Origin of the sequence: Nonomuraea composti (genome assembly GCF_012034275.1) — a bacterium.
In the GTDB taxonomy this organism is placed as follows: Bacteria; Actinomycetota; Actinomycetes; order Streptosporangiales; family Streptosporangiaceae; genus Nonomuraea; species Nonomuraea composti.
On the sequence record NZ_JAATEP010000010.1, the window covers coordinates 53,650 to 109,544 of the forward strand.

The 55,895-nt window shown below is 72.0% G+C and carries 54 protein-coding genes and 4 pseudogenes (2 of these 58 only partly in view); 23 read left to right on the plus strand and 35 right to left on the minus strand.

The annotated features are described in order from the left end of the window. Together HCN51_RS16205 and HCN51_RS16210 are read left to right on the plus strand one after the other, a co-directional pair. Nucleotides 1–655, plus strand: partial view of a transposase gene (locus HCN51_RS16205; RefSeq protein ID WP_206067090.1) — the 3' portion only. It extends 281 nt beyond the left edge of the window; the window shows 655 of its 936 coding nt (coding positions 282–936); its start codon lies beyond the left edge, outside the window; it ends in the stop codon at nt 653–655. 355 nt (nt 656–1,010) lie between these two features. Continuing rightward, entirely contained in the window at nt 1,011–1,289 is a 279-nt protein-coding gene (locus HCN51_RS16210) for a hypothetical protein (RefSeq protein ID WP_168010445.1), read from the plus strand. Nucleotides 1,290–1,348: 59 nt separating this feature from the next. Here HCN51_RS16210 and HCN51_RS16215 read toward each other — a convergent pair whose 3' ends face one another. The 6 genes from HCN51_RS16215 to HCN51_RS16240 form a co-directional block, all read right to left on the minus strand. Continuing rightward, nucleotides 1,349–2,101 (minus strand): hypothetical protein, encoded by a 753-nt coding sequence (locus HCN51_RS16215; RefSeq protein WP_168010446.1) that lies wholly within the window; start codon nt 2,099–2,101, stop codon nt 1,349–1,351. A 49-nt stretch (nt 2,102–2,150) separates the two neighbouring features. Next, complete coding sequence (locus HCN51_RS16220) at nt 2,151–2,714, minus strand: dihydrofolate reductase family protein (protein ID WP_168010447.1); 564 nt, start codon at nt 2,712–2,714, stop codon at nt 2,151–2,153. A gap of 144 nt (nt 2,715–2,858) precedes the next feature. Continuing rightward, complete coding sequence (locus HCN51_RS16225) at nt 2,859–3,512, minus strand: dihydrofolate reductase family protein (RefSeq protein WP_168010448.1); 654 nt, start codon at nt 3,510–3,512, stop codon at nt 2,859–2,861. Beyond that, entirely contained in the window at nt 3,509–4,384 is an 876-nt protein-coding gene (locus HCN51_RS16230; RefSeq protein WP_168010449.1) for an NmrA family NAD(P)-binding protein, read from the minus strand. Before HCN51_RS16230 ends, HCN51_RS16225 begins: the two co-directional genes overlap by 4 nt. Beyond that, a complete protein-coding gene (locus tag HCN51_RS16235; protein ID WP_168010450.1) occupies nt 4,381–4,524 on the minus strand; it encodes a hypothetical protein in 144 nt (47 codons plus the stop codon). The genes HCN51_RS16230 and HCN51_RS16235 overlap by 4 nt, the downstream gene beginning before the upstream one ends. Nucleotides 4,525–4,644: 120 nt before the next feature. After that, nucleotides 4,645–4,830 (minus strand): hypothetical protein, encoded by a 186-nt coding sequence (locus HCN51_RS16240; RefSeq protein ID WP_168010451.1) that lies wholly within the window; start codon nt 4,828–4,830, stop codon nt 4,645–4,647. 194 nt (nt 4,831–5,024) lie between these two features. Between HCN51_RS16240 and HCN51_RS16245 the strand changes: the two are divergent. After that, a pseudogene (locus HCN51_RS16245) lies at nt 5,025–5,845 on the plus strand (transposase family protein). A 24-nt stretch (nt 5,846–5,869) separates the two neighbouring features. Here HCN51_RS16245 and HCN51_RS62970 read toward each other — a convergent pair. The 3 genes and pseudogenes from HCN51_RS62970 to HCN51_RS16260 form a co-directional block, all read right to left on the minus strand. After that, a pseudogene (locus tag HCN51_RS62970) lies at nt 5,870–6,962 on the minus strand (winged helix DNA-binding domain-containing protein). 4 nt (nt 6,963–6,966) lie between these two features. Then, nucleotides 6,967–7,548 carry an aldo/keto reductase gene (locus HCN51_RS16255; protein WP_168010452.1) on the minus strand — a complete coding sequence of 194 codons (582 nt, stop codon included), beginning with the start codon at nt 7,546–7,548 and terminating at the stop codon, nt 6,967–6,969. 70 nt (nt 7,549–7,618) lie between these two features. Further along, nucleotides 7,619–8,041, minus strand: a complete 423-nt coding sequence (locus tag HCN51_RS16260) for a VOC family protein (RefSeq protein WP_168010453.1) — start codon at nt 8,039–8,041, stop codon at nt 7,619–7,621. A gap of 97 nt (nt 8,042–8,138) precedes the next feature. On the opposite strand from HCN51_RS16260, the gene HCN51_RS16265 reads away from it, so the two are divergent. Continuing rightward, nucleotides 8,139–9,182 carry a helix-turn-helix transcriptional regulator gene (locus HCN51_RS16265; RefSeq protein ID WP_168010454.1) on the plus strand — a complete coding sequence of 348 codons (1,044 nt, stop codon included), beginning with the start codon at nt 8,139–8,141 and terminating at the stop codon, nt 9,180–9,182. Here HCN51_RS16265 and HCN51_RS16270 read toward each other — a convergent pair. Next, a complete protein-coding gene (locus HCN51_RS16270) occupies nt 9,130–9,897 on the minus strand; it encodes a TetR/AcrR family transcriptional regulator C-terminal domain-containing protein (protein WP_168010455.1) in 768 nt (255 codons plus the stop codon). The two genes, HCN51_RS16265 and HCN51_RS16270, sit on opposite strands and share 53 nt — an antisense overlap. A 69-nt stretch (nt 9,898–9,966) precedes the next feature. Here HCN51_RS16270 and HCN51_RS16275 point away from each other — a divergent pair, with 69 nt between their 5' ends. The 4 genes from HCN51_RS16275 (at nt 9,967) to HCN51_RS16290 (ending at nt 13,177) form a co-directional block, all read left to right on the plus strand. After that, nucleotides 9,967–10,866 (plus strand): helix-turn-helix transcriptional regulator, encoded by a 900-nt coding sequence (locus HCN51_RS16275; protein ID WP_168010456.1) that lies wholly within the window; start codon nt 9,967–9,969, stop codon nt 10,864–10,866. Nucleotides 10,867–10,950: 84 nt separating this feature from the next. Beyond that, the gene (locus HCN51_RS16280) at nt 10,951–11,355 is read left to right on the plus strand and encodes a nuclear transport factor 2 family protein (RefSeq protein ID WP_168010457.1); all 405 of its coding nucleotides are present in this window, start codon (nt 10,951–10,953) and stop codon (nt 11,353–11,355) included. Further along, a complete protein-coding gene (locus HCN51_RS16285) occupies nt 11,352–12,239 on the plus strand; it encodes an alpha/beta hydrolase (protein ID WP_168010458.1) in 888 nt (295 codons plus the stop codon). Before HCN51_RS16280 ends, HCN51_RS16285 begins: the two co-directional genes overlap by 4 nt. Continuing rightward, nucleotides 12,236–13,177, plus strand: a complete 942-nt coding sequence (locus tag HCN51_RS16290; RefSeq protein WP_168010459.1) for an NAD(P)H-binding protein — start codon at nt 12,236–12,238, stop codon at nt 13,175–13,177. Before HCN51_RS16285 ends, HCN51_RS16290 begins: the two co-directional genes overlap by 4 nt. 3 nt (nt 13,178–13,180) lie before the next feature. On the opposite strand, the gene HCN51_RS16295 is transcribed toward HCN51_RS16290, so the two are convergent. From HCN51_RS16295 to HCN51_RS16305, 3 genes are all read right to left on the minus strand, one after another. After that, nucleotides 13,181–16,081, minus strand: a complete 2,901-nt coding sequence (locus HCN51_RS16295; protein ID WP_206067091.1) for an RNA repair domain-containing protein — start codon at nt 16,079–16,081, stop codon at nt 13,181–13,183. Continuing rightward, entirely contained in the window at nt 16,078–17,847 is a 1,770-nt protein-coding gene (locus HCN51_RS16300) for an RNA ligase family protein (RefSeq protein WP_168010460.1), read from the minus strand. Before HCN51_RS16300 ends, HCN51_RS16295 begins: the two co-directional genes overlap by 4 nt. 69 nt (nt 17,848–17,916) lie before the next feature. After that, complete coding sequence (locus HCN51_RS16305; protein ID WP_168010461.1) at nt 17,917–18,597, minus strand: TetR/AcrR family transcriptional regulator; 681 nt, start codon at nt 18,595–18,597, stop codon at nt 17,917–17,919. Between the two features lie 53 nt (nt 18,598–18,650). Here HCN51_RS16305 and HCN51_RS16310 point away from each other — a divergent pair, with 53 nt between their 5' ends. Next, nucleotides 18,651–19,802 (plus strand): FAD-dependent oxidoreductase, encoded by a 1,152-nt coding sequence (locus HCN51_RS16310; RefSeq protein WP_168010462.1) that lies wholly within the window; start codon nt 18,651–18,653, stop codon nt 19,800–19,802. A gap of 95 nt (nt 19,803–19,897) precedes the next feature. Here HCN51_RS16310 and HCN51_RS16315 read toward each other — a convergent pair whose 3' ends face one another. Beyond that, nucleotides 19,898–21,076, minus strand: a complete 1,179-nt coding sequence (locus HCN51_RS16315) for a cytochrome P450 (RefSeq protein WP_168010463.1) — start codon at nt 21,074–21,076, stop codon at nt 19,898–19,900. Between the two features lie 74 nt (nt 21,077–21,150). Here HCN51_RS16315 and HCN51_RS16320 point away from each other — a divergent pair, with 74 nt between their 5' ends. From HCN51_RS16320 to HCN51_RS16340, 5 genes are read left to right on the plus strand one after another with little or no spacing between them, the layout of a single operon-like run. Further along, a complete protein-coding gene (locus tag HCN51_RS16320) occupies nt 21,151–21,750 on the plus strand; it encodes a TetR/AcrR family transcriptional regulator (RefSeq protein WP_168010464.1) in 600 nt (199 codons plus the stop codon). A 3-nt stretch (nt 21,751–21,753) separates the two neighbouring features. Then, nucleotides 21,754–22,425 (plus strand): 2-phosphosulfolactate phosphatase, encoded by a 672-nt coding sequence (locus HCN51_RS16325; RefSeq protein WP_168010465.1) that lies wholly within the window; start codon nt 21,754–21,756, stop codon nt 22,423–22,425. A 49-nt stretch (nt 22,426–22,474) separates the two neighbouring features. Continuing rightward, nucleotides 22,475–23,263: a helix-turn-helix transcriptional regulator gene (locus HCN51_RS16330; RefSeq protein ID WP_168010466.1), complete on the plus strand. Its 789-nt coding sequence runs from the start codon at nt 22,475–22,477 to the stop codon at nt 23,261–23,263. Next, nucleotides 23,260–24,048, plus strand: a complete 789-nt coding sequence (locus HCN51_RS16335) for an NAD(P)H-binding protein (RefSeq protein WP_168010467.1) — start codon at nt 23,260–23,262, stop codon at nt 24,046–24,048. Before HCN51_RS16330 ends, HCN51_RS16335 begins: the two co-directional genes overlap by 4 nt. 12 nt (nt 24,049–24,060) lie before the next feature. Beyond that, nucleotides 24,061–24,537 carry a hemerythrin domain-containing protein gene (locus tag HCN51_RS16340; protein WP_168010468.1) on the plus strand — a complete coding sequence of 159 codons (477 nt, stop codon included), beginning with the start codon at nt 24,061–24,063 and terminating at the stop codon, nt 24,535–24,537. Between the two features lie 13 nt (nt 24,538–24,550). Here HCN51_RS16340 and HCN51_RS16345 read toward each other — a convergent pair whose 3' ends face one another. Continuing rightward, on the minus strand, nt 24,551–25,141 hold the full coding sequence (locus HCN51_RS16345; RefSeq protein ID WP_168010469.1) for a hypothetical protein: 591 nt from the start codon (nt 25,139–25,141) through the stop codon (nt 24,551–24,553). Between the two features lie 131 nt (nt 25,142–25,272). Here HCN51_RS16345 and HCN51_RS16350 point away from each other — a divergent pair, with 131 nt between their 5' ends. Beyond that, nucleotides 25,273–26,202 carry an alpha/beta hydrolase gene (locus HCN51_RS16350; RefSeq protein WP_168010470.1) on the plus strand — a complete coding sequence of 310 codons (930 nt, stop codon included), beginning with the start codon at nt 25,273–25,275 and terminating at the stop codon, nt 26,200–26,202. Nucleotides 26,203–26,509: 307 nt separating this feature from the next. Here HCN51_RS16350 and HCN51_RS61355 read toward each other — a convergent pair whose 3' ends face one another. Further along, the gene (locus tag HCN51_RS61355; RefSeq protein WP_277349999.1) at nt 26,510–26,635 is read right to left on the minus strand and encodes a hypothetical protein; all 126 of its coding nucleotides are present in this window, start codon (nt 26,633–26,635) and stop codon (nt 26,510–26,512) included. A 24-nt stretch (nt 26,636–26,659) separates the two neighbouring features. Here HCN51_RS61355 and HCN51_RS16355 point away from each other — a divergent pair, with 24 nt between their 5' ends. After that, nucleotides 26,660–27,472: a class I SAM-dependent methyltransferase gene (locus HCN51_RS16355; protein WP_168010471.1), complete on the plus strand. Its 813-nt coding sequence runs from the start codon at nt 26,660–26,662 to the stop codon at nt 27,470–27,472. Between the two features lie 786 nt (nt 27,473–28,258). Here HCN51_RS16355 and HCN51_RS16360 read toward each other — a convergent pair. Further along, on the minus strand, nt 28,259–29,458 hold the full coding sequence (locus tag HCN51_RS16360; protein WP_168010472.1) for a coiled-coil domain-containing protein: 1,200 nt from the start codon (nt 29,456–29,458) through the stop codon (nt 28,259–28,261). Nucleotides 29,459–29,899: 441 nt separating this feature from the next. Between HCN51_RS16360 and HCN51_RS16365 the strand changes: the two genes are divergently transcribed. Together HCN51_RS16365 and HCN51_RS16370 are read left to right on the plus strand one after the other, a co-directional pair. Beyond that, nucleotides 29,900–30,250: an alpha/beta hydrolase fold domain-containing protein gene (locus tag HCN51_RS16365; protein ID WP_168010473.1), complete on the plus strand. Its 351-nt coding sequence runs from the start codon at nt 29,900–29,902 to the stop codon at nt 30,248–30,250. Between the two features lie 100 nt (nt 30,251–30,350). Beyond that, nucleotides 30,351–31,964 (plus strand): FAD-binding protein, encoded by a 1,614-nt coding sequence (locus HCN51_RS16370; protein WP_168010474.1) that lies wholly within the window; start codon nt 30,351–30,353, stop codon nt 31,962–31,964. Here the strand turns inward: HCN51_RS16370 and HCN51_RS16375 are convergent, their stop codons facing one another. The 3 genes from HCN51_RS16375 to HCN51_RS16385 form a co-directional block, all read right to left on the minus strand. Beyond that, nucleotides 31,965–32,633, minus strand: coding sequence for a response regulator transcription factor (locus HCN51_RS16375; protein WP_080038647.1), 669 nt, complete (start codon nt 32,631–32,633; stop codon nt 31,965–31,967). It abuts the gene before it with no gap. Then, nucleotides 32,573–34,531: a sensor domain-containing protein gene (locus tag HCN51_RS16380; RefSeq protein ID WP_168010475.1), complete on the minus strand. Its 1,959-nt coding sequence runs from the start codon at nt 34,529–34,531 to the stop codon at nt 32,573–32,575. Before HCN51_RS16380 ends, HCN51_RS16375 begins: the two co-directional genes overlap by 61 nt. Before the next feature lie 365 nt (nt 34,532–34,896). After that, nucleotides 34,897–35,640: a TetR family transcriptional regulator gene (locus tag HCN51_RS16385; protein WP_168010476.1), complete on the minus strand. Its 744-nt coding sequence runs from the start codon at nt 35,638–35,640 to the stop codon at nt 34,897–34,899. Between the two features lie 114 nt (nt 35,641–35,754). Here HCN51_RS16385 and HCN51_RS16390 point away from each other — a divergent pair, with 114 nt between their 5' ends. Continuing rightward, nucleotides 35,755–36,636 (plus strand): NmrA/HSCARG family protein, encoded by an 882-nt coding sequence (locus HCN51_RS16390; protein ID WP_168010477.1) that lies wholly within the window; start codon nt 35,755–35,757, stop codon nt 36,634–36,636. A 56-nt stretch (nt 36,637–36,692) separates the two neighbouring features. Here HCN51_RS16390 and HCN51_RS16395 read toward each other — a convergent pair whose 3' ends face one another. Beyond that, the gene (locus HCN51_RS16395; protein ID WP_168010478.1) at nt 36,693–37,268 is read right to left on the minus strand and encodes a TetR/AcrR family transcriptional regulator; all 576 of its coding nucleotides are present in this window, start codon (nt 37,266–37,268) and stop codon (nt 36,693–36,695) included. Nucleotides 37,269–37,336: 68 nt separating this feature from the next. Between HCN51_RS16395 and HCN51_RS16400 the strand changes: the two genes are divergently transcribed. Then, nucleotides 37,337–38,506, plus strand: a complete 1,170-nt coding sequence (locus HCN51_RS16400; RefSeq protein WP_168010479.1) for an FAD-dependent monooxygenase — start codon at nt 37,337–37,339, stop codon at nt 38,504–38,506. A gap of 306 nt (nt 38,507–38,812) precedes the next feature. Here HCN51_RS16400 and HCN51_RS16405 read toward each other — a convergent pair whose 3' ends face one another. Continuing rightward, entirely contained in the window at nt 38,813–39,427 is a 615-nt protein-coding gene (locus tag HCN51_RS16405; RefSeq protein ID WP_168010480.1) for a TetR/AcrR family transcriptional regulator, read from the minus strand. Next, a complete protein-coding gene (locus HCN51_RS16410; protein ID WP_168010481.1) occupies nt 39,427–40,278 on the minus strand; it encodes an oxidoreductase in 852 nt (283 codons plus the stop codon). Before HCN51_RS16410 ends, HCN51_RS16405 begins: the two co-directional genes overlap by 1 nt. A 374-nt stretch (nt 40,279–40,652) precedes the next feature. Here HCN51_RS16410 and HCN51_RS62975 point away from each other — a divergent pair. Both HCN51_RS62975 and HCN51_RS16415 read left to right on the plus strand, forming a co-directional pair. Beyond that, nucleotides 40,653–40,796, plus strand: a pseudogene (locus HCN51_RS62975) (IS701 family transposase); the annotation flags it as partial. 362 nt (nt 40,797–41,158) lie between these two features. After that, nucleotides 41,159–41,650, plus strand: coding sequence for a hypothetical protein (locus HCN51_RS16415; RefSeq protein ID WP_168010482.1), 492 nt, complete (start codon nt 41,159–41,161; stop codon nt 41,648–41,650). Between the two features lie 175 nt (nt 41,651–41,825). On the opposite strand, the gene HCN51_RS16420 is transcribed toward HCN51_RS16415, so the two are convergent. The 5 genes from HCN51_RS16420 to HCN51_RS16440 are packed head-to-tail and all read right to left on the minus strand — an operon-like array spanning nt 41,826 to nt 46,466. Continuing rightward, a complete protein-coding gene (locus HCN51_RS16420; protein WP_168010483.1) occupies nt 41,826–42,944 on the minus strand; it encodes an NAD(P)/FAD-dependent oxidoreductase in 1,119 nt (372 codons plus the stop codon). A gap of 26 nt (nt 42,945–42,970) precedes the next feature. Continuing rightward, a complete protein-coding gene (locus tag HCN51_RS62270) occupies nt 42,971–44,032 on the minus strand; it encodes a Gfo/Idh/MocA family protein (protein WP_346433667.1) in 1,062 nt (353 codons plus the stop codon). After that, entirely contained in the window at nt 44,029–44,784 is a 756-nt protein-coding gene (locus HCN51_RS16430) for an amino acid ABC transporter ATP-binding protein (protein ID WP_168010484.1), read from the minus strand. The genes HCN51_RS62270 and HCN51_RS16430 overlap by 4 nt, the downstream gene beginning before the upstream one ends. After that, nucleotides 44,781–45,566: an ABC transporter permease subunit gene (locus tag HCN51_RS16435; protein WP_168010485.1), complete on the minus strand. Its 786-nt coding sequence runs from the start codon at nt 45,564–45,566 to the stop codon at nt 44,781–44,783. The genes HCN51_RS16430 and HCN51_RS16435 overlap by 4 nt, the downstream gene beginning before the upstream one ends. A 33-nt stretch (nt 45,567–45,599) precedes the next feature. Then, complete coding sequence (locus tag HCN51_RS16440) at nt 45,600–46,466, minus strand: transporter substrate-binding domain-containing protein (protein ID WP_206067092.1); 867 nt, start codon at nt 46,464–46,466, stop codon at nt 45,600–45,602. A gap of 895 nt (nt 46,467–47,361) precedes the next feature. Here HCN51_RS16440 and HCN51_RS16450 point away from each other — a divergent pair. Next, a pseudogene (locus tag HCN51_RS16450) lies at nt 47,362–48,690 on the plus strand (Zn-binding domain-containing protein); the annotation flags it as partial. Between the two features lie 392 nt (nt 48,691–49,082). Here HCN51_RS16450 and HCN51_RS16455 read toward each other — a convergent pair. From HCN51_RS16455 to HCN51_RS16485, 7 genes are all read right to left on the minus strand, one after another. Further along, a complete protein-coding gene (locus HCN51_RS16455; protein ID WP_168010486.1) occupies nt 49,083–51,239 on the minus strand; it encodes a hypothetical protein in 2,157 nt (718 codons plus the stop codon). A 792-nt stretch (nt 51,240–52,031) separates the two neighbouring features. After that, nucleotides 52,032–52,391 (minus strand): Rv3654c family TadE-like protein, encoded by a 360-nt coding sequence (locus HCN51_RS16460; RefSeq protein WP_168010487.1) that lies wholly within the window; start codon nt 52,389–52,391, stop codon nt 52,032–52,034. Between the two features lie 52 nt (nt 52,392–52,443). Then, nucleotides 52,444–52,824, minus strand: coding sequence for a TadE family type IV pilus minor pilin (locus HCN51_RS16465; RefSeq protein WP_168010488.1), 381 nt, complete (start codon nt 52,822–52,824; stop codon nt 52,444–52,446). Further along, nucleotides 52,821–53,300, minus strand: a complete 480-nt coding sequence (locus HCN51_RS59430) for a DUF4244 domain-containing protein (RefSeq protein WP_240972897.1) — start codon at nt 53,298–53,300, stop codon at nt 52,821–52,823. The genes HCN51_RS16465 and HCN51_RS59430 overlap by 4 nt, the downstream gene beginning before the upstream one ends. 458 nt (nt 53,301–53,758) lie before the next feature. After that, nucleotides 53,759–54,577: a type II secretion system F family protein gene (locus tag HCN51_RS62275; RefSeq protein WP_168010489.1), complete on the minus strand. Its 819-nt coding sequence runs from the start codon at nt 54,575–54,577 to the stop codon at nt 53,759–53,761. A gap of 14 nt (nt 54,578–54,591) precedes the next feature. Next, a complete protein-coding gene (locus HCN51_RS16480; RefSeq protein WP_168010490.1) occupies nt 54,592–55,344 on the minus strand; it encodes a type II secretion system F family protein in 753 nt (250 codons plus the stop codon). Between the two features lie 122 nt (nt 55,345–55,466). Next, nucleotides 55,467–55,895, minus strand: partial view of a TadA family conjugal transfer-associated ATPase gene (locus HCN51_RS16485; RefSeq protein ID WP_346433668.1) — the 3' portion only. It continues 705 nt past the right edge of the window; only the last 429 of its 1,134 coding nucleotides appear in the window; its start codon lies off the right edge, out of view — the gene reads right to left on this strand; it ends in the stop codon at nt 55,467–55,469.

A 55,895-nucleotide genomic window follows, 5' to 3' on the forward strand; every position in this document is an offset into this window, starting at 1 on the left:
CGAACCCGATCAGCAGACCACCACCGCCACCACCCGCTACGGCACCGCGACCACGATGGCCTGGGATCGGCTGCACCCCAAGCTGACCCGCGGGGCAGCCTGGATCGAGCACGACATGGAGCTGCCGCTCACCGAAGGCACCGTCATCCGGCTGACCGTCAAGCGCCTGCCCAGCGGAGGAGAACCCAATCCCGTCTGGCTCTGGTGGTCGGGCACCGGCGCCAACGCCGCCGACGTCGACCGGCTCTGGCAGACGTTCCTACGCAGATTCAAGCAGACCCTCGGCTGGACCACCCCCAAGATCCGCAACCCCGAGGCGGCCGATCGGTGGACCTGGCTCATCCTGGCCGCGCACACTCAGCTCCGCCTGGCCCGACCGCTGGCCACCGACCTGCGCCGCCCCTGGGAGAAACCCGCACCGCCCGAGCGGCTGACCCCGTCCCGGGTCCGGCGGGGGTTTCGCAACCTGCGCTGGAAGATGCCTTGTCCGGCCGGTGCGCCGAAACCTACCCGGCCGGGCCCGGGACGCCCGCCCGGCTCACCGAATCAACACCGCGCACCCCGTCACGACGTCGGACGCATCCTGGCCACCGGCGAGGCACACCAACGCCCCGCCCATCACAAGAAGGGGACCAAGCCCAGACGCACCACCTGATCTCGTTATGAACGCCGGGCACCGCCATGCGGGCCGCGCCATGGGCTGGGGAAAGTAATCGTTCGGACGTGCCGAGGCGGTGCGGACGCCGACGTTACTGCCCTCTTGGAAGACCCGGCACTGGTAGTGGGTCCTTGCCCTCGGCCCCGGTTGACGACCACGTGTATCAAGATCCCCAGACGCCCGCTGCTATCCGTGACATGGTTAAGGATCAATCAAGCCGGTGCAGATCCGCCAGACGGGGACACGGGGTGAGAGCGTGACAATGACTGATGCGCATGCCGGGCGCAAGGGGCGAGCAAGGAGCGACCTATGGGGTCCCGCTCTGGCGAACCTCGGACTTGGTGTGCCCGCCATGGTGCCGTTCTATATGGCGTGGTGGCTGCTGACCGAGTACATGCCGATGGACTGCACCCTTGCCAGGCCCACCAACTGCAACTACGACACCCTCGAGAACGAGTTCTTCTTCACCGTTGCACTGATGGTAACCGGTCCACTCACCTTGACACAGGTGATCGTGATTGACGTAGCCCTCCCGCTCTGGCATAGACGGCGGCTGGCCGCGTGGCTTGGCGCTGCCGCGCTCATCCCCGTCCCGTTCGTGGTGTGCCTGGCGCTGGCCTCGCTGGCCTGACAACCGGCTCTAAAATCCCATTTGCCGAGAATGCGAAGATCAGAGGTTGTAAGACAAGCTCAGGGAACATACACCTGACGCATGTACGGTCGCTGGACGACGACGGCCACGACGTGTTCGCTGCCGTCGAACACGTCAGCGAGTTCGCCGGCCACGCTGAAGGTCAGCTCGGTTACCTGGTCGATGTTCAACGGCTCGCTGTGGACCACGTTGAGCACCTGGTCCTCCTGGTACCACCGCACGACGTCGGGGTCGTTGGCCGCCTGCAGCGGCAGGTTCGGCTTGTCGGCGGTGAGCCACACGACCAGGCCGCCCTGCTCGTAGGCCAACGACAGATCGACCTGTCCGGCGTCGCCCACCGCGGAGACGATCTGGCGGACACGCGTCTCTCCACGCCGTTCCTTCGTGAAGGACAGCGACCGGGTGATGCGGGCGAGCTTGCCGTCGCGGTAGCGTCCGGGGACCCCGGCAGGCTCCTCGGTGTAGGTGAACCAGTGGACATGTGCCATCGCGCCTGTCGCCAGGTTGCGGGCTTGGGAGACGAACGCGATGTAGCTCACCTGCGCCGTTCCGCCCCCAGTGCCGTCATCGCTTCGGGAGGCGTAGACCTCGTGGAACGGAATGAGGACGTTGGCCCCCCGCAGCGACTTACCGCGCAGGTCGTCGCCTTCGTAGGGGACCGATTCCCACCCCGCCGGGAGCCGTCGCTGTAGTGCGGCGGCGTTGACCCGCACCGCGAGCATGGTCCGCTCGGCGGCGATCCCGTCGGAGTACCTCAGTTCCGGTTCTGCTGTGAACATGGCCTGCACCATCCTGTCTGTTAAGGCTCCCTGAACCGCGCCGGGTTTGTTGGAGAACGGGTTACGGCTGGGGGTGGTAGCTCATGATGGCGATGCCGGTGTCGAGATGGGTGTGCCCGGTGAGCTCCAGCTCCACCACCGGACCCCCCTCGCCGAACAGCCGCTGCCCGGTGCCGAGGACGAGCGGGCATACCATGAGATCCAGCTGGTCGACCAGGCCGTTGCGCAGCAGCGAGCGCATCAGCGTGATGCTGCCGTACATCAGGATGTCCTGGCCGTCCTCTTCCTTGATCTTCTTCAGCGCGCCGATCGCGTCGCCTTTGAGCAGGCTCGCGTTCCAGGTGAGCGGCTCGGTCAGGGTCGTCGAGGCGATGAGTTTCGGAATCGTGTTCAGCCGGTCGGCGTACGGTCCGGTGCTGTTCGGCCACGCCTTGGAGAACATCTCGTAGGTGCGCCGGCCGCACAGGAAGTAGTCACAGGACTGCAGGCGTTCAAGTGATCGTTTTCCGGCCTCTTCGTTGAAGTATCGGTTCGCCCAACCGCCGTGCTCGGACCCGGCCATTCCGCCTGGGTCTTCGACGACGCCGTCCAGCGTCACCAGGGTCGAAACGATGAGCTTTCGCAATGTCGTCCCTTCTTCGCCGGTGGACCGCGCCCGCGCTATCGGCGGGCGGTCCACGAACTGACCCGACCAATCCTCGGTACGCTACTGCCGCCCGACGGAGCCCAAGGGAAGCTTCAAGGAAGCTCGAAGGAAGCCCGGGCTGCGCTACGGGCCTTCGTTCACGGGTCGGCCTGTCCCCGGTCGGCTTGGCCTATCCCCGTCGGCGTGCGGCGTGTAGGTGTTCACGACGATGCCGCACGCGTACGACGTGGAGCGGACAAGCCTCAGCCGCAGACCGCCGGCGACGGACCGAAACAGCGACTCCCCGCGACCGACCGCCGTTGGATTGACGTAGAGCTGGTACTCATCGACCACGCCCGCGGCGGCGAGAGCGGCGGCGAATCCTGTGCCGCCGAAGGCGATCAAGTCGGCGCCCGGCCCTGCCTTGAGATGCGCGATGGTCTCGGCAAGCCCGCCTGCCGCCCATCGGGTGCGCGGCCATCGAAGCCGGCCGCGCTGGTGGGTAGTGGAGAACACGATCTTCTCCGCGTCGCCGACCTTACGGGCGAAGGCGAAATCGGGCTCGTCGGGATGACTCGCTGCGATTCGCGCCCAGTGATCGATGTAGCCCTCCTCGACCATTTTGCGGCTGAGGAGGATCCGGTCGACCTTGCGGAACGTCTGGTTGAAGTCTCGCTTCAGCTCCTCGTCCCACGGCCAGTTCGGCCCCCAGTCCCAAAGCTGCCATTGCAGTGCCGGGTCGGCCGCTTCGACGTGGCCGTCGGCGGATGTCTGCATCTGCACGAGGAGCCTGCTCATGTGGTGGCGCCCGCCAGTGCGGCGCGTGCCCAGTCCCGAAGCGAGGTGGACGTCGTGGTTTCGTCGTCGCGAGGTGCCAGTGCCCACGGCTGGCCGTCGTTGAAGGTGCGGGCGGTCTCGATGACAGCTTCGGCGAAGGACGGCGGCATGCCTGATGCGAGCATGCTCGCTCTGGCCGCGTCGTAGCTGAGTTGCTCGTAGCCCACGTCGGGGAGTCCGGCGGCCTGCGCCAGGATCGCCGTCGCCTGCGTCATCGTGAGGTCGGCGTGGCCGTGCAGCTCGTGGACGCCGAGTCGCGGATGGAGCTGCGTCAGTAGTTCGGCGGCCCGCTGCCCGACGTCGCTCGCGGCCACGGTCGGCATCGCCCGATGGGCGGTGAAGGGGGTGCGGAACACGCCGGTGCTCTGTGCCTGCGGCAGGAAACCGAGCCCGTCGGTGTAGTTCTCCATGAACCAGCCCGCACGCAAAACGATCAGCTCGGGGACCGAGCAGGCGCGCAGCCGCTCCTCCATCAGCGCCGCGCCGAGGGTCGTGCCGCTGCGCAGGTGCGCGTTCAGCCCGCTGAGCAGCACCACGCGGCGCACGCCGCTGCGGCGGACGGCACGTTCGAGCCGTTGCCCGATCGCCTCTTCGCGAGCGTGCAGATCACCGCCCGCAAGGTCGAAAGGAACGAGCACGAACGCCCCGTCGGCGTGCTCGAAGGCACCCTCGAGCGCCACGGCGTCATCGACGCCGACCCCACGGCTACGGGCAACAGCCCGAACGTCGTGGCCCTGGCTGGTGAGGTGCCGCTCGACCGCACGCCCCGTCCTGCCCGTCGCGCCGACCACGACGTACGTGCGGCGCCCGCTCAACTGATAGTCCTTCCTCACTGGTGCACCGTAGGCGCCAGGGCCGCGATCACGAACGTCATCATCGGCTGCACGGCGCCGTAGCCGAGCCGGTTGACGCTCAGGCCGTCGGCCGGCTGGAGCCGCCCCGCGGTGGCGGCGGGCCTACTCTCCTGACTCACTGCTGACCTCTTCTCGTAGTGCGCGCGGGAGGGTCTCGCGCGCGTCGGATGAAGTGATTCGTCGCTGTACCAAGGCGGTCGTCACGCCCCCGCTCTCGTGCCGGCCGAGCTTGCCCCTGGTCACCAGGTCGTGGAAGCCCTGACAGGTGATACCGAGCATCGCTCCCGCACCGCGTAGGAGACAGGGCGAACGAGTCGGCGTCCATCGGGGCGCCGACGCTCCACGAACGGGTCCTGCCCGCGCACCTCGTAGTACAGGGTCGCGCCGCGGACGTCGAGGGTGGCGGTGGTGATCGTACCGGTCATGGATGCCCCTTTGTGCAGTGACAGGCGTTTTGATCTCGTACGGCCATCGTGGCCGCCACGGCAGCCGCGGGTCCAACACCTGTTTGAACGCGATTGACGCATCAGGCGCGTTAATCGGCTAGATGGTTGATTCCAAGGGGTCGAGATCGGCTGTTCGGCTGCGGACATGAAGCGAGGGCGTTCAAGATCCGTTTGTGACGACAGAACTGAACACCCTCGCGACAGCACTGTACGTGGAGATCGACGATCAGCTGATCGCTCCCGGATCTGGCGCCCGAACGACCGCGGATCGGGCTGCGGCCCCGGCTCAGTGACGCCGAACTGGTCACGCTGGCGGTGCTGTCGGCGCTGCTCGGCTTCACCCCCGAGCGGCGCTGGCTGCGCTACGCCCGCGCCCACCTGAGCGGCCTGTTCCCCTACCTGCCCGGACAATCCGGCTACAACAAACGCCTGCGCGCCGTCACCGGCCTGGTGCTGCACCTGATCCGCATCCTCGGCCGCGACACCAGCCTGTGGAGCGACGACGTGTGGGGGCCGACTCCACCCCGGTCGAATGCGGCCGCTCCCGGCAGACCACCCAGCGCTCGGACCTGGCCGGCTGGGCCGAATACGGCTACTGCCCCTCCCACTCCCGCTTCTTCTGGGGCCCGCGCCTGCACCTGCTGTGCACCCTGGGCGGCCTGCCCGTCGCCTTCGCCCTGACCGGCGTCAAAGCCGACGAACGCACCACCCTACTCGGCATGCTCGAAGCCGACCCTGACCTGATCGAGCGCCACCGCGGCCGGCGAGCCCCCCGCGAGCAGGGGCGCACCTGTTCAAACCCCTGCGCCAGACCATCGAGTCGATCAACCAGACCTTCAAGGGCCAGCTCGACCTCGAACGCCACGGCGGACGCACATTCGCCGGCGTCACCATCCGCGTGATCGTACGCATCCTCGCCCTGACCACCGTCATCTGGCACAACGACAAAACCGGCCAGCCCACCGCCCGATCACTCACCACCTACGACCACTGATCCCAACCCCTTGGAATCAATCATCTAGGTGACGAGCCGCACGCGCTCGCTGTCGCCGTCCGACAGGAACGACGCCAGCGCCCGCCCCTCCTCGGCCACCGCCTCGCGCTCCGCCCGGGAGAAGGAGCGCAGCGGCACGACTGACACGGCGCCCTCCTCGACGGTCCACGTCGCCGACACCCGGCCGTCCACCAGGACCACGCGGGCGCCGGCGACCGACAGGCCGCGGTGGGCGTCGTCGATGATCCGGCCGCGGTCGTGGTAGCCCAGGATCGCGTTGTCGAAGGCCGGCAGGAACCGTACCGGGGCCGGCGTGCCGGGGTCGGGGAGCGGCGCGCCGGGCAGGTCGAGCAGCACCCGGCCGCGCTCGTCCCGGAAGGTGACCAGCTCCTCGCGGAGCGCGGCCACCGCGGCGGGCAGCCCGGCCAGGCCGCACCAGGCCCGCAGGTCGGCCGCGGCGGCGGGGCCGAACGCGGCCAGGTAGCGGCGTACGAGCGCCTGGCCCACCGGGTCGCTGCCGTCGGCGGCCGGCGGGGTCGATCTCCCGGCCCAGCCACGCCGACAGCGGCAGGTTGCGCACGCCCGCCTTCACCCGCCACACCCCGCGCGGCGGGAGCTGCGCCATCGGCACGAGCGCGGCCACCAGCATCTCCCCCAGCGCCCGCACCCCGGCCTGTGGCCAGCGGGCGGCGAGCGCCCGCGCCAGCTCGCTCATCGAGCGCGGCTCGCCGTCGGCCATCACCGCCCAGCCCGCCGCCGCGAGCTCGTCGAGGTCCACCCCGTCGAGCTCGCGCCGGTACGTCCCGAGCACACGCTGGCGCAGCATGGCGTCGTGGCGGGCCCGCCAGGCCAGCGCGTCGGCGGCGGTCACCAGGTGCACGGTGCGGCGCATGAGGTGCGTGCGCACCACCTCCCGCCCGGTGAGCAGGCCCGACAGCGCCGCGGGGTCGAAGCCGCGCAGCCGCGACCACAGCCCCGCGAACGGCTCCTGCGGCTCCTGCGCCTGCAGCCCGCACACATGCGCGACGGCGTCGAGCACCGGCAGGCCGGAGCGGTCGAGCAGCAGTTGCCGGGCGAGCGTCGCGCGGTTCAGCGCCCGGGTGGTGAGAACGGTCATGGCCTCACGCCGCGGCCCGCTCGGAGATCGCACGCCTGCGCAGCGCGGCCGTGGTGACGGCCGGCGGGTCGTAGGCGACGTCGAGCGGGCCGACGTCGGCGCCCGGCGGCACGATCTCGTCGATCCGGTCGAGCAGGTCGTCGCCGAGCACGGTGCCGGCGCCCGCCATCAGGTCCGTCAGCGCGGCAAGGGTCTCCTCGACGTCGGTGCGCGGGTCGGGGTGGTGGATCTGGTAGAGGTCGATGTGATCGGTACGCAGGCGGCGCAGCGAGTGCTCGACCCCGGCGACGATCCAGCGCCGGGAGCTGCCGGCGCGGTTGGGGTCCTCGCCCATGCGGCCGTTGACCTTGGTGGCGAGCACCACGTCGTCGCGGCGGCCCCGCAGCGCCCTGCCGACGATCTCCTCGCTCTCGCTGCCGGCGTAGACGTCGGCGGTGTCGATGACGTTGATGCCCGCGTCCAGGGCGCGGTGGATGATGCGGACGCAGCCGTCGTGATCGGGGTTGCCGGCCCCGCCGAACATCATGGTGCCCAGGCAGTAGGGGCTGACCTGGATCCCGGTCCGCCCCAGGGGGCGCGTTCTCATGCTGGTGGTTCCCTTCGGAAAGGCAGGTGGGACGCGTGGCGCGGGCCTCTCCCGCACCACGCCCGGAGCGCTACGCGTGCTCGCCGCGGGCCACGTCCACGACCCAGATGACCCCGAAGCGGTCCTTCAGCATGCCGTAGAGCGGCGCCCACTGCGCCGGGCCCAGCGGCTGCACGACGGTCGCGCCCTCGGAGAGCTTCTTCCAGTACGCGGTGACCTCCTCGGCGTCGTCGCCGCGCAGGGAGAAGAAGAACGACTTCTCGCCCCGCTCGAACGGCGTTGCCGAGGGCACGTCGTAGGCCATCACGTGGAAGCCGTTGCCGGCGCGCACCTGGCCCCACGTCACATGGTCGGCGTCGGCGGGGTCCGGCACGTTCCCGAGGTCCTGGTAGGTGACGACGGCGAGGTCGCCGCCGAACACGGACTGGTAGAACTCCAGCGCCGCGCGGGCCTGGCCACGGAAGTTGAGGTGCAGGACGGATTCGACGGACATCTATGGCTCCTGTCATCGGTGGCTCTCTTGCTGCCGGACCTACGGTCACAGGGGTAGCGGACAGGATGTGGCCTCTACTTCGGGCACGATGGAAACCATGCCGAAGACCTCAGCGCGGCTGCTGGCGCTGCTCTCGTTGCTCCAGACCCGCCGCGACTGGCCGGGGGCGCTGCTGGCGGAGCGGCTGAACGTCAGCCCGCGCACCGTGCGCCGCGACGTCGAGCGGCTGCGCGAGCTCGGCTACCCGATCATGACGTTCAGGGGGCCCGAGGGCGGCTACCGGCTGGGCGCCGGCTCGGAGCTGCCGCCGCTGCTGTTCGACGACGAGCAGGCCGTCGCCCTGGCCGTCGCGCTGCAGCTGGCCACCACCAGCGGCGCCGGCATCAAGGAGGCCGCCGCCCGCGCTCTCAACACCGTCCGCCAGGTCATGCCCGCCCGGCTGCGCCACCGCATCGACACCCTCCAGGTCACCGCCGTCGAGCGGCCCACGCTCCGGCCGGAGCCGCAGCTCGGCGCGGAGGTGCTGGTGGCGCTCAGCGCCGCCGTGCACGCCCGCGAGGTGCTGCGCTTCGACTACGCCACGCGGGACGAGGACGCGCCGCCGCGCCGGGTGGAGCCGCACCACCTCGTCACGTGGGGCGGCCGGTGGTACCTCGTCGCCTGGGACCTGGATCGCGAGGACTGGCGCACCTTCCGCGCCGACCGCATCACCCCCCGCGCGCCGACCGGTCCCCGGTTCGCGCCGCGCGAGCTGCCCGGAGGCACGGTGGCCGCCTTCGTGGCGGGCCGCTTCCTCGGCTCCACGCAGCCGGGCGGATCAGGCGGCACGGGCGGATCAAGCGGCACGGACGGATCGGGCGGCACGGGCGGATCAAGCGGCACGGACGGATCGGGCGGCTGGCCTTGTCGGGGGGAGGTGATCCTCGGGCTGCCCGCCGCCGCCGTGTCCCCTTATGTCCGGGACGGGGTCGTCGAGGAGCTGGGGCCCGGCCGTTGCCGGCTCGTCCTGGGCTCGTGGTCGTGGGCCGGGCTGGCCGCCACCGTGGGCAGGTTCGACGCCGACATCGAGGTCGTCGGCCCGCCGGAGCTCAAGGCCGCCTTCGCGCATCTGGCCCGGCGCTTCGCCGACGCCGCGCGATGAGCGCCTCGATGCCGTCGAGGAGCAGGGTGAGGCCGAAGGTGAAGTCGGCGTCCTCGACCCAGTCGGGCGCGGCGCCGAACGCCCCCGACTCGATCGCCGCCGCCAGCCCCGGGTAGCCGCCGGGATCGACGAGCCGGGCGAGCAGCGCCGTGTAACCGGCGGGCCCCTCCGGCCCGGCCTCGTCGACCGTGCCGCTCATGGCGGTCTGGAGGGTGGCGGCGCTGACGGCGTACGCGGACAGGGTGGAGGCGATGTTGACCGCCTCCGCCCCGCCCAGGCCGGCACCGGCCAGCACGGTCAGCGCCCGGTCGAGCCAGCGCAGGGTGCGCGGCCCGATGGGCGGGGTGAGGGGCGAGACCTCCAGCAGCCACGGGTGGGCGGCCAGGAAGTCCCGGTGCGCCCGGGTCCACCGGGCCAGGTAGTCCCGCCAGGCGAGCGTGCCCGGCTCCGGCGGGTCGGGGGCCGCCGCGTCGACCATGGCGGTGAGCAGGTCGTCCTTGCTGGTGACGTAGCCGTACAGGGACATGGTGGAGACGTCGAGGCGGGCGGCCACGCTGCTCATCCGCACGCCGGCCAGCCCTTCGGCGTCGGCGATCGCGATCGCGGCGTCGGTGATGCGCCGCAGCGTCAGCCCGGGGCGGGGGCCCCGGCGCGTCGCCGGCTCCCGCCCCCACATCCGCGCCACCACCGTGGGCAGGTCGTCGTCGGACCCCATCGTCCCTCCCTGTAATTCCGTACGTTATACAGTGTATCCCGTACGGAGTTATGGTGTCTTGGGGGAACGATGACGGGTCTCGCCAGCCTCGGGCTGACCGCGGAGCAGGAGCAGCTCTACCGCCGCCTGCTGCGCGACCCCGGCGCGCCGCTCGATCCGAGCTGCCCGGCCGTCACCGAGTTACGGGCGCTGGGCCTGCTCGACGACGCGCTGAACGCCGCCGCGCCCGCCGTGGCCGTCGACCTGCTGGTGCGCCGGCGCATCGAGCACACCCAGCGCCGCCTGGCCGAGCTCAGCCTGGCGTGGGACGTCCTGACCGAGCTGACCGAGGAGCACCGCAGCGGCCGGCCCGTGCAGATGGTCGAGCACCTGCCGGACGGTCCTGCCGTGCACCGCCGCATGCGGCTGTTGCTGCACGACGAGCCGGGCGAGTTCACGCACCTGAAGGAGCGGGCCGTCGCGCACGACGGCGGCGACGTCCCGGCCGGTGGCCTGCTGGCGCGCGGGCTGCGCAGCCGTACCCTCTTCTCCGCTCGCGCCCTGGCCGACCCCGGCCAGGAGCAGCACGCGCGCGCCCGGCACGCCCTCGGCGACCTGCACCGGGTCACCACCGAGCCGATCCGGCACCTGGCCGTGGTCAACCGGGCGGTCGCGTTCGTCCAGGCCGATCCCGCCGACCCGGCCGCAGGGGCGCTGCAGATCCGCCAGCGGGGCGTGGTCGCCATGCTCGCCGACGTCCTCGACGGCATGTGGGAGCGTGCCCGCGACCTCGACGACCTGCCCCTGTCGCCCATCGAGCAGCAGGTGCTGCACGCCCTGACCCGGCACGACACCGACGACGCCGCCGCCCGCGCGCTGCACATCTCGGTACGCAAGCTGCGCGCGCACGTCGCCGACCTGATGGCCAGGCTCGGCGCCGCCACCCGCTTCCAGGCGGCCCTGCTGGCCAAGGAACGCGGCTGGCTGTGAACCCCCTGGGTGCAGGTTCCTGCAGCCGGGCCTGCAACCTCTCCGTCTCCCGCGCCCCCGCCCCGCGCCGCCATGCTGGGCCGCATGGATCGACTGGACGTGATCGACACCTGCACCCGCATGGCCTGGCACACCGACCAGCGAGAGTGGAGCAGGCTCACCGAGGTGTTCGCCGACAAGGTGACCCTCGACTACACCAGCCTCAACGGCGGCGAGCCCGCCACCCTCACCCCGGCCCAGATCATCGACGGCTGGCAGCACGCTCTCGGCGCCTACCGCGCCACCCACCACCTGCTCGGCAACCACCTGGTCACCCTCGACGGCGACACGGCCATGTGCACCGCCTCCTTCCAGGCCACCCACCGCAAGCCCGACGACACCCTGTGGACGCTCGGCGGCACCTACCGCTTCGACCTGACCAGGACGGACGCCGGCTGGCGGATCAGCGGCGTCGTGATGACCGCCGTGTGGAGCGAGGGCCGGCCATGAGCGAGCTGCTGAAAGTGAGCTTCGACAGCGACGGCGTCACCCTCGCCGGCAACCTGTACCTGCCCGACCAGGCCGGGCCGGCGCCCGGCGTCGTGGTCGCCGGCACCTGGACCAGCGTCAAGGAGCTGATGGCCGACCGCTACGCGCGGCGGCTGGCCGAGCGCGGGTACGCGGCCCTGTCGTTCGACTTCACCGGGTTCGGCGAGTCGGGCGGCGAGCCGCGGGACGTGGAGAACCCCGCCCGCAAGATCCGCGACATCCACCACGCCCTCACCTTCCTGGCCGCCCACCCCACCGTCGACGGCGACCGGCTGGGCGCGCTCGGCATCTGCGCGGCCGCCATGTACATGGCGGGCAACGCCGCCGGCGACCCCCGCGTGCGCTCGCTCGCGCTCGTCGCGCCGTGGCTGCACGACGCCGCCATCTGCGAGGACGCCTACGGCGGCGCCGCCGCGGTGGCCGAGAAGATCAAGATCGGGCGGGAGGCGCGGTCCCGGTACGACGAGACCGGCGAGGTCGACTACGTGCCCGTGGTCAGCGCCACCGACCCGCGCGCCGCCATGCCGTACGAGATCGACTTCTACCTCAACCCGGACCGCGGCGGCATCCCCGCCTGGCCCAACCGCTTCGCCGTCATGGCGTGGCCCGACTGGCTCACCCACGACTCCATCGCGTCGGCCCCGCAGATCACCCAGCCCACCCTCCTCGTGCACAGCGAGAACGCCGCGATCCCGGACGGGGCGCGCCGCTTCCACGCCGGGCTGGCCGGGCCGAGGGACCTGCTGTGGACCGAAGGGACCCAGTTCGACTTCTACGACACCGAGCCGCAGGTCAGCGTCGCCGTGGACGCCGTGGCCGCGCACTTCGGCAGGACGCTGCGATGATCCTCGTCACCGGAGCCACCGGGAACGTCGGCGGCGAGGTCGTGCGGGCACTCGCCCGGGAGGGGCGGCCGGTGCGGGCGCTCGTCCGGGCGCACACCGAGCCGCCCATGCACGCGGTCGAGCAGGCGGTCGAGCAGGCGGTCGGCGATCTGGACGAGCCGGGCTCGCTCGATGCCGCCCTGGACGGCGTGCGCGGCGTGTTCCTGCTGCCCGGATACCGCGACATGCCGGGGCTGCTCGACCGGTTCAGGCGGGCAGGGGTGGAGCGGGTCGTGCTGCTGTCGAGCCTGGCCGCGGTCTCGAAGGACACCCGCAACGCCGTCTCGCAGTACATGATCGCCTCGGAGACGGCCGTGCGGGAATCGGGGCTCGCCTGGACGTTCCTGCGGCCCAACGCGTTCATGTCCAACGCGCTGCGCTGGCTGCCGCAGCTCCGGGCGGGCGACGTCGTCGCGGACGCGTTCGGTGACGTGCCGATCGCCTCCGTCGACCCGTACGACATCGCCGCCGTCGCCGTCCGCGCCCTGCTCGACGCCGGGCACGAGGGGCGCGCCTACCCGCTCAGCGGCCCCGAGCGGCTGCTGCCCGCGCAGCGGGTGGCCGTCCTGGCCGACGTGCTCGGGCGCGAGCTGCGCTTCCACGCACTGACGGACGAGGAGGCCAGGGCCGACATGACCGGGCGGGTGCCGGAGGAGTACATCCGGGCGTTCTTCAGCTTCTACAGCGACGGGACGCTGGACGAGTCGCAGATCTATCCCACGGTGCAGGAGGTGACGGGGACGCCGCCCCGCACGTTCCGCCAGTGGGCCCTGGCCCATCGCACGGCCTTCACCACGAAGCCGGCCTCCACCGCGAAGCCGGCCTCCACCGCGAAGCCGACCTCCACTGCTGGCGCTGCCTCCGCCGCAGGGCAGGCCGCGTCCCAGCCTGCCGGGTGAGGGTCAGCGCAGCGTGGGAACGGTGCCGCCGTCGGCGTGCTCGACCGTGACGCCGGGCAGGTCGCCCGCCCAGCGGCGGGCGATCTCGGCGAGCCGGGCGGCCGGCGGCGGCGTGCGGCCCAGGCCGATGGCGTAGCGGGCCTGGTGGGGGCCGGTGTCGAACGGGCGCGGCCAGGCGTGCGCGTCCGGCACCCCGGCCTCCTCCAGAGCGCTGATCAGCTCCAGCATCCGCCCCCTCACCCGGCCGAGCAGCGCGTCCAGCTCCCCGGAGCACACGCTTACCACCGCCCAGGCCGCGTGCCTCCGGTGCAGGGGCGGCGGGGCCGTCAGCTCGGCGGCGCGCCCGTCCTCCACGAGCTCCCACGCCCGGTACAGCTCCTGGGCCAGCAACTCCAGGCCGCCGGGGGTGACCTGGCGGGCGCAGTTGCGCACGGGAGCGCTGGGCGTCAGCACCACGACGGGCGCGGGCTCCACGACGGTCACGTCAGGGGCGAGGCTGATCGGCTCCCGCCAGTCCCACGCGGCCCACGTACCGAAGAACCGGCTGAGCGGGTCGCCGTCGCCGCGCGCGGTCCGCACGGCCATGATCGTCCAGGCCAGGCCGGGCAGCCCACCGAACGGCGCACTGTCCAGCCCCCGGGCCCGCGCCCACGCCTTCACCTGCCTGGCCAGGCGAGCGAACGCAGCCTGGCCTCGCTGGGCCGCAGCCAGAACGGCATCCGCGCCCGCTGCTTGCACGACGGCATCCGCGCCCACCGCTTGCAGGACGGCGTCCGCGTCGCTCACCGCGCTCAAGGCGGTCGCCGCCGCCTCGCCCAGCTCGGACCGGCGGGCCACGGCCTGCTCGGGTGGCAGCGTGCCGGACGGCACCACGGTCAGGTCCACGTCGAGCCCGCCCGTACGCAGGCGCAGGCCCGGCACCCGGGCACCCACCACCCGCCGCAACCGGGACACCTCGGGCAGTGCCGCGCGCACCCGCGCCTCGACCTCGGCCAGGTCCGGCTCGCCGGGCAGCACGGCCACCAAGTCCAGGTCCGCGCCGGGCAGCCCGCAGCCCATGCGCCGCGACCCGACGACGTGCACCACCCCGGGCTCCAGCGCCTCCCCCAGCCGCCGCGTCACGTCCGGCGCGCCCGAGGTGTCCTCGACGGAAGCTTCCGGCTCACGGTTCTCATCCGCCGCGTCGGAGTTGTCGCCGGTGGTCTCCGGGTCGGGCAGCCAGTGCAGCTCGCCCGTGCCCAGCACGACCCGCGCCCGGGGACGCATCGGCTCGTCGGCCCGGCGCGACAGCAGCACCAGCTCCCCCACCTGCGCCGTCATCGCGTCCAGCCGGATCGGGTCCTCGGTGCGGCCGAGGGTCAGGTGCGGCGTGTAGCCCTCGGGCCGTCCCTTGCACCGGGGGAACCGCCGCCGCAACGCCTCGTACAGGCGTCCCCAGGGGGCCGGGTCGCCGGCGGCCGGGTCGAGCCAGGCGGTCACGTGATCGCGATGCCGGAACGTCCGCACGCCCTCCAGCCGGGCGGCGAACGGCCCCGCCTCGGCCGCCGCCGCGCTCAGCAACGGCGCCGCCGCCTCGAACTCCGACTCCGGCACGAACCCGAACAGCAGGTTGACGTGCGGCGGCCACCGGCGCACCTGCGGATCGTAGGCCCGGCGCACCTCCTGGACGGCCGGCCACAGCTCGGCGGGCGGCAGCCACGCCACCGCCGTCCGCGCGGTCGGCGGCACGTCGAGCACCCCACGGTCACGAACGTCTCCCGTGAGGTCGAGCACCGCCTCCACCGCGTAGTGGTCCGAGATGAACAGCCCGCCGGGATCCGGTTTGTCGCCGCGCAGCGCCGCCGAGACCACCTGCGGGCGGCCCCGCAGCAGGATGCGGTCCAGCCGCGCGGCCATCCCGGACAGGGACGCCAGGGCGGCGAGCGGGTTCACGGCCGGGTCGAACGTGGGCGTCCGGTCCGGCCCGTACGCCTCCGTCCACGCGTCCCGCAGCCCGAGTGCCGCCGCCGGGGTGTCGGTGCCGTCGTTGAAGTCGCCCGCCAGCACCACGTCGCCGTCCACGCCGGCCAGCCCCTCGGCGATCGCCGCCAGCTCGGCCCGCCGCCTGGCCGGCCCGTCGGCGGAATGGTCGCTGGTCAGGTGGGTGACGGCGACGACGAGCGGCCCGGTGGCGGTGTCCACCACGACGGCGGCCACCGCCTTGTGCGGGCTCAGCTCGTGCCGGGCCGCCTCCCGCACGGGCAGCCGGCTGAGCAGCAGCAGCCCGGCGTCGTCCACGTCCGTCCCGTACGGGTCGGTGCCCACCGTGTAGCGGTCGCGTACCCAGGGGGCGGCCAGCAGCATTGACAGCAGCGCGGGCTCGACCTCCTGCAGCGCGATCACGTCCGCGCCGGCCTCCTCCAGGGTCGCGAGCAGCATCGGGCGGCGGCGCGCGGTGTCGATGCGGTCACTGTCGTAGCGATCCCACAACGTGTTCCACGTCAGGACCCGTATGGGCTCATGCGGGGCGGACGCGTGCCCGGTGGCGACGGGACGCCGGCCAACCGCCGCGCGCCCGGCAGGCTCGTGCCCGATGGTGGCGGGGCGCCAGCCGTCGGCCGGGTCCCAGGTGTGCGGGGTCGAGGCGGTGAAGAACGGTGGGCGCAGTAGGAGGGCGTCCCGGACCCGGCCGGCCGCGCAGGCGTCGAGCCGGTCGAGCCCCGTCGCCCGGTCCCACACCAGCTCCCCGTCCGCCTCCACGAACAGCACCCGATGCCACGGAATGTCCCCTCCCGGGGTGAACGCGGGCAGCGCGACCCGCTTGGGGGCGGCGTCCCGCTGACCCACCCCCATGACGAACCGGGACGGATCAAACCTCGGGTCCCACCGGATCCGGTGGTAGATCTCCTCGCTGGTACGCATCATGCCTCCTGCCCGTGCAGGCCGCCGTCCGTGTCCTCGACGGTGCCGTGCGCCCCGACGTACCACGTGCGATGGGCCTGACCGGGATACGGCGGGACGAACCGGCGCCACTGCGCGGCCAGCACGTGCGCGGGCACCGGATGGGCGCGGCGGGCGTTGCGGCGGTGCAGCTCGTCCTCCTCCACCAGCACGACCGCGTGCGTCGTCAGCGCGTCGCGGCGGCGCGCCACCTGGTGGACGAGGCCGCGCTGGTGCTGGTTGAGCGAGGTGGCGTCCCACACGACGGTGCCGCCGGCCGCGAGGGCGGCGTCGAGCCGGTGCAGGGCCTCGCCGAGCACCTCCTGGTTGGCCCGCTGGTCGGCTCGGGAGCCGCGGGCGTCGCGCAGGTCGTCCAGCGACACGTACGCGTCGATCCCCTCCAGCCCGGCCGCGAACGTGCTCTTCCCGCTGCCCGACGGCCCGACGAGGTGCACCAGCCGGGGGAACCGCCCCGATCGCCACCGCCACGTCGCCGCCACGGCCTCCTCGGCCGTGCTCAGCCTGCCCTCGGCCCAGGCGTCGCGTGCCTCCGCCCAGCACCGGTCGGCCGCCACCGCGTCGAGCCCGGCCAGCGCCGCACGCAGCCCGTCGCGCAGCGGCCCCACCGGATCCGGCCCGAGCAGCCGGGCCTCCTCGGCATGGAGCGCCGACCATTCAACCTGCTCCCGCGCCTCACCGCCGACCTCCTCCACCGCTACGGACGCCGCGCCGACCGGCCCGCCCACCGGCACGGACGCCGCCACCGCGTGCAGCACCCCCAGGTCGGCGGCCGGCGCCATCCGCCGTAACCCCGCCTGCCGCTCCTCGTCCGGGAACGGCCGCCGCAACCCGCCGTGCAGCCCCACCAGGTCCGCCACCCGCCGCGCCGAAGCCATGCCCAGCGGCCGAGCCAGCCGCGCCGCCACCCAGGCCCGCGGCCGGTCGTGCAGCAGGGCCGCCAGCACCCCGGCCAGCCGCGCGTCCCCCCACCGCCCGATCACGTCCAGCCGCGCCGCCACCTCAGCCGCCACTTCACCCCGCACGTCGGCCGCCATCTCAGCCGGAAGGCCGAGTGCCCCCAGCAGCGCACCGGCATCCGGAGCCGCCCCGGACCGCACCGCCCACAGCGCCGCCCCGGCGCCGAGCCCGTTCGGCACCACCGCGGCGTGCATCCAGTGCGTGTCCGTGCGCACGTGCTCCCGCCGCACCCACTTGGCCACCCGCCCCGCGAACTCCTCCCGCCCGAACCCTTCAGCGGTCCGCACGACGTACCCTTCCTGCCGTTCCGGGTCGATTCGCAGGCCCCGCAGCGCCCGCTCGTCGAAGACGCCCCGCCACAACACCGGCGGCACGGGGATCCCGAGCCCGCGCAGGAAGGCGACGGTCCGGTCCCAGTCGAGGCAGCGGTCGCCCGCCCACACGGAGAACCCGTAGAACCAGCCGTCCAGCTCGTGGTAGGCGAGGGAGTGACGGGCGTACACGTTCTCGCCGCACACCCGCCACCCTTGGGGGATCCGCCCGCCGACCCGCCCTTGCAGGCCCTTCACCCAGGCCCGGGACGGGTGGTGGCCGGAGTCGAGCGACCGGGCGTGCAGCCCGTCCGGGTAGAGGGTGGTGTTCTCGCCGTCGAGCTTCTCGGTGACGACGACCTCGCGCCCGCGCAATCCGGACAGGTCGCCCGCGCGGACGTCGTCGGGGGTCACGCCCGGCGACCAGGGCAGGTGCGGGGTGCGCGGATAGTGCACGCGCATGATCCCTCCCCCGTCCGGCCGGAGATCACTGTACAAGCGGCGTGTCGGGCCCCTCCAGCCAATTAACGGTCAGGTGAGCTTGGCGGCCACGGCGTCGAGGACCCATTCCAGGCCGGTGGCGAAGGTGGTCTCCGCGTCGAGTTCCGTGCCGTCGCGCACGAGCTTGGCCAGCGCCGGGAAGCGTCCGGTGGCCAGCATGCGCGAAACGTGCGGCCCGTGCGCGCGCTGCCAGTCGCGCTCGGACAGGCCGGTGGCCCGCTCGGCGCGCAGGCTCGCGATCTCGCGCCTGATCGCGCCGGTGAGGTAGGCGCTGACGGTCTCGACGGCGCGCATGACGGTGTCGAGGTCGGCGACGCCGTCGAGGGCGGACAGCATGGCCTCGGTCACGGCGAGGGCGTTGGGGCCCAGGGTGGGCCGGCCGCCGAGCAGGTCGGCCAGCCACTGGTGGCGCAGGCTGGCCTGCCGGGTGCGGTGGGCGTGGCCGCGCAGCGCCTCCCGCCAGTCGCGGGCGGGCTCCTCGGGCAGGATCTCGCCGTAGACCTCGTCGAGCATGAGGTCGAACAGCTCTTCCTTGGTGGCGATGTACCCGTACAGGCGCATCGGGCCGGCGTCGAGCCGGGCGGCGACCTTGCGCAGCGATACCGCCTCCAGGCCGCCCTCGTCGGCCAGCGCGACGGCGGCGGCCACGATGCGCTCCCGGTCGAGCGGTACGGGGCGAGCGGGCGGTTCGGGCCGGTCCCACACAGTCATGCTTACATCGTACTGTTGCGATACACCGTAATCCGCCAATACAGTGTATCGACATGAGACAACGTATTGCCGTAGTCGGAGCCGGTCCCGCCGGTCTCACGTTCGCCCGCGTCCTGCACCGCCACGGCCACCCCGTCACCGTCCTCGAACGCGACCCGGCCCCCGACGCCCGCCCTCTGGGCGGCACGCTGGACCTGCACGTGAGGATGGGCCAGCGCGCGCTGGACAAGGCGGGGCTGCTGACCGAGTTCGAGGCGCTGGCCCGTCCCGAGGGGGAGGCGATGCGCATCCTGGACGTGCACGGGTCCGTCCTGCGCGACTGGCAGCCCCGTCCGGGCGACCCGGGCCACCCCGAGATCGACCGCGGTCAGCTCCGCGACCTGCTGCTCGGCCCCCTGGAGGTCCAGTGGGGGCGGGGCGTCACAGAGGTGGTGCCGGGCGGCGCGGGCGGCGCGCTGGTCCGGTTCGCGGACGGGCGGCAGGAGGCGTTCGACCTGGTGGTCGGTGCGGACGGCGCCTGGTCCCGGGTCCGCCCGGCCCTGTCGCCCGCGACGCCGTACTACACCGGCGTCACCTACGTCGAGACGTCCCTGGACGACATCGACCACCGCCACCCCGACCTCGCCCGCCTGGTGGGCGACGGCTCCATGGCCGCGTACGGGGCCAACCGCGCCCTGGTCGCCCAGCGCAACAGCGGCGGCCACGTCAAGGTGTACGCCCAGTTCCGCGCGCCCCTGGACTGGCACGAGAACCCGCCCCCGCCCCTGGGCCCGGCCACCGCCGTGGACCTGGACGACGCGGAGGCGGTGCGCTCGGCCATGCTGGCGCTGTTCGACGGCTGGGCCGAACCCCTCCTCGACCTCCTCCGCCACGGCACCGCCTTCTTCCACCGCCCCCTGCACGTCCTGCCCGCGCCCCACACCTGGCCGCACGTGCCGGGGGTGACGCTCCTGGGCGACGCCGCCCATCTGATGCCGCCGCTGGGGGTGGGCGCGAACCTCGCGATGCTGGAGGGCGCCGAGCTCGCCGAGGCCGTGGCCGCCGCCGCCCCGGGCGCGCTGGACGAGGCCGTGCGCGCCTTCGAGGAGCAGATGCAGGCCCGGGCCGGCAAGTGGGCGGAGATGACGATGGCCGGTCTGGACCGCCTCGTCAGCCCCGACCCCGCCGACGCCCTCGCCCTCTTCGACGAGCTGCAGCCCTCCTGACGCGCATGCCCCAGCCCGCGTTGCTGTCCAGCGCGTGGCCGGAGAGCGTTACTCCGACGCCATCCGCTGCTCAGCGTGCGTGCCTGCCACGGCGGTCACCAGCGAACGGGAAGCGCGGTCAGGCCGCCGGTCAGCACGTTCGCGTTGAAGGTCAGCTCGCCGATCGCGCAGCCCAGCTCCAGGCCCGGGAAGCGGGCGGCGAGCTGGGAGAAGACCACCTGGAGCTCGATGCGGGCCAGGGGCGCGCCGATGCAGTAGCGGGCGCCGTGGCCGAAGCTCAGGTGCGGGACGGCGGCGCGGACGACGTCGAAGCGGTCGGGGTCGTCGAAGACGGCGGCGTCGTGGTTGGCCGCGCCGACGTCCAGCAGCACCAGGTCGCCGGCGCGCACCCGTACGCCCGCGATCTCCAGATCCTCCCGGGCGTAGCGCGGGATGCCGCCCCCGCCGGAGCCCGGCGCGCGCAGGATCTCCTCCACCGCCGCCTCGACCAGCGACGGATCCTTCACCAGCGCCTGCCACTGCTCGGGGTGGGCCAGCAGCCACAGCGCGCCCTCGTCGATGGCGGCGACCGTGGTCTCGTGCCCGGCGAACAGCAGGAACATGCCCATCGCGGCCGCCTCGTCGTCGCCGACCCCGTCGGTGGCGGCCAGCCGGGAGATCACGTCCGTGCCGCCTTCGGCCCTTTTGCGCGCCACGAGCTGCTGGCCGTACCGAAAGAGCTCGGTCAGGCCCTGCTCGGAGCGGGCCCGGTCGGTGATGTCGCCGGCGGCCTGGGTCCAGGCCCGGAACCGGGCGCGGTCCTCGTACGGCACGCCGAGCAGCTCGCAGATGACCGCGATGGGCAGCGGCAGCGCGAGGGCGGCGTGCAGGTCGGCGGGCGGCCCGGCGGCGGCCAGGTCGTCCAGCAGGCCGGCGGTGAGCGTCTCGACGCGGGCGCGCAGCGCGCGCATCCGCTTCGGCGAGAAGTGCGGCTGCAGCAGGGAACGCATGCGCCGGTGGTCGGCCTGCTCGGTGTCGAAGTCGCCCATCGGGCCGCCGAACATCGCCGACTCCCCCGTCCTGGACGCTTTGTCCGGCTCGCGGTGGGCGCGGCCGAGCCGGTCGTCGTCGAGCAGGGCGCGCACCTCCTCATATCCGGTCACCTGCCAGCCGGGATGGCCGACGGCGGTGCGGATGGCGTGGATCGGGCCGCGGGCCTGGAGCTCGCGCAGCAGCGGCGCGGGCCGCATCGGGTCGGGCTGCTCGTACGGCAGCTGGACGGGGGCGTGCGACATTGGCCCTCCAAGATGTATACTCTGATGTATAAAAAACTACATGTATACTTTGCCTTCTACAAGTGGAGGGCTGAATGAGCAACCCCGAGGCCGCCGCGCCCCCGCCGGTGCGGCGGCTGCGCCGCGCGGAGCGGCGCGAGCAGATCCTCGACGCGGCCACCCGCGCCTTCGCCCGCGCCGGTTACACCGCCACCGGCCTCGACGACATCGCCGCCGAGGCCGAGCTGACCCGCGCCATGCTGTACCGGCACTTCGACTCCAAGGCCGACCTGTACCGGGCGGTGCTCGACCGCGCCTGCGCCCGCCTGACCGAGGCCACCGGCGCCGACGACTTCGGCGACGACGCCATCCCCGCCCTGCTGCGCGCCGCCGCCGCCGACCCCGACGGGTTCCGGCTGCTGTTCCGCTACGCCGCCCGCGAGCCCGACTTCCGCGACCTGATCGACTCCATCACCGCCGCCTCCCGCGAGGTCGGCCGCCGCAACCTGGCCCGCGTCATCCCGGAAGGGCCTTGGCTCGACTGGGCCGCCGACCTGATCCCCGGCTTCACCCTCGACGCCGTCATCGCCTGGCTGGACGCCGGCCGGCCCGACCCCGAGCACGCCGCCGACCGCATCAGCCAGGCCGTGCACGGCATCATGGCCGCCGCCCACCCTCCCACGGCCGGGCGGTGACCGATGGACGCTCGTTTCCTCGGCATCGCCGACCTGACCGAAGTGCCGTCCGTGGCGGTCGTGGTCGACGTCATGCGCGCCTTCACCGTGGCCGCCTGGGCCTTCGCCCGAGGGGCGGAGAGGATCGTCCTCGCCGAGTCGCTGGACGCGGCCCTCGCCCTCAAGGCCCGCCACCCGGACTGGGTGGCGCTCAAGGACGGGCCGCCCGCCCCCGGCTTCGACGCCGTCAACTCCCCTGGCCTGCTGCGCTCTCTCGACCTCGGCGGACGGACCGTCGTGCAGAAGACCACCGCGGGAACGGTGGGCGCCCTCGCCGTCAAGGAGTCACCGCTGGTGCTGTGCGCCTCCTTCGTGGTGGCGGAGGCCACGGCGCGGGTCCTGCGGGCGCGCGGGAGCGACAGCGTCACGTACGTGGTCACCGGCGAAGGCGGTCGGGCCGACGAAGACCTGGCCTGCGCCCAGTACATCGCCCGCAGGACCACCGACGCCGGGACGGACGCCGCCGCGTTCGTCCGCCGCGCCGCCGGGTCGCGGGCCGCGTTCGAGCTGGCGGAGGGGATACGTCAGGGGGTCCATCCCGATGACGTCGCGCTCTGCCTGGAGGTCGACCGGTTCCCCTTCGCCATGGTGGCGGCCCCGGAAGGCTCGCTCATGGTCCTGCGCCCGCTCCGCTGAGCCTCTTTCGTGATTGACCGGCCTTCACTACTCGTGTTTGAGTAGTCGGGTGAGTGACGCGCGGCTGTTCGTGCTCGGCGCCCTGCTGGCCGGCCCCATGCACGGCCACCAGATTCGCAGGCAGGCCCAGCTCGACCGCACCGAGCTGTGGACCGACATCAAGGTCGGCTCCCTGTACGGGGCGCTGCACCGGCTGGTCGCCGAGGGCGCGATCGAGGTCGTCCGCACCGAGCAGGGGGCGGGCCCGGCGCGGACGGTGTACGCGCTCACCCCGGCCGGGCACGAGGAGTTCATCGCGCTGCGCGACCGAACCTTGCGCGAGGTCCGGCTGCGGCCCGACCCGGTGGACCTCGCGCTGCACTACGCCGACGACCTCACCGAACAGGACCTGCGGGCGCTGATCGGCGCCCGCCGTGACGCGCTGGTCGCCCGGCTGACGGCCTGGCTGCACCAGCGCGAGCAGGCCGAGCCGTACCTGCGCGGGCTGGAGCCGATGACCTTCGACCACACGACGGCACGGCTGCGGGCGGAGATCGCCTGGCACGAGAGCCTGCTGGAGCGGCTCCCGGGCCTGCTCGCCGCGAACGGTCGTGCCCGGCCACCGGCGACGGAAGGCGTTCACGGCGGAGCACCGAGGACGGAAGCCGCTCACGACCGCGGCCAAGCACCGAGGACGGAAGCCGCTCACGACCGCGGCCAAGCACCGAGGACGGAAGCCGCTCACGACCGCAGCCAAGCACTCACGACGGAAACCTTTCACGACCGCGACCAAGCGCCCACGACAGAAGCCCCGAACGACCCCGATCCCGCACCGACAGCGGAAGGACGGCAAGGATGATCCTGGTGACCGGAGCGACCGGCTTAGTGGGCCGGCGCCTCATCTCCCTGTTACGCGCGGACGGCGCCCAGGTGCGCGCGCTCAGCCGCCGTCCCGACACCGCGAACCTCCCGCCCGGCGTGCAGGTGATCGCCGGCGAGCCCACCTCGGCGGCGGCATTGGACGGCGTGGAGGCGGTGTACCTGTTCTCCGCCGCCCGGACGGCCGACGGCTTCGCCGCAGCCGCCGCACGTTCCGGAGTCAAGCGCGTCGTGGTGGTCTCCGGCCTCGACGACGACCCCGAACGCGTGGAGCGGCCACTCACCGACGTCGGCCTGGAATGGACCCACCTGCGCCCCAACGCCTACGCCGCCAACGCGCTGCGCCACTGGGGCGACATGATCCGATATCAGGGCACGGTCCGCGCCCCGTACCCGGACGCGGCGACCGCCCCCATCCACGAGGCCGACCTCGCCGCCGTCGCCGCGCTCGCGCTCAAGGGCGGACACGCGGGCCGGCGCCACGCCCTCACCGGGCCGCAGTCGCTGACCTTCCGCGAGCAGGTCGCCATCCTCGCCCGCACGCTGGGCCGCGAGATCACCTTCATCGAGGAGACCGCCGGCCAGGCCCGCGAGCGCCTGGCCCGCCACGGCGTGCCCGCCCCCGTCATCGACGAGCTGCTGACCCTGTGGGCCGCCACCGACGGCGTGCCCGCCACCGTGTCGCCCACGGTCGAGCAGCTCACCGGCCTGCCCGCCCGCAGCTTCGCGCAGTGGGCCGCCGAGCACGCCGACGACTTCCGCTGAGCGCCGTTCATCATGCTGCGCCACCGCATCTTCGCCTGGCACCGGGAGCTGCAGGACGTCCACCACCGCCTGGAAAAGGCGCTGGAGGACGCCCGCGGCGCCATCCGCTCCGGCCGACGCGCCCACAGCCTCAAACCGGAGCTTCGGGAGCTCCGCGACTTCTGCTACACCTTCTGCTCCGCCCTGGGCAGCCACCACCGCAGCGAGGACAGCGACTTCTTCCCCGCCTTGCTCCAGCAGCTGCCCGAGCTGGAGCCCACGATCGCCCGCCTGAGCCGCGAACACGAACTCCTCGCCCGCCTCCTGACCGACTTCCAGCTGAGCCTCGACGACCCGCGGACCTCGCCGCACCAGCTCTTCCTGCAGATCAACGACATCAAGGCCGCGATGAAGGCTCATTTCGGCTTCGAGGAAGGCTCCCTGAACCAAGCACTTCGCACGCTCGACGCACCGGAAAGCGACAGGAACCGCATGTTCGGCGACATCTGACCGGCGGCGCTCCTCACCGCTTCCGGACGGCGACCGGTTCGGCGGAGAGCCTGACCTCGACGCTGATGCGCGGATTGCCCAGATCCGGGAGCTGCAGCCCGCGCGTGAACTCCCCGGCATCGTCCGGCATCACCTTCGGCTGAACTGTCACCTTGACCTGGCCGGTCTCCTCATCCGGGTGCGCCATCATGGTGGCCACCTCAGGACGGGACCGGAGCCAGGAGACGACCGTGTCCTGGGCCTGCCGGAGCTCCGCGGCCGAGAATCCCTTGCGGCCGACCAGCTCGGCGTAGGGAATGCCGTCGATCACCACGTCCGGGTCGGTCGCCGCGGGGTCGTACCCCTCGAAGTCCGTCGGCCTGGGCGAGGAGGTGGCGGCCATCCGGGCCGCGTACCGCTTGACGACCTCCTCCAGGGGCCGGCCCGACGCCGCCGCCTCCCGCTCGAGCCGCTCCAGGGTGGGCCGACGCGCCTGGGGCTGATCGGCCCGCCGCAACACGATCGTCTCGGTCCCGGCCGCTGTGGGCACCGGGCCGGCACCGGACGGGCCGCAGGCGCACAACGACGCGAGCACCGCGATGACGGCCAGACGCGATCTCTTCACATCCATGGGACGTGCCGCCGGCGTGGAGGGTTCATCCAGCCACCCCGTCCAGCAGGGGCGAAGCTCACATTGACATTGCTAGCTATTTCAGTCATGTTTGAAATAACTAGCTACTAAGCGCGGAGCAAGACATGGAACACGTGACCTTCAACAGCCTCGGCACCCGCTGCGCCGGCGACCTTTACCTCCCCGAGACGAGCGACCCGGCCCCCGGGCTGGTGCTCGGGCACAGCGGGGTGATGGTCAAAGAGGCGCTGGCCTTCTTCGCGCCGTACTTCGTCGAAGCCGGCTTCGCGGTGCTGGCCATCGACTACCGCACGGTCGGCTCCAGCGAAGGCGAGCCGCGCGGCCTCGACCACCCGGAGCGGCAGGTGGAGGACTTCCGCAGCGCCGTGTCCTACCTGCAGTCCCGCCCCGAAGTGCAGCCGGAACGGATCGGGGTGTGGGGGGTGAGCATCGGCGGCTCGGTGGCGGCCCAGGCCGCCGTGCTCGACCGGCGCATCAAGTGCGTCGTCGTGCAGAGCCCCAGCGTGTGGAACGGATGGCGGTACCTGGAACGTCTCCTGGGCCGCGCCGGCGTCCATGAGCTGCGCGACCGGCTGCAGGAGGACTGGCAGCGGCGCTACGAAGGCGGGCAGAGCGCCCGCGTGCCGCACCTGACGCTGGAGGGCGACACCGTGAAGGACACTCCCGACATGTCGACCCGCCTGTTTCCGACGTACCGCAACGAGAAGACCCTCGACTCGGCCGAGCACCTGCTCACCTTCGCGCCGGAGAACCTCATCCACCGGCTCGCGCCGACGCCGCTGCTGATGATCGCCAACGGCGGCTGGGACCCGTACCACATGCTCGAGGAGGCGCAGAGCGCCTTCGCCAGGGCGGGCGAGCCCAAGCGGCTCGCGGTGCTGCCGTACGACGTGCTCGGCCTCTACACCGGCCCCGGCCTGGAGGAGGCGATGGCGCTCGCGATCGACTGGTTCGACCTCTACCTGCGCAGGACCCGGCTCGCGGACATCACCCCCGCACCCACCTACGAGTCGGTGGCCGCCATGACCGAGTGAACCGGCACCCGATCAACACCGGAGCACGCGACCATGAGCACGGAGGAAGAGCAGGACCGGCTGCCCTGCTGCGTGGAACGGGTGGGTGCTGCCGCTCATCATCGGACGGCTGCCGCCCATCACCGGACGCACCCTTCGGCCGGCTCATGACCTGCGATCCGGCCGAGCAGCCGCCGGCCAGATCGCGGACGTGATCCGGGCCGTGCTTCCTCACGGCCATCGGCCTGGTCGGCCGGGGGCGCGTCTCCTGGCCACCGCATGGAAGACGACGCCTGGCAGAAGGTCATCCAGCACAAGCTCGGAAGCGTCAGCCGCGTTCGGCGAGATCGCCGACGAAGGGCTCGACATCGCGAGCGGCGAAAGACACCGCACCGAACGCATCAAAGCCGCCCACCACTGTCTGACGTGGCTGCGGAACCTCGCGGCCCGTCATCCGCTACGCCGTTAAGGAACCCTCATGCACCGCTGGCAACCCAAGCTCGGGCTGATCCAGGAAACACTGCTGCTCACTCTCCACGCCAGAGCCCTGGACGCCCGGCAACCCCGCCCGATCCTCGGCGACACGCTCTCCGCCGACCTGGACAGCAGCATCGATTACGACTTCGGCAAGCTTAAGGTCAAGCCCAGCCTCGTCCTGACCACGGCACTGCGCGCCAAGAAGCTCGACGACGTCGTCCGCGCCTACGTCGCCGCTCACCCCGGCTGCGTGGTGCTCGACCTCGGCTGCGGCCTGGACACCAGGGTGTTCCGCTGTGCTCCCCCGCCCGGCGTCGACTGGTACGACATCGACTTCCCCGAAGTGGTGGACCTGCGATCGGAATGCCTGCCCGGCCGCTCCCATCTGGTCGGAGCCGACCTCACCCGTTCCGACTGGCTCACCGCCATCCCCGGTGACCGGCCGGCGATGATCGTCGCCGAGGGGCTGCTCCCCTTCATGCCCGGCGACTCCTTCCAGACGATGACCCGCGCGCTGGCCGCCCACTTCCCTTCGGGCGAGCTCGCGCTCAACGGCTACACCCGCTTCGCCGCCTGGGCCATGAAGTACCACCCGACCATCAAGGCGCTCGGCATCAAAGCCGCCCAGGGCTTCGACGACCCCCACGAACCGGAGTCCTGGGGCGCCGGCCTCGAACTGATCGAGGAGCAGATCCTCACCCGCGCCCCGGAAACCGCCCGCTTCCCGCAACCCCTGCGCGCGCTGACCCGTCTCACCGCCCGCAGCACGGCCCTGTCCCGGCAAGGGGCACGCATCCTCCGCTACCACTTCTGAGCCCGCGCGGGCGACGGTGGCGCCAAGCGTCGGGAAGGTACGCGAGCACGCCCACAATGAGATCGCACGTCATGTCTCGGCGCCCGTTTCCGTTCACCCACCCTCCGACGGCCACCCCGCCCGTCTCCGCACCCTCCACCGCCACACTGCTCGTCGGCCACCTCGCCAACCGGCCGACCGCGCACACCGCCACCAATCCCCGCCTCGACGTGCCTCTTCCCCGGCAGGTGGGCCGGAGAGCCGTTGCAGCCCGAGTGACTCGCCCAACAGATCCGCCACCACGCCATCGAACGCGACCACACCCTCTGGCTCAACTCCCCCGCCCGCCGAACCGCCCTCCGCCGGCACATCAGAGACAGCCCTGCCCCGCCATCGCCGACGCCCTCGGCTGTCCCCGTCACCACGGCCAAACCCACCACCGAGACCCAGAACCACCGACGACCGCTACGCCCCAGACGACCCCACAGCCACCGCCACCCAGGCCGCCCCGCCGAATGGGCGACGGTCGAAGATGCGAGCCCACCAGCCCCGAGGCTGGGGGGGCTATGGCAGCTCACCGTGCAGCCCCTGACGCCACCCCACGCCGCCGACCGCGCCTTCGCCACACCGCACTACGCCGAACGCGTCCTGCAACCTCCCACAAGATGGAAGGCATCTTCGCCGCGCCCCACATGCTCGAAGGCGCCTCTGCCGCGCCCACCCCCGAAGGCATCTTCGTCACGCCGCACTACCCCGAACGCATCTCGCAACCTCCCACGCCGCCGAAGGCACCTCCGCCGCGCCGCACTACGCCGAACGCATCTCCGCCGCCACCGCCCGCTCCCGCAACTGCGCCGCCTCCGCCCGCGCGGACTCCAGCTCCGCCCGTAGATCCTCCAGCCGGATCCGCTCCAGCCGCAGCTCCCCCTGCAACCGATCACGTTCCTTGACAGCCGCATCGGCCCGCGACTTCTCCCGCGAGACCGCCTTGCGCTCGCGCGCCACAGCCGCGGCCCCCTCCTCCTCGAGCGCCGCCACCTTCCCGACCAGCCGCTCCACCTCCTCAGCCGCCCGCGCCGCCTCCTTGAGCGCCACCGCACGGTCCCGCTCGGCCGCGGCGGCCGCCCGCTCGGCCTTGACCGCCCGCTCCACGGCCCGATCGCGCTCCTGCGCCGCCGCCTCCTCGCGCGCCTTGGCCCCGATCGCTTCCCGCTCGGCCTGCTCACGGGCCAGAACGGCCGCCGCCGTCTCTTCCCGGGCGCGCTCCGTCTCCTCCCGAGCCGAAGCCGCGTCCTCCTGCGCCTGTACGACCTCCGCCCGCGCCTCCTCCACCTGCCGGCCGGCCAGCTCGACCCGCTCGGCCAGCTCCTGAACGGCCTGATCCCTGGCCTGCTCGACCAGCTCGACCCGCCGGGCCGCCTCCTCGGCCCGCCGATCGGCCAGCTCGGCCCGCCGCTTGGCCTCCTCCGCCGCCTGCAACGCCTGCCGTTCGGTGCTCGCCGCCTCCCGCAACGCGGCCAGCGCCTGCTCACGCGCCCGCTCGGCATCCCCCAGCGCGGTCTCGCGCTCCTGCTCGGCCTCTTCGAGTCGCACCCGCATCTCGGCCGTCTGCCTGCGCGCGTGCTCGGTGGCCTCACGCGCGATCCGCACCTGCTCGAACGCCTGCTCCCGCTCCGTACGCGCGATCGCCACCCGCGTGTGCGCCTCGGCCTGCACAGCACTCAGCTTCGCCTCGACCCCGGCCGGGCTGAGCTCTTCCGCCAGCGCCCGCGCCAGCGGCTCGATGGCCGCCGCCAGCCCGCTCTCCATCCGGTCGTACAACTGCTCGGCCCTGGCCAGCGCCCCTTCCAGCCCGGGGGTGGCCCGCCGCAGCTCCCTCTCCCGCTTGGCCGCCGCCTGGCAGTCCTTCTCAGGACAGTACGCCTTGGGCCGCCCTCTCCCACGCCGCTGCTCAATCGGCGCCCCGCAATGCTGACAAGGCGTCACCACGCCACTCTCCACTGTCACGCCGCCAGTGTAGCATTTTCGATTTTCTAGAAAATAGAAATCAGAAAATCACTTCCGTTGCGTCACCCGAACCTCGCCTCAACTTGCGAGAAGGCAGAATTCCCGCAAGTAACCGGACACCGACGCAGATCGCCCCCGAGAACGCCGCCGTGGCATGACCCCCGGGCCAGGCTCCCGCTGGTGACGCGCAGCCTGGTTGACAGCGGAAACGCAGAGCCATGGCAGCGGACGACGTCCGCGCCGATAAGGCCTACTCCTCACGTGCGATCCGGCAGCACCCACGCGCACGAGCTATCCGCACCATCCCCAAGCCCTACGCGCACGACGGATCCACACCATCTCCGAGACTGCCGACCGGATCACCGCCCGACAGCGGCGGAGCACCCGCGGCGGCCGGTCTCCAAGCCTTCGACCCCGTCGACCACCGCGCTCGCTCAGCCGTTGCCCCGGCGGTTCCGGCGCCCAGCGCCACCCGTCAGGGAGCGGCTCGGGGGCATCGCCCGTTACCTCGACGGGCACCCGCCCGACGATCCCCTGCTCGATCCGCTCCACGCCGGCCTGCGCGGGCTGCCGCCCATACTCGTCCAGGCGGCGGGCGACGAGGGTCTGCCCGACGCGGCACGGCTGACCGGGCACGCGCGAGCCCAGGGCGTCGACGTGCGGCTGGAGATCTACCCGGTGGCGGCGCAGAGTTTCCAGCTGTACTGGTCGTTCCTGCCGGAGGCCGCCGACGCCATGACGCGGATCGACGACTTCGTCCACGTCGTGACCGCTCGCGCGGATGGGAGTTAAGTCCCAGGCCGGACGGGTGCCAGGGCGGTTCTCCGTCCATGATCACGCTCCTAGCGTTGCCATCGCACGGATTTCAGCTGCGAGCAGGAGGTGGTCGATCGTGAGCCAGGTGACCCGCCGCGGGTTCATGGGCGGGGCGGCGGCAGCGGGCGGGACGGCGGTGCTGGGCCTCGGCACGCCGTCAAACGCAAAACCGTCAGTAGCCAAGGAATTGGGGCCGGTCCGGATAGGTCCGGGTGATCCGCGTTACGCCGATCTCGTCGTGCGCCGGACGAACCTGCGGTTCACCCCCAGGCCGGAGTACTTCCACGTCGTCGGCTCGGCCGAGCAGGTGGAGCGGGCCGTGGAGGAGGCGGTCAAGGCCGGCAAGCGGGTCACCGTGCGCAGCGGCGGCCACTGCTACGAGAACTTCGTCGGCGACGGCGCGCAGGTCGTGATCGACCTGTGCGAGATGTCGGAGGTGTACTTCGACGACAAGCGAGGCGCGTTCGCGATCGAGGCGGGCGCGACGCTGATGCAGGTGTACCGGACGCTCTACCTGGGCTGGGGCGTGACGATTCCCGGAGGCCAGTGCGGCAGCGTGGCGGCCGGCGGCCACATCATGGGCGGCGGCTACGGCCAGCATTCGCGCCGGCTGGGCTCGGTGGTCGACTACCTGCACGCCGTCGAGGTCGTGGTGGTGGACCGCTCGGGACGGGCCCGGACGGTGGTCGCCACGAGGGACCCGTCCGATCCCGACCACGACCTGTGGTGGGCGCACACGGGCGGCGGAGGCGGCAACTTCGGCGTCGTGACGCGCTATTGGATGCGCGACCCGAAGGCCAAGGGCAAGGACCCCCGCACGCTGCTGCCCAAGCCGCCACCGGCGCTGCTGGTCTGCGCCCCGGCCTGGTCGTGGGGCGACATGACCAGGGAGTCCTTCACGGCCCTGCTGCGCAACCACGGCGAGTGGCACGAGCGCAACAGCGCCCCCGGCACGCCGTACGCGGGCCTCTGGAGCGCGCTGATCGTGCAGAGCCGCACCCCGGGGGCGGACCCCGGCGGCATGATCCTGCCGACCATGATGGACGCCTCCGTCCCGGACGCCGGCCGCCTGCTCACCGAGTACTTCGCGGCGCTGACCCGGGGAGTCACGGCGAAGGCGGTCATCCCCGAGGCGCAACGCCTGCCCTGGTACCACGCGATCAGCACGGAAGCGCTCAGCAGCGGCCAGGAGTCGGGCAGGTTCAAGGCCAAGTCCGCCCAGCTGCGCCGGCGGTTCACCGACCGGCAGATCGGGCTCGCCTACGACCGCCTCAGCGTGCCCGGCCCGGCCGGTTCGAACGGGGTGCTGCTGCTGGCGTCGTACGGCGGGCAGGTCAACACCGTGGCCCCCGGCGCCACCGCAGTGGCCGAGCGCGACTCGATACTCAAGGCCCTCTTCCTGGGCGGATGGACGGAAGGGGACGGCGCCGAGAGCATCGCCTGGGTACGCCGCCTCTACCGGGAGATGTACGCCGACACGGGCGGCGTACCGGTCCCGAACGGCGCCAACGGCGGCGCCTACATCAACTATCCCGACATCGATCTGGCCGACCCGGCGTGGAACACCTCCGGCGTGCCCTGGTCCACGCTCTACTACGGCGGCAACTACCCGCGGTTGCAGCGGGTGAAGGCCCGCTGGGACCCGCGCGGCGTGTTCCGGCACGCCCTGTCGGTCAGGCCGGACCGCTGATCAGGGCCCTGCGGGGTCCGGCCGTGCGTGGTTGAGGAAGGCCAGCACGGCCAGGACCCGGCGGTTGCTGTCGCCGCTGTCCTCCAGGCCGAGCTTGGCGAAGATGGCGGCGATGTGCTTGCTGACCGTGCCCTCGCTGATGTACAGCTGACCCGCGATGGCGGCGTTCGAGCGGCCCTGCGCCATGAGCTGGAGCACCTCGCGCTCGCGCGGGCTCAGCGACGCGGCCGGGTGCAGGGGGGAGGTGCCGCCGAGCAGCTTGGAGATCACCTCCGGGTCCATGGCGGTGCCGCCGGAGGCGACCCGGCGCAGCGCGTCGACGAAGTGGCTCGTGTCGAACACCCGGTCCTTGAGCAGGTAACCGAGCCCTCCGGCGCCGTCGGCCAGCAGCTCGCGGGCGTAGATCTGCTCGACGTACTGCGACAGGACCAGCACGGGGAAGCCGGGGCGGCGGGTGCGGGCCTCGATGGCGGCCCGCACCCCCTCGTCGGTGTAGCCGGGCGGCAGGCGTACGTCCACGATCGCGGCGTCCGGGCGGTGCCTGGCCAGGGCGTCGAGCAGCTCCGCGCCGGTGTCCACCGCGGCCACGATCTCGATGCCGTGGGCTCTCAGGAGGTGGGTGAGTCCTTCCCGGAGGAGGTAGACGTCCTCGGCGAGGACAACGCGCATGGAATCTCCAAGGTGACTACGGTCGGTCCGCCCGGCGGGCTGGACAGGGTCAGAACTCCGTCGAATCCGTCGAGGCGGCGCCGGATGCCGTGCAGGCCGCCCCCGTGCCGGGCCGCGGCGCCGCCCCGCCCGTCGTCGGCCACGGTGACCGTCAGCAGGCCGTACGCGTGGCGCAGCTCCACCACGACTTTGGACGCGGCGGCGTGCTTGGCGGCGTTGGTCAGCAGCTCGGACACGGCGAAGTAGACCGCGGCCTCGATCGGGGCGGCCACCCGGCCCGGCAGCCGCACCCGGACCTCGGCCTCCAGCGGGGCGTCCATCGCCAGGGTGCGCACGGCGTCGGCGAGCCCGCGGTCGGCGAGCACCGGCGGATGGATGCCGCGGACGAGCTCCCGCAGCTCGCCGAGTGCGGCCACCGACATGTCCTTGGCGCCGGCGATCATCGCCTTGGCCGCCTCCGGGTCCTGGTCAATGAGCCCTTCCGCGGCGCCCAGCGTCATCCCGACGGCCACCCAGCGGGCCTGCGCGCCGTCGTGCAGGTCGCGTTCGATCCGGCGCAGCTCGGCGGCCTGGGCGTCGCGGATCTGGGCGCGGCTGCTGGTCAGCGTGTCGACCCGGCTCGCCAGCAGCGCCGCCCTGGCCGGGCCGAGCAGCGAGCGGCTCAGCAGGGCGTGCCGGCGCAGCGCCGCCGGTGCGAGCGCCATGCCGACGGCGGCGGCGGCCAGGCCGGCCACCGGAGCGGGGACGCCCGACAACGCCGGCACGGCGGCGTGCAGCACGTCGCCGGGCGACCACGTCACGCCGGTGAGCAGGCCCAGCGCCGAGGTCCACACCCACAGCCAGCACAACCAGCCCAGCCCGCCGACGATCAGCGCGGCCGGCACGGCGAAGAGCACGGCGGCGACGGGCACCTCCAGGAACAACCACGCCAGATCCCGCCACGAAGCCTGATCGCGGATCATCCACCCGAACCGCCGCGCCCGCACGGCGGCTCCCCGCGTCCGGTAGACCGTGCCGACCGGCCCCCACCCCAGCCGGTACGACCCGTCAGGATCGGGGTCGGGCAGCGGCGGCTCGGGCAGGTACGGCTCGGCGATCCGCACGCCCGTCCACTCGCCGATCCGGGCCCGCCGCCAGGACACGAACCGGCGCGAGCCCAGCACCGTCTCGGGCCACAGCCGCACCGGCATCAGCCCGATCGTCACCGTCTGAGCCACGGCGAACACCGTCGCCACCATGGCCAGCACGACGCTCGCGCACACCCGCGCCCCGGCGGCGGCCCGCGCCCCGACGGCCCGCGCGACGCGGCCGGGCGCTTGGCGTGGCGGTGGCGCGAGCAGCACCCGGGTCCAGCGGGCGTGCAGGCGCAGCAGCCGAGGCCCGAGCGCCACGCCGAGCAGCACCGCCGCCGCCCCGGCCGGGCGGTGAAGCCACAAGGCCGCGAGCCCGCCGCCGGCCAGCGCCGGAGCGAGCCCCGCCAGCACGCCGCCGACCAGCGGGTTGAGCGTCATCCACGCCAGGTCGCGCGCGGTCGCAGGATCGCGGGCGACCCACCGCAGCCGCGCCAGGTAGGCGGGCAGGAACGCCGAGCGGAACAAGGTGTCGCCGTCGCGGTACCAGCCGTCGGGATCCCGCACGGGCGGCGGCGGGGCCGGGCGGTACGGCGCGGCGATCTCCACGCCGCCCCACCGGGCGGCCAGCCGCCGCGCCAGTGCCGGCAGACGGCGGCCCTGCTCGACGAAGAACGCCGGGGACGGCAGCCCCGCGTGCGCGCCCACGAAGGTCATGACCAGGAGCGGCGGCCCCAGCAGTGCCAGCCCGGCCAGCGCCAGGCAGCGCAGGGGCGCGCCCGCGTACCCGGCGAATGTGCCGTCCCGCCCCATCCTGCCTCGCCCCACCCTGCCCCTCCACGAGCCGCGTCCGACCCCTTGATTCTGCGTCGCCGACACTGCGTCGCCGACACTGCGTCGCCGACACTGCGTCGCCGACACTGCGTCGCCGAATCTGGCGGTCCGCACGATGAAAGCACGCCTGAGGGGGTGGCGGCATGGGTGCCAGCACCCATATGCCACCTCCGGTGGCGCCCAGGTCGCCTGCGTGGTGCGGGCACGCAGCTTCCGCGAGCGCGATGCGCTGCTGCTGGGCCAGCTGCCCGGTTTCGCCCGGCAGCTCGGCGGCCGGCCGTCGTACCAGCCGCCGCAGCACAATCGTCCGACGTGGCTGAGGTGGGACGATCGGGGGCCGGGGCGTCACGGCCTGAAGATCACGCGGGGAGGGGCGTGCCGTCCCGTCCGGGGTCGTCGGCATCCGGGATGCCGAACTCGGCGCGATCGGTGTCGATCAGGTCGCTGATCAGCGTCACGGTGGCGGCGGCCAGGCCCCGCAGCGCCGCATCGGGGATGGTCCGCTTCTTCACGAAGGCGGACTGGATCGTCCGGGCGAGCAGGTCGGCCCGCTGTTGCGGGCCGCCCGCGGGGGCGGTTCCTTCGGCTCGCAGGAAGCCCTCGAAGGTCGCCTGGTAGGCGTAGCCGATCTCATCGAGGTGCATGTCGTCGCGGAGCACGCCGTGCTCGGCGAGCAGCTGCAGGTAGGCGCGCGCCATGGCGCCGTGCCGGTCGTCGCGGTCGGGGGTGGTGGCCAGTTTGCCGAGCAGGTGGGGGTCGGCCAGGAGCAGCCCGTGCAGCAGGGGGCGGTTCGTGATGGCCAGGAAGTAGACGCGCGCGAAGTTGTGCAGCAGGCAGGCCGGCGGATCCTTCCGCAACGCCTGCCGCAGCTCGTCCATCGCGTGGAGCACCTCGCGCGCGAAGACCGCGCTGAACAGTTGCTCGCGGGTCTTCCAGTGCAGATAGACGGTGCCCTTGCCGATGCCCGCTCCGTCGGCGACATCGTCCATGGTCACCCGCCGGTAGCCGTGGCGTACCAGCAGGTCCGCCGCCACATCGAGGATCCGCGCGGCCCGTTCGGCGCGCTGCTGGGGGTCACGAAGTCGTTCGACGTTGGCGCTCACCCCGGAACGATATGACGAATTGCGAGATTCCGTCAACAACAACTTGTAGTTGACGAATTTTCAAATTTCGTCATATGGTCGCCACATCGAAGCAGCGACAAACAGGAGTGCTCCATGAACACCAAGACCGTGCTCGTCACCGGCGCCACCGGGAACCAGGGCGGCGCCACCGCCCGCCACCTGCTCGCCGACGGCTGGCATGTGCGCGCCCTCGTCCGCGACGACACCACGCCGGCGGCCGTCGCACTCGCGGGCGCCGGTGCCGAGCTCGTCCGCGGCGACCTGGACGACCGCGCCTCCATCGAGGCGGCAGCACGCGGCGCGTACGGCATCTACAGCGTCCAGTCCGCCAACCCCAACGAGATCGCTCAGGGCAGGAACGTCGCCGACGCCGCCAAGGCCGCGGGCGTGCGGCACCTGGTGTACTCCTCGGTCGGCGGCGTCGAGAGCCAGAACAGGTTCTACGTGGAGCACGGCTGGGGCGCCATCGACAAGTGGCAGATCGAGGAGCACATCCGCGACCTCGGCGTGCCCGCGACGATCCTGCGCCCGGCGGGGTTCATGGAGGACTTCACCAGTGCGGCCCGGTTCTTCCAGAACGGCTCGCTCAACGTCCCGTGGCGCGACGATTTGGTGATGCAGCTCATCGCCATCGAGGACACGGGGGCGTTCGCCGCGCTGGCCTTCGCCGAGCCGGACGTCTACCTGGGCAGGGCCCTGGAGATCACCGGCGACAGGCTGACGGCGCCGCAGATCGCCGAGGCGCTGAGCGCGGCGGCCGGCCGCGGGGTCCCGCACACCCGGGTTCCGCTCGAAGTCCTCTGGGAGCACGCCCCCGAGGTGGCGAAGGTCTTCACCTGGGCCGACGAGACCTACTACGACACCGACCTCGCACCCCTGCGCGAAGCGCACGCGGGCCTCATGGACTTCGCCACCTGGCTGAACCGATCGGGCAAAGCACGCCTGCTGGCACAGATGGAGCCCCTGCCGGCGTGACCGAGCACCGGGTTGCCTCCCCCGGCGGAGACAGAACCGATCTCGAGGGTGGTGTGTCAGGCCGGGGGGCGCGGGCTGAGGCCGTCCAGCAGGACGGTGAGGTAGGCGTCGAGGAGGCCGGGTGAGGAGGTCTCGGCGCGCGCGACGGCCAGGGCGGTCTGCCCGATCAGTGTCGTGATGACGGCGAGGTCGAGGTCGGTGCGGACGGCGCCGTCGCGGCGGGCGCCTTCGATCATGTCCTCCACGGCGGCGACCAGGCCGGCGCGCAGGCTGGTGGTGGCGGGCAGGTCCAGGCCGCCCAGGTGGTCGTTGATGGCGTGGTGCGCGGCCTGGAAGGCGATCAGTTCGCGCAGGAAGGTGCGCAGGGCCTCATGCGGCGCGACTTCGGCGAGCAGGTCGCGGGCGCGTTGCACGAGCGGTTCGAGCAGGCGGGAGACGGCGGCGTCCAGGAGGGCGTCCTTGCCGCCGAAGGCGCGCACGACGGTCGCGGCGCCCAGGCCCGCGCGGGCGGCGATCGCCTCGACGGTGAGGGACGCGCCCGGTTCGGCCAGCAGCGCGGTGGCCGCGTCGAGGGAGAGCCGGCGGTTGCGCACGGCATCGGCACGAGGACGGCGTCCAGCGGGCGTTGACAAGTGGAATGCTCCTTTCACATAATGAACTGGAATGCTCATTTCACTTAAGTCTAGCGGGGAGAACCGCCATGAACGAGCGCATCCTGATCTCCGGAGCCAGCATCGCCGGGCTGACCCTGGCCCACTGGCTGGCACGCCACGGTTTCCGGCCCACGGTGGTCGAGCGCGCCCCCGAGCTCCGCTTGGGCGGCAACGGCGTCGACGTGCGAGGCGACGCGGTCACGGTGGTCGAGCGGATGGGCCTCATGCCCCGGGTCCGCGAGCTGGCCACCGACGTGCGCGGCATGCAGTTCGTCGACGCCGCCGGCCGGGCCGTCGCCCGCATCCACACCCAGGACCCGGCCGCCCCCGAGATCATGCGCGGCGACCTGGTCGCCCTGCTGCGCGAGGTGACCGACGTGGACCTCATGCTCGGCGACTCCATCCGCGCCCTGGAACAGGACGACGACGGCGTGCACGTCACCTTCGAGCACTCCCCCGCCCGCCGCTTCGACCTGGTCGTCGGGGCCGACGGCATGCACTCCAACGTCCGGCGGATCGCCTTCGGGCCGGAGGAGAGGTTCATCGCGTTCAAGGACCACTACTTCGCCTTCGCCGACGCCGACGCCGCACTCGGGGACGACCGCTGGGTGACGATGTTCAACACCCCGGGCAAGATGGCCGGCATCTACCGGTCCGGGAACCACGCCCAGGCCAAGGCCTACTTCATGTTCCGCTCCGCTCCCCTGGACTACGATCACCGGGACATCGCCGAGCACAAGCGCCTGGTCAGCGAGGCGTTCGCCGGCGAGGCGGCCTGGCGGACCCGGCAGCTTCTCGACTCGGCCCTGGCCGACCCCGGCTTCTACTTCGACGCCCTGGGACAGGTACGGATGACCTCCTGGTCCGACGGACGCGTCGTGCTGCTCGGCGACGCCGCCTGGTGCGCCTCACCCGCCTCGGGCGCGGGCGCCGAACTCGCCCTGGTCGGGGCCTACCGCCTGGCGGGGGAGCTGGCCGCCGCGAACGGTGACCACCGGGTGGCCTTCCCCCGCTACGAGGCGGCGCACCGGCCCCTGGTGAACGACAAGCAGCAGATCGGCCCCAACGTCCGCCTCATGGTGCCCAAGACCGAAGGCGGCCGCTGCGTCCGCGACGTCGTGGCCCGCCTGCCGCTGATGAAGGCCATGGGCGCGGTGGAACGCCGCATCCAGGCCAGGAACGCCCGCCCCCTGCCCGACTTCACCAGGGCCGCCTGAAACGACCCGAAGGCAGCGGCGGGAGGCGCCGAAGCCGCATCGTCGGGGACGAAGCCCGGCCAGGGCAATCGCAGGCGCGCGGCCTCCGCGTCGGTGAATACTCGGTGCCAACGCGCCTGACCGCCCAGGTCAGATCTGTGCTCGGCATCGGCAGCCGTTCCGCCGCACGCGCGGGCGCTCTGCGAGAGCCGTACGTGCGCCGCGGCGGCGATGCCACCACCACATGCCCGCCGCGGCAGCGATCAGCGGGCCGCCTGCGGCCCGCTCCAGGCGGGCGCGGCTGCGGCGACGTCCATGCCGAAGGCGTCAGGCGGTCAGGCCTGCGCTGATCAGCCAGATGTGTTCGCAGGTCGCCGATACCTGGTGCAGCTTCTCGAGGGACTCTTGCGAGGCGTGGTAGAAGGTCCGCTCGATCATCCAGCACAGGGCGGCCGCCATCGCTGAGGCTTGTTCTGGTTCGTTGCCCGCCTGAACGCCGGCTCGCTCCAGGACGGCGGTGATGGCCGTGATGAACAACTCAGCTGTCCGGCTCCAGAGCTCACCGATCTCCGGCACCGTCAACGACAGGTCGATCGCCGTGCGAAAGACCGGACCGTGCTCGTTCCACAGCTCGACCGTGCGCCGCATGGCCGCCGCGATGGCCTGGCGCGGCTCCTCGGCCTGCGCGGTGGCCCTGGACCGCTCCCACAGGTGCTCGACGGTCCGGGCCACGAGTGCCGCGACCACTTCCTGCTTGGAGCCGAAGTAGAAGTACAGGGCGCCGCGCGTGATGCCGGCGCCCTCGGCGATGTCGCCGACGGTCATGGCGTCGTAGCCCTTGTGCGCCAGCAGGGCTTCGCAGGTGTCCAGAATGGCCCGCTCCCGGACATCGCCCTTGCGTTCGGTGGCGCGCCGGCTCCGCGCGGAGTGGTGGCCCGGCATCAGAGCTGCGCACCCTCGGCGAAGTCGGTCGTGCGGGAAAGTGCCTCCCATGCGCGGATGTCCTCATCCACGGCCGCGCGGGCGGCGGTGACCAGTCGCAGCGCGTCCGAGCCCAGGACGAGATGGGCCGGCGGCCGGCCGACCGACGCGATATGCACGACGGCCTCCCCGGCCTTGACCGGATTGCCCAACTGGTTCCCGCTGGCCTTCTGCCGCGCTGCGCGGAGGGGATTGAACAGCTCGTCGTAGTCGTCGATGGCCCGCGCGGCGCGTGTCATGGACCGGCCGGCCCAGTCGGTACGGAAGGAGCCGGGCTCGATCGCCGTGACGTGGATCCCGAACTGCGCGACCTCCTTGCCCAATGCCTCGAGGATCCCTTCCAGGGCGAACTTGCTGCCGCAGTAGGCGGACATGCCGGGCACCGCCATCAGCCCGCCCATGGAGGTGACGGCCATCAGGTGCCCGCGGCGGCGCCGGCGCATGTGAGGCAGTGCCGCCTGCAGGGTGGCCACCGTCCCGAACACGTTGACCTCGAACTGCCGCCGCACCTCGGCCAGCGGGGTTTCCTCGAAGATGCCCTCCAGGCCGTAGCCGGCGTTGGCGACGACGACGTCCAGAGGGCCGACGCTCCGCTCCACCTCCGCGACCACGCCCGAGACGGCGTCGTCGTCCGTCACGTCCAGGATGCGGCCGTGAGCGTACCCCCCGGGCTGGAGCCCCTCGAAGGCCCGCAGGTCCTCCTCGGAGCGGACCGTGCCGACGACGGTGTGCCCGGCGGCCAGGGCAGCTTGGGCGAACGCGCGTCCCAGGCCCGAGCTGACGCCGGTGATGAGCCAGTTCTGCTTCTGCATGGTTCTCCAGAGAAGACTCGCCAGGAGCTGGACCGCTCCTTCACCACAAATTCTACACGACGTCGATTTTTCTCATCGTCGCGTAGATTATGGGGGTGCTGCATGGCGTCGTCGGGAAGCCTCCTGCCTCAGCCGCGGCCAGCCCGGCCGGGGCCGGCATGGTGCAGCATTCGACACGCCCACGCGGACCCGCGCACCCGACCGATCACCTGGACTCTCCACCAAGCGCAGGTCCAGATGCTTGCCACCCGACACCGAGCCGCGGAACCCCCACGGGGCGGGGGCTGGGTGATCGCCCTCGTCAGCGACATGACTGTCCCCTTGGACAAGAACCAAGCCGTGGCGATCGCCGGGCGGCGACGGCGCCGCCGCATCCCTCAGGCGAGCCCGCACCCACCGGCTACTGGCTGTCCACCCTGCCGGCGGCATCCGGCCGCGGACCTGGCCCCCCGGCCAAGATCCGCCGGCGCATCGAGCACGACTACCGCGAGCTCAAGACCGGCCTGGGGCTGACCCACACCCATTCTCCAGAAGTTGGCCGCCACCTGGAACGGACGCTGCCCCACCTGCTGGCCGCCCCCGCGATTGTCGTGTGGCTTGATCTTTGTCAAGATCGGCGTATGTCCGCCGTACCGGCAGGCACGCATGGAGCAACCGGCGTGGGTCAAGTGGCACCTCCCCCAGGAGTCCCTGTGAGCTGCACGCGGTCCTGTCGGTCTCTCCCCTGGGCTGCAGGCGCCGTTCTGGTGGACGGATGCGGGTCCGCGCCCATCACCGGCCACGCCGCCGGCGCGCCGTTCGAGGTGGCGGTGTCCCGGACGGTGCGCGTCGTTGCGAGGGCCGCTCGCCCGCCCTGTCATGAGCAGGCGGGGCCGGCAGCGTGAGTGACGACACGATCGTACGGTGGGAGAACGGTGAGCCTCCCGGCTGCCTGAGCATGCCCTGCGGATGCCTGCCGTTCGGCATCATGCTCATCACGGCGCTGCACTCCTTCTTCTCGGTGCCGCTGTACCCGCACGGCCAGATCATCTTCGCGTCGATGGTCGCTCTCGGCATCGTGCTCGGCCTGCTGATCGACCGTTACACGGTCACAGGCATGGACTTCACCCGGCACGAGATGCGCTTGGTGAGCAAAACCGCCGTCCGGACGGTGGAGGCGGCGAACCTGTGGTCGGTGACGGTGACGCATTCCGGCCACACCGATGCGGGCTACACCCGGACGTCGCTGGAGGTGGTCTGGCGCGACGGGCGTGAGACCGTCCTCGGTGCCCACGACCCGGACCTGGCGGCCTCGCTCCGCCGGCTGCTCCCGCCACGCGTCAACGTCCAGGACATATGGAACAAGCTGGAAAACCCTCCACCCGATGCGTGAACGACGACCAGGCACCGCACCGTCGCCCCGCGTCCCGATGACGAAGCGTTCGCGGCAGAGCTGCGTGGCGGGCAGATGCCCGGCCACCCCACCGGGACAGCGGCCCGCAGATGATCTCCCCGGCCACGCGGGCCGGTCAGGAGCGGACGACAGCGCCATCCGCCCCTGACCGCCGCTACCGGAACCGGCGCGCGTTGAACGGGGCCAGCATGGGGTGCGCCCGGCCCGTGCCGATCTCGTACGCCAGCAGCTCACCCGCGATCAACGCGAGCGTGGCGCCGCTGTGGGTGAAGGCGGCCCACAGGCCGCCGACCTCGTCGATCCGGCCGAGCACCGGGTCACCGTCGCCGGGGATCGGCTTGGGCCCCATCGCCAGGCGCTCCGGCTCCAGCCGCGGGTTGCCGGCCAGCAGCCGGGAGGCCGCCGCCAGCAGCTCCGCCACGACCTCCTCGGAGATGGCGAAGCCTCCGCCGGCGCTCGGGCGGATGCTCGCCGTGGTCCAGTCCGAGTCGACCGCGAGGGCGCCGTTCGGAGCCGGCCGGACCGCGGCCCGGGGCGTGTTGAGCACCGCGCGCAGCGGCGTGTCGACCGGCCTGGTCGTCACCAGCAGGGAGATCGGCGTCTGGTCCGGGATGGCGACGCCAAGCTCGGCGGCCATCGCCGGCACCGCCGGGCCGGTGGCCAGCACCACCGTGTCGGCGGCGTACGATTCCCCCGCAGCGGTGCGGACGCCGGACACCGACCCGCCCGCGGTCTCGACCCGGGCCGATCCCGCGTTGGTCACCAGGCGGCCGCCGTGCTCGACGAACTCCTTGACCAGGTGCTGGGCCAGATGGGGCAGGTCCACCCAGCCTTCGCCCGGGTTCCAGATGGCGCCGGCCGGCGAGATGGCCGCCGGGTCGATGCCGGGCGTGTAGTCGGCCACCCGGCCCGCGTCGATCAGGTGGCTGTCGTAGCCGTGCGCCAGCTCGTACTCGTGGATGCGGTGCAGGTCGTCGGCGTTCTCCGGCGCCTGCCAGGTCAGGCCGCCGTCGAAGCGCAACCAGCGCAGGCCCGGGTGCTGGGCCGCCAGGGTCCGGTAGCGGTCGATCCCGGCCATCCGCAACCGGTGGTACTCCTCGCCGCGCACGCCCGCGGAGTTGAGCCACGACAGCGAACGGCCGGAGGCGTTGCTGGTCAGCTCCCCCTCGGTGATCAATGTGACGTCGGCGCCGGCCCGGGCGAGGTGGCGGGCGGTGGAGACCCCGATGATGCCGCCGCCGACGACGACGGTCCGGGGCTGGGTGCTGCTCATGAAAGTCCTTTCGTAAGCCACCGGAGTCAGTGACCGCGACGGATGTCGGTGGTGGCGTAGATGTGCTCGATCAGCTCGATGACCGCCAGCGCGTCACCGGCGGCGACCGGGGGCGCGCCACCCCCGTTCAGGGCGACGGCCAGCTCGTCGTAGAAGTCCGGGTAGCCGCCCGGCTCCGTCGGCACCGGGGTCTGTCCGTCCCGTCCGCCCAGCCGCCCCCAGCGCTCCTCAGGCTCCCGGCCGTAGGCCGCGTCGCCAGGACCGAGGCCGGCGGCCAGCTGCTGCTCCTGGCAGTCGAGCCCCCATTTGACGAAGCCCGCCGCCGATCCGGCGATCGTGAACCGGGGCCGCTCGAGCGGGGCCAGCGAGCTCATCGCGAGGTGACTGCGCACCCCGCTCTCGTGCACCAGGGACACGAACGCCTCATCGTCGCCACCCGGGCCGGGCCGGTAGCGGGTGAGCTCGGCGTGCACGGAGCCGACCGGGCCGAACAGCCGCAACGCCTGGTCGAGCAGGTGCGGCCCGAGGTCGAACAACATCCCGCCGCCGTCGGCGGGCAGGGCCTGCGCCTTCCACGCCTTCGGCTCGTCGGGCTTGCACCATTCGAAGCGCGACTCGAAGGTACGGACCTCGCCCAGCGACCCGCCCGCCACGAGCCAGCGCACGGTGCGGAAGTCGCCGTCGTAGCGGCGGTTGTGGAACACCGTGAGAAGCAGCCCCAGCCGCTCCGCCTCGGCGATCAGCTCGCGCCCCTGCTCGGCCCGTACCGTGAAGGGCTTGTCCACCACCACGGCCAGCCCGCGGGCGAGCGCGGCCGAAGCCAGGTCGTCGTGCGAGTCCGGCGGGGTGGTGACCACGACCAGATCGAGCCGGCCGGCCTCGGCGAACAGCTCCTCGGCGCTCCGCAGCACGGCGGCCCCCGGATGGTCCTTGGCCGCCTGCGCCCGGCGGCCCGGGTCGGCGGTGACCACCGCCGACACCTCGAACCGGGGATCGGCCGCCAGGAGCGGGCCGTGGAACACCCGCCCGCCGGTACCGAAACCGATGATCCCCGTCCGGATCGGCCGGCCGCCGTCCCGCACGTTCACAACACCTCCGAAAGAAACCGCTGCAGCCGCGGGCTGCGGGGACGATCGAACAGCTCCTCCGGGCTGCCCCGCTCGACCACCTCGCCCTCGTCCATGAAGACCACCTGGTCGGCGGCCCGGCGGGCGAAGCCCATCTCATGGGTGACCACGACCATGGTCATGCCCCGCCGGCCCAGGCCCGCCATCAGGTTGAGCACCCCCTTGACCAGCTCGGGGTCCAGCGCGCTCGTGGCCTCGTCGAACAGCATGACCTCCGGCTCCATGGCCAGCGCCCGGGCGATCGCCACCCGCTGCTGCTGGCCGCCGGACAGGTCGCGGGGCCGGTGATCGGCCCGCTCCGCGAGCCCCACCTCGGCCAGCGCCCGGCCGGCCCGCTCCCGCGCCGCGGCCCGCGGCATGCCCTTGACCTTCCACAGCGCCAGGGCCACATTGTCCAGCGCCGTGTGGTCGGGGAAGAGGTTGAAGTGCTGGAACACCAGCCCGATCCGCTGCCGCAACCGCTCCGGCACCATCGCCGAGGTCTTCTCGCCCGCCAGCAGCACCTCGCCGCTCTTGGGCTCGTGCAGCCGGTTGATGCCGCGCAGCAAGGTCGACTTGCCCGACCCCGACGGCCCGATGACGCAGGTGGTGCTGCCCGGCCGGACCTCGAAGCTGACCTCGCGCACCACGTCGAAGCTGCCGTACGCCATCGACAGGCCGACCAGCTCCAGGCCGGAGCCGTGAAAGGCCGGACTCGGCGTCTGCGCGTTCATGCCTTGCTCCCGGTGGTCAGAGGGCTGCCGCTGTCGAGCTCGTCGAGCTCCTTGAGGCCGCTCACCGGCCCGGCCTTGCGCCGGCCGGTACGGAACCGTTGATCGAAGTAGTTCACCAGGTGGGTCAGCGGCACCGTGATGACCAGGTAGAACACCCCGGCCAGGAGCAGCGGGGACAGGTTGCCCGACAGGATCGCCGCGTCCTGACCGACCCGGAACAGCTCTCGCTCGCTGACCAGCAGGCCGAGGAAGTAGACCAGGCTGGAGTCCTTGACGATCGCGATGAACTGGTTGACCAGGGCCGGCAACACCCGTCGCACGCCCTGCGGCACGACCACCAGGCGCATGGCCCTGGCGTAGGTCATCCCGAGCGCCCGGCAGGCTTCGAGCTGGCCCTTGTCGACGCTCTGGATGCCGGCCCGGAAGATCTCACCGATGTACGCGCTGGCGATCAGGCTCAACGCGATGATCCCCAGCGGGTAGGGCGAAGGCCCGAAGATCGACTGGCTCAGCCTGGCGAACCCCTGACCGATGAGCAGGATGGTCAAGATCGCCGGCACCCCGCGGAACAGGTCGGTGTAGACCCGGGCCGGGATCCGCAGCCACGGCGTGGCCGAGATGCCCGCGACCGCGACGAGCATGCCGAGGACCAGGCCGATCACCGTGGCCGCGACCGAGATGATCAGCGTGTTGGCCAGGCCGACGGCCAGCATCTGCGGCAGCACCTCGGCCATCGCCGAGAAGTCGAAGAACGTGCGGATCAGGTCGTCCAGCCAGTCCACGTCAGCTCCTTTCCGCGTGTTCAGGCGAGCCGATCATCGGGCGGCGGCCGGCGCGCCGGTGTGGTCACCGCCGGGCAGGTACTGCTGGGGCATCGGCGAGCCGGGGAACCACTTCTCGTACAGCCGCTTCCACGTGCCGTCCTCCATCGCCGCGACCAGCGCCTTGTCCAGGGCCGCCTTCAGAGCGGAGTTGCCCTTCCTGATGGCGAACCCGGCCGGCGCGTCGAAGGACGGGATGTCGGCGGCGCTGACCAGGCCGAACTGCGCGATGTAGGACTTGGCGGCCTCGTAGTCGAGGAAGTGGGCGTCGACCGAGCCGCGGTTGAGCGCGGAGACGGCCGCGTTGTTGTCCGGGAAGCGGACCAGGTCGGCCTTCGGGAAGTTCTTGACCGCGTACGCCTCCTGCAACGTGCCCTGCACGACGCCCAGCCGCCTGCCGGCGAGCCCGTCGGCGGAGGTGATGCCGGAGTCCTTCTTCGTGATCACGGTGAGGTAGCCGGCCAGGTAACCGACACTGAAGTCGACCGTCTTCCTGCGCGCCTCGGTGATGCCGATGGCCGCGACGCCGGCGTCGAACTGGCCGTTGGCCACCGCCGGCAGCAGGGCCGAGAAGTCCTGGCCGGTGTAGACGACGTCGGTGATGCCCATCCGCTTGGCGACGTCGCGGAAGAGCTCGACGTCGAAGCCGGTGAACTGGCCGCCGGCGTCGGTGAAGGTGTAGGGCTTGGCGTCGCCGAGGGTGGCGACCCGCAACTGCCCGGGCTTGATCAGCCCGTAAGGATTGTCGGCGCTGCTGCCTGTGCTGCTGTCGGTGCTGCCGCCGCCGCACGCGGCAAGGCCCAGCATGGCGACGAGCGCCAGCAGCGCCACCAGTACGGAGGTGCGAGGGGTTGGAGACACGGGGACCGCCCAAAGGTGCGAATTCAGTGAGACCGGTCTCACCCGTGTATGCTGATTGAGACCGGTCTCAGCGGGATTTCCCGAAGACTAGGAGACGCCTCCCACGCACGTCAAGGGTCGATGTCCCCCGCCACCCCCCCCCCCCCCCCCCCCCCCCCCCCCCCCCCCCCCCCCCCCGGCCCCGCCCCCCCCCCCCCGCACCCCCCCGCCCCCCCCCCCCCGCGGCCCCCCCCCCCCCCCCCCCCCCCCCCCGCCGCGCCCCCCCCCCCCCCCCCCGCCCCGCCCCCCCCGCCCCCCCCCCCCCCCCCCCCCCCCCCCCCCCCCCCCCACCCCCCCCCCCCCCCGCCCCCCCCCCCCCCCCCCCCACCCCACCCCCCCCCCACCGGCCCCCGCCCCCCGCCACACCACCCCAGCTCCGTTGGGCGACGATCCCTCCGAAGCACCGCATCCCAACCCCCCGGCACCCGTCACCACGGCGGCTCCCACCCCTTCACTCGCAACACCGAAGACCCCACCGACCCGGAGGTCCGCGACTTCACCGACCCCTGCCCCCTCAGCGCCGCCGGCTCCCGAGCCATCGGCACCTCCGACCGCCGAGCCATCGGCTTCCTCGGCTTCCGAGCCGGCGGCACAACCGACTCCCGCACTGTCGGCACCGCCAACCCCCAAGCCGGCGACACCACCGACCGCCGAACCCTCAGCACCCCCAGCCCCCGAACCAGCGGCGGCACCATCGACCCCCGAGCCGACGGCGTCACCGACTCCTGAGCCCTCGGCACCGCCAATCCCCAAGCCGGCGACACCACCCGCCCCGGGCGTGTCAGGGACCGCGACCACCTCCCCCCACGGCCCTCTGACCTGGGCCGTCCCGGACCCTCCCGACCCGAACCTGGCCGACCTCCCCAACAAGATCGCCGCCTACCGGGCCGGCTACCTCGCCGAGGACCGCAGGCTCCTCGAAAAGGCCCTCCGCGCCGGCACCATCATGGGCCTGGCCACCACGAACGCCCTGGAGCTGGGCGTCGACGTCTCCGGCCTGGACGCCGTCCTGATCGCCGGCTGGCCCGGCACCCGAGCCTCCCTGTGGCAGCAGGTGGGCCGGGCGGGCCGCGACGGCCAGGACGCGCTCGCCGTCCTGATCGCCAGGGACGACCCCCTGGACACCTACCTCGTCCACCACCCCGAGGCCCTGTTCGGCCGCCCGGTGGAGGCGATCGTCCTCGACCCGAGCAACCCGTACGTCCTGGGCCCCCACCTCTGCGCCGCGGCCGCCGAGATCCCGCTGACCGAGGACGATCTGCCGATCTTCGGCCCCACCACGCCGAAGGTGCTCGATGATCTCGTGGCGCAGGGCCTGCTCAGGAGGCGTCCGACGGGCTGGTTCTGGACCAGGAGGGAGCGCGCCACCGACCTCGCCGACATCCGGGGTGGCGGTGGCAACCCGATCCAGGTCGTGGAGTCGTCCACGGGCCGCCTTCTGGGCAGCGTGGATGAGCCCTCGGCTCACACCACGGTGCACACCGGCGCGATCTACCTGCACCAGGGCGAGACCTTCCTCGTGGAGCTCCTCGACCTCGACGCCGGGGTGGCCCTGGTCACGAGCGCGTATCCGGACTACACGACGTTCGCCCGGGACATCACCGACATCTCCATCCTCTCCACCGAACGCTCCACCTCCCTCGGCCCGGGCACCCTCCACTTCGGCGAGGTGGAGGTGACCCGCCAGGTCGTCTCGTACCTCAAGAGGCGCCTCCAATCAGGCGAGATGCTCGGCGACGAGCCCTTGGAGCTGCCACCCCGCACCCTCCGCACCCGCGCCGTCTGGTGGACGCTCCCCGCCTCCGCGGTGACCCCTCTCGCCGAAGCCGGCATCGACCTCGGCGGCGCCGCGCACGCCGCCGAACACGCCTCGATCGGCCTGCTCCCGCTGTTCGCCACGTGCGACCGCTGGGACATCGGCGGCGTCTCCACGGAACTGCACGCCGACACGGGCCTGCTCACCGTCTTCGTGTACGACGGCCACGAGGGCGGCGCCGGCTTCGCCGAGCGCGGCTACGCCCGCGCCACGGACTGGCTGACGGCCACCCGCGAAGCGATCATGTCTTGCGAGTGCGAACGAGGCTGCCCGTCCTGCATCCAATCCCCGAAATGCGGCAACGGCAACGAACCCTTGGACAAACGCGGCGCAATCCGCCTCCTCAACACCCTCCTAACACCCCAATGACTTCGCCCCCGCCTCAAACCACGTTGCGATCACGCCCGTCCACCCTCGCCTCAGCACGCCACCCCACCCCATGACACCAAAAGCCCACTACAGCGTCATCAAGTGATCACTTACGCCACAGCCTGATCACACACGGCCTTAGCTTCACGTACATAAACCATCCCAAATCCGCCATTTCCCGACGCGAACATGATCGCGCGAAGAAGGCGAGGAGCACAGGAGTACCCAACGGCACCGACAAGAGCATGACCGCGTAACGACATCGACAAGAGAGCAAGAGCACGCAACGACACCGACGCAAGCCGGGCCACGCGGCCAAACCGACGAGAGCGCGACCGCGTCCAGTAACGACCGAACCTCAACGCAAGAGCCGCAACACCGCCCCGCGGCCCCTAACTCTCCCCACCCCTGTGCCGACGCCCCGCCTGAGCCCGCTCCTCCCCCATCACATCGCCGCTGCCATCGTCGTCCTGATCAGCGGCCCAGAAATCAGCCGCTCCAGGTTGCGGACGCTCCCAGAACCCGCTGTCCTCCATCGACCTCGGCGACGGCGGCAGGTAGTCATCCCAACGCTCCTCGAGCGGCACAGCCGGAGCCACCGTCGGAACGGCAGGCCCGGCCACATCCGTGACCGCCGAACTCGGCAGAGCAATGCGCAAAGGCCCAGCCTGCGCACCCTCCTCTTCCTGCGGTCCCTGCCCGGCAGATCCGGCACCGGAGGGCAACGACGCAGGCCCGACATACGACGGCCCTTGCACAGGAGCACCCCGAGACGCCCCCTGCCCAGAAGCCGCGCTGGCCGACGACAGCCCATGGACACCGGCGGACGGCGAGAGCACGGAGGCGACATGCCGCTGCGACTGTGACTGCGACACGCCGACCCCCGACCCCACCTCCCCGGAAGCGGCATCCGACCCCCCGTGCCCGGAAACGCCATGCGAAGCCGCCAACCGGGCTCCACCACGCGAAGCCGGCGCCTCGCCACGCGACGCCACCAACCCGGCCGCATCATGCGACGCCACCAGCCCAGCCGCCCCGGCCGACATCGATGGACGGGAAGCGTCATGCGGTCCGGATGCCTCAGAGGCAGTCGGTGCCGATGGCCCTGAAGAAGCACCCGAGGCCGACACCACAGAAGGAGCACCAGACCCCGCTAAACCGGAAGAAGCGTGAGCAACTGGCCGCGCAGACCCGGCATGCGCTGCCGACTCCCCAGAAGCGGCGGCCGGCTGCTCAGGGATCCGGGTCTTGGCGACGGCCAGGATGACCGCGGGCCGACGGGGAGCCGTCGCGGCATGCACAGCAGTCCCCCCATCAGCCTGCCTGACATGAGCCCCGGCGTGCGCGGCGGGCGAGACCTGCGCCGCCGCCGGCGTCTGCGGGTCGGTGCCTCCCGCGACCACAGGCGGAGCACCGCTCCCACCGGCGGCCCCGGTGGCGAGCGCGCGTCGCCTGGCCCACGCGCCCGCGTGGGCTCCGAGCAGCAGCAGGAGAATCCCACCCGCCACATACAGGCCGTACTGGCCGATGTCCCCGATGGGTGACTCACTCGACTGGGCCTTCACGCCGTCACTTCGTACGGGAGCCTCGTCGGCGTCGTTGCTGTCCTTCGCTTCGGCGTTGTCCTTCCTGTCGGCCGGCACCAGAGCATCGTTCTCGCCCTGATCGCCCGCGGTCGGGATCGGCAGGTTGCCGCTGGGGTCGGTGTCGGGAATGTCGGGCAGCTTCGTGGTGGTCGGCCTGTGTGTGGTGGTCGCCGGCTTGCGCGTGGCGGTGGTCGGCTTGCTCGAAGGGACGGTCTGCTTCTTGGCGGGCAACGTCGGCAACGCATCGACGCCCTGGGCGTCCCTCTTCTTCGGCTCCTGAGCGGTCTCGGCGGCCTTCTTCGTGGGCTGGGCCGCCGGCGGGGCGGGGAAGGTGACGTACGCGGCCGCCGAATCGCCCGACCCGATGGACCCGCCTTCGCCGTCCCCCCTGAACGCCTTGACGGAGAAGCCCACCCTCTGCCCCGCCGCCTTGGACGGCACGGCCAGCACCGCCTTGCACGAGGAGCCCGCGCACGCGTTGTCGGCGGACAACCGGCCGACGACACCGGACTGCGTGTTCGACACCTCGTACGACTGCAGGTCGGGCTCGGCCCCCTTGCTCCAGGTGACGAGCACCTTGTCGGTGCCTTGCCGGCTCGCGTTCACACCCCCGGGCGCTTCAGCCGGCCGCCGCAGCCTGAACGTACTGCTCGCGTACCTGGTCCCGGTGATCTCTCCCTTGAGGGTCACGGTGAAGGTCCCGTTGGGGGCGCTGCCCGCGTCGAACGTTCCGGACAGCGTCTGGTTGGCCCCGCCCTCAGCGACCTTCTGGCTGGGCGTGGATGGCCCGTCCACGTACAGCCCCATTTTCAGCTGCATGAGCCCCGTACGAGCGGAGACCACCACGGACGAGCCCGAGACCACCTCACCATCGGAGGGCGAGGTGATCTGCCCGGAAGAGCCGGCCTGCCCCACTGCCACCGACGCCTGAGCGGTGCCGCCGAGCGCGAGCGATCCTGCCACGATCAACCCTGCGGCTACAACTCTGCCGACTACCGTCACGACGCTTCCCTCCATCGAGAGCCTCGCGCCGCCTGAGCACCCTCGGGGCGTTCATGCGACGACCGGAAGTGCAGTGCGCCCGGCCGATACGGTCACCGACCGTCCCCGGATCCGCACCCTAGCGACTGTGCTCCTGCTCTCCCAGGCTCCTCGTCGCATACGGCATGGACCGAGGGTAAGCGGAACCTTACGGGATACATCCGACTCTTGGACACCGCGTCCAAGAAGTCGTGACTCGATTGCGACATTGCCTCACAGACCTCAGCCACCCCACGGTTGTCGGCGGTATTCGACCGCGGTGTCGTGCATGACATCAGGGAGGTCACCAGGCCTTTCGTTCGTGGTCGTGGTGCACGGCGTACTGCTGGGAGTGGGCGGCGAGGGGCAAGCTGGCGCCCGCGGGTAAGTGACTGCGCGCGTCATCGCCATGGGGCGCTGCCTACCGGGGTCGGTCAGCTCCAGGGGTGCCACGAGCGGCACCTGCCCGTCCTGCGCGATCCGGGCCGTGGCCCGGCGCCCCCTTGGTGCGAGGTGAAGGTGATGCTTGGACCTTCGCCGACGCTGTGGCGGGACGACGACCCAGACGGGGACGGCAATCTCGCCACAGCGCCGGGACTGCAATCCCGCCGAATCGGCAATCCTGTCCGGACGCCAATCTTGTCGGGACGGCAATCCTGTCCGGACGGTGGTCCCATCGGGGACGTACGATGCAGCACCCCTGCAACGACCGCCGACGTCCGCCCATTCACATCGTCAGTTGGACGTCGATGTCGAAGGGCCGGCGCGAGACCTGCCCTGGACGGTGCGGGTGCCTAATAACGGCAGCGAGACGGCCAACTCGGTCCAGACGTCGGCTACGTCGTCCGTTATCTGGCAGTCGGCGAGCCTGACGCCGTTGGCTGCGGCCAACTCGGATGCTCTGTCACAAGCCCCTTCGGGGTCGATCAGTGCGAGCTTGGCGGCTGCGAGGGCGCCGAGGTCGGCGGCGCTGTTGACGCGGTGGCGAGCCACGCGTACGGAGCCCACTGTGGCGAATGCGGTGGCGGTCGCCATCAGCAGGCTCATGAGCGCGACGCCCCACAGAGTGGCCGAGCCGCGGTCTTTGGGGTGCATGGTCGTCTCCTGGTGCTCGTGCGGGTCGGGTCACTGCCAGCGGGGCGCGGTGTCACTCTTCGGTGGCTGCTGTGGCTGTGGCTGAAACGCTGACTGTTGGCAGGGATTCGCCCCAGGAAGGGCGTACTTCGACTGTGATCTGCACTTTTGTGAGTTCGGGGTCTCGGGTTATGGCTACTTGAGCGTTCGGGTCGGTGGCTGCTCGGGTGACGGCGCGGACCTGCTCCAGCGGCTCGCCTCTGGCTGCGGCTCGTGCGGCCAGCCGGGCGGCGTCCACGCATTCGAGCTGGACGCCGACGGCTTGGATCGCCCAGAGTGCGGCGGCGAGGACGACCATGAGGGCGGGCAGCATCGCGGCGGTCTCGGCCGTCACCGAGCCGCGCGATGCCGACCGCTTGATGCTCTCGAAGGTCCGCGTACGGCGCGGGGTCATCCCTGCCCGGTGTTGAGTGCTCGGTTGATGAGTGAGGTCAGCATCTCCAGGACCTCAGGGCTGTTCACCACCTTGAAGAGGAGCGCGGCGAAGGCGCAGGCGGCGATCGTTCCTACGGCGTATTCGGCGGTGGACATGCCGCGCTCTCGGTGACTTGCCGCGTAGTGGAGCCACTTGTGGGTGCGTGGGCGGGAGCTGCTGATGCGACGTCGATCGATGACTGGGGAGGGGATGGTCCGGCCGGCGGCCGAGCTCAGAGGGCTACCCGTGGTGAGCCGGCTCAATGCCTGGTTGACGGTTGGGTTCAAGGTTGTGGCAGCAGCGAGGATCTGGGTTTTGGTGGCGGCTGCGTTCAAGGCTTGATCAGTGGCTGGCTCGCCGGCTGAGCGCGCAACCGAATCGGCGGTTGGGTTGCCGGTTGGGTTGCTGGCTGGGACGGCTGCGATGTCGTCTGGCGTGATGGCGGGACTGTGCATCTTGCCTCCAGGAGTTGGCGGGGCCGGGGTCTTGTCCGGCGCGAGTTCAAGGGTGTCCGAGGCGGGGGTGGGCGTTGTGGACCGAACGGCGTTCTGTGGATGGGGCAGGAAGGTAGATGCCGGCCTGTGGATAAGAGGGCCTGAAAGGTGTGCCGCTGTGGAGGGGCCGGGTCGGCGTCCAGGCGTGGTGGCCTGATGTGGCGTGAGGTGGCCCCTGGCGCAGGTCGTCTGGCGTGGCGGTGGCCACGTTGGCCTGAAGCGGCGCCCTCCGCGAGGCGTGCCTCGGCGCCGTCGTGGCCGGACGTGGCATGCATGGTCCGGTGGCGTGGCCGGGTCACTGCGGCGGTGACTCTAGTGGGCGTGGCGGGGTGATCGTGGCCTGTGGGCATGCCGGGATAAGCGTGGCGGGTGGCGTGCTGGGATGAGCGTGCGCGGTGGACTTGGCGTGGCCGGACGGGTTATGGGAGGACGATCGATGAGGCTAGGCCGGCTACTACCGGGATGATGCCCAGGAGGACGAAGGCCGGGAGGAAGCACAGGCCCAACGGGGCGACTGCCTTGACGCCGACGCTTCTTGCTGCGGCTACGGCCGTGGCTCTCGAGGCGTCTCTGGCGTCGTCGGACAGGCGGGTCAGGACGTCGGCCATGGGGGCGCCGCTCTGGGTCGCCCGGCTCATGGCGCGCGCCAGCGGGCCCATCGCGGGGTCCTTGGCGAGGGAGGCCCACGTGGGGTCGGGGTCGGCGCCCAGGCGTAGCTGGGTGCTGGCCCATGTCAGGCGTTCACCCACGGGGCCGCCTATCGCCTTGGCGGTGGTTTCGGTGGCGGCGGCCACTGGGCGGCCCGCTCGCAGGCAGGCGGTCATCAGGTCGGCGGCGAAGGGGAGGTCGGCGGCTGTGCGGTGGCGATCGAGGTGGGATTGCGAGGGTTGTCTTCTGTGGAGGAACAGGGCTGTCGCGGGGGTGATGAGGAGGGCTGTCAGGACTCCTGGAAGGCCTCCGATCAAGACGGCGGAGAGTAGGCCGACGCAGGTGGCGGGGAGGGCTGTTCTGCGGGTCAGCCAGTTGGGGCGGGGAGAGGCCTGGGTTGGGGGTTGCCAGGGTGGGAGGTCGAGGGGGGTTGGCGGGGGGTGGGGTGTCTCGTGGGGTTTTGCTGTTGGGAGGGAGGTCGATGTTCTTTTCGGGGGGTGGAGCTTGCTCAGGCGGTCGGCGGGTGTTCGGGGAGAGAGCCAGAGCCAGGCGGACAACGTGGCGCAGATGGCCGAGAGAAGCTGGAACATCGGGGTCCGATCGGTCAGGTCTGGGCGTGGGTGGCCATGCGGTTGGTCCACCACAGGCCGCAGGCGTCCAGGGTGATGCCGGTCATCAAGCACATGAGGCCTGGGAAGGTGCCGAGCAGGAAGGACAGGGGGTGCATGTTCAGGGCTGCGGCCATGAGGAGGCCTAGTGCCGGGAGGACGGCCAGCATGCGGGCCGTGGTGCGGGGGCCTGCCAGCTGTGCCGCGACGTCCTGGCGATGGGCCTGGGCGGCTCGTAGCGTGTGCGCGACCCGGTCCACCAACGCGGCCAGGGCTGCGCCTGCCGTGGTGCTGACCTCCCAGCATGCCGCCAGCTGGCGGATTCCTTCGCCTCCTTCCTGAGGGGCTGATGAGATCAGGGCCGCTGCCACGTCGCCGCCGTCCCTTGCGGCCGCGACGACGGGGCGCAGGAGGTCCGGGTCGGGGAGGTCCACTGCTGCGATGGCTCTGGTCAGGGAATCGCTCGCGGTGCGGCCGGCAGAGAGCTCGGCCGCGAGGGCTTGGCACAGCTCGATCGACGCTCGGCGCCAGGCGTCGGCGCGGCGGGCTGGGGTGGCGGGGACGCTGCCCGTGATGGTGCCGGTGATCGTGGTGGCGTGGGTGAGCCGTTTGAGCAGGGATGCCCAGGAGGGTGGGCCGGGGGTGGGTGAGAGCAGCAGCTTGGTCAGGCGGGTTGTGGCTGGGGTGGGACCTGTCCACAGCCATATGGCGCAGGCTGTGGACAGTGCGGCTATCACGGCGCTGGTCATCGTGCTCCTCTCCTTTTCGGATCTCCCTGCGGGCGGGTGGGCGGGCTGGTTGGCGGCTGCGGGCGCGCGGACGGAACTGGCGGGCCGGGGCTGGCTGAACGCGCGGGTTGGGCAGGTGGGTGTCAGGGATGGGTTCGTCGGGTCAGGGCTACGTAGCCGGGACCCGTGTGGGTGTGGCCTTGGGGGTCGAAGGTCAGGGCCGGGATGGATTCGACCAGGCCCGTCGGCGTTCTGGAGAGGAGGCAGATCTCGGCTATGCGTCTTCGGCCGTCGGGGCGGCCTCGTGTCAGGTGGATGACCGCGTCGAGGGCTGCTGCGAGTTGGCTGTGTACCGCCTCCCTTGAGAGGCCGGCCGCGCAGCCCAGAGCCTCCAGGCGTGGGGGGACGTCGGCGGCCGTGTTCGCGTGGAGGGTGCCGCAGCCGCCCTCGTGGCCCGTGTTCAGGGCGGCCAAGAGGTCGACCACTTCGGGGCCTCGCACCTCTCCGACCACCAGGCGGTCGGGGCGCATTCTGAGTGCCTGTCGTACGAGGTCGCGCAGGCTTACGCCGCC

Coding starts and splice junctions, on each gene's coding strand:
- HCN51_RS61355 (WP_277349999.1), bottom strand. CDS start 26,635: ATGACGGGCCGCGAGGTTCCGCAGCCACGTCAGACAGTGGTGGGCGGC.
- HCN51_RS16465 (WP_168010488.1), bottom strand. CDS start 52,824: ATGACCCCGCGCCGTACGCGGACCTTCGAGAGCATCAAGCGGTCGGCA.
- HCN51_RS16295 (WP_206067091.1), bottom strand. CDS start 16,081: ATGATGCGTACCAGCGAGGAGATCTACCACCGGATCCGGTGGGACCCG.
- HCN51_RS16405 (WP_168010480.1), bottom strand. CDS start 39,427: ATGCCGGGCCACCACTCCGCGCGGAGCCGGCGCGCCACCGAACGCAAG.
- HCN51_RS16355 (WP_168010471.1), top strand. CDS start 26,660: ATGCACCGCTGGCAACCCAAGCTCGGGCTGATCCAGGAAACACTGCTG.
- HCN51_RS16305 (WP_168010461.1), bottom strand. CDS start 18,597: ATGACTGTGTGGGACCGGCCCGAACCGCCCGCTCGCCCCGTACCGCTC.
- HCN51_RS16285 (WP_168010458.1), top strand. CDS start 11,352: ATGAGCGAGCTGCTGAAAGTGAGCTTCGACAGCGACGGCGTCACCCTC.
- HCN51_RS16480 (WP_168010490.1), bottom strand. CDS start 55,344: ATGACCAGCGCCGTGATAGCCGCACTGTCCACAGCCTGCGCCATATGG.
- HCN51_RS16265 (WP_168010454.1), top strand. CDS start 8,139: ATGCCGAAGACCTCAGCGCGGCTGCTGGCGCTGCTCTCGTTGCTCCAG.
- HCN51_RS59430 (WP_240972897.1), bottom strand. CDS start 53,300: ATGCACAGTCCCGCCATCACGCCAGACGACATCGCAGCCGTCCCAGCC.
- HCN51_RS16280 (WP_168010457.1), top strand. CDS start 10,951: ATGGATCGACTGGACGTGATCGACACCTGCACCCGCATGGCCTGGCAC.
- HCN51_RS16270 (WP_168010455.1), bottom strand. CDS start 9,897: ATGGGGTCCGACGACGACCTGCCCACGGTGGTGGCGCGGATGTGGGGG.
- HCN51_RS16430 (WP_168010484.1), bottom strand. CDS start 44,784: ATGAACGCGCAGACGCCGAGTCCGGCCTTTCACGGCTCCGGCCTGGAG.
- HCN51_RS16320 (WP_168010464.1), top strand. CDS start 21,151: ATGAGCAACCCCGAGGCCGCCGCGCCCCCGCCGGTGCGGCGGCTGCGC.
- HCN51_RS16460 (WP_168010487.1), bottom strand. CDS start 52,391: ATGCACCCCAAAGACCGCGGCTCGGCCACTCTGTGGGGCGTCGCGCTC.
- HCN51_RS16340 (WP_168010468.1), top strand. CDS start 24,061: ATGCTGCGCCACCGCATCTTCGCCTGGCACCGGGAGCTGCAGGACGTC.
- HCN51_RS16275 (WP_168010456.1), top strand. CDS start 9,967: ATGACGGGTCTCGCCAGCCTCGGGCTGACCGCGGAGCAGGAGCAGCTC.
- HCN51_RS16300 (WP_168010460.1), bottom strand. CDS start 17,847: ATGCGCGTGCACTATCCGCGCACCCCGCACCTGCCCTGGTCGCCGGGC.
- HCN51_RS16240 (WP_168010451.1), bottom strand. CDS start 4,830: ATGACCGGTACGATCACCACCGCCACCCTCGACGTCCGCGGCGCGACC.
- HCN51_RS16215 (WP_168010446.1), bottom strand. CDS start 2,101: ATGGTGCAGGCCATGTTCACAGCAGAACCGGAACTGAGGTACTCCGAC.
- HCN51_RS16375 (WP_080038647.1), bottom strand. CDS start 32,633: ATGCGCGTTGTCCTCGCCGAGGACGTCTACCTCCTCCGGGAAGGACTC.
- HCN51_RS16310 (WP_168010462.1), top strand. CDS start 18,651: ATGAGACAACGTATTGCCGTAGTCGGAGCCGGTCCCGCCGGTCTCACG.
- HCN51_RS16225 (WP_168010448.1), bottom strand. CDS start 3,512: ATGAGCAGGCTCCTCGTGCAGATGCAGACATCCGCCGACGGCCACGTC.
- HCN51_RS62275 (WP_168010489.1), bottom strand. CDS start 54,577: ATGTTCCAGCTTCTCTCGGCCATCTGCGCCACGTTGTCCGCCTGGCTC.
- HCN51_RS16420 (WP_168010483.1), bottom strand. CDS start 42,944: ATGAGCAGCACCCAGCCCCGGACCGTCGTCGTCGGCGGCGGCATCATC.
- HCN51_RS16210 (WP_168010445.1), top strand. CDS start 1,011: ATGGTGCCGTTCTATATGGCGTGGTGGCTGCTGACCGAGTACATGCCG.
- HCN51_RS16290 (WP_168010459.1), top strand. CDS start 12,236: ATGATCCTCGTCACCGGAGCCACCGGGAACGTCGGCGGCGAGGTCGTG.
- HCN51_RS16400 (WP_168010479.1), top strand. CDS start 37,337: ATGAACGAGCGCATCCTGATCTCCGGAGCCAGCATCGCCGGGCTGACC.
- HCN51_RS16335 (WP_168010467.1), top strand. CDS start 23,260: ATGATCCTGGTGACCGGAGCGACCGGCTTAGTGGGCCGGCGCCTCATC.
- HCN51_RS16260 (WP_168010453.1), bottom strand. CDS start 8,041: ATGTCCGTCGAATCCGTCCTGCACCTCAACTTCCGTGGCCAGGCCCGC.
- HCN51_RS16410 (WP_168010481.1), bottom strand. CDS start 40,278: ATGCAGAAGCAGAACTGGCTCATCACCGGCGTCAGCTCGGGCCTGGGA.
- HCN51_RS16350 (WP_168010470.1), top strand. CDS start 25,273: ATGGAACACGTGACCTTCAACAGCCTCGGCACCCGCTGCGCCGGCGAC.
- HCN51_RS16390 (WP_168010477.1), top strand. CDS start 35,755: ATGAACACCAAGACCGTGCTCGTCACCGGCGCCACCGGGAACCAGGGC.
- HCN51_RS16325 (WP_168010465.1), top strand. CDS start 21,754: ATGGACGCTCGTTTCCTCGGCATCGCCGACCTGACCGAAGTGCCGTCC.
- HCN51_RS16255 (WP_168010452.1), bottom strand. CDS start 7,548: ATGAGAACGCGCCCCCTGGGGCGGACCGGGATCCAGGTCAGCCCCTAC.
- HCN51_RS16315 (WP_168010463.1), bottom strand. CDS start 21,076: ATGTCGCACGCCCCCGTCCAGCTGCCGTACGAGCAGCCCGACCCGATG.